A 57,671-nucleotide genomic window follows, 5' to 3' on the forward strand; every position below is an offset into this window, starting at 1 on the left:
TGCATACAATTAAAGCTGTAATGGTAGCAACATTAGGTGACTAATATAATGAGAAAAGGATCTCTGATCCTTTTCTTTTTTTTTATCTACAATAAATGATATAATATTATAAAAAGTGGAGTATTATTATCATGAAAAGACCATTCATTAATATCTTAATTCCCCTTATATTAGGAATAATATTTTTTTATTATACTCAGATTAAATCTTTGTTTATTTTATTGAGTTTATTTCTGATGTTCATTTTAATTTTATCTGTAAAAAATATAAGAAAAAGAGATATAATTTTATATATGATAGTTTTTAATTGTGCTGGTTTATTACTTTATCAAAGTTTCAGTTCTAGTGAAATCACTGATTATTTAGATGAAGAGCTTGAAGTAGAAGTAATAATAAAAGAAAAAATCAGAACTAATGAATATTACTCTGTTTATAACGGCAAAATTATTAAAGTATATAATGATAATAAACTTATTCCTTTAGCTGAAAAAACTATTGTAAATTTAAAAATAGATCAAGACCTAGTATATGGAACTGTGATAAAGGGACAAGCTCAGATGACAAGTCCCAAATCTAACACTAATCCTGGTATATTTAATTATGCTAGATATCTTAATACAAAAAATATATACTCTATTGTTGAATTTAAAGAGGGTGAAGGTCAATCTATAGGGAGAGTACACTTAAGTAGGTTAGAAAAAATTAAAATAGATACTAAGAAATATCTAAACACTTTCTTAAATAACACTTTAAAAGAAAGAAATGCTAGTATATTAAAAGGAATAATATTAGGAGAAGATTCATCAATAGAAAAGGATGATATTACCAAGTACAGAGAATTAGGTATAGCTCATATATTAGCTATTTCTGGTCTTCATATTGGTATAATTACAGGGTTTTTATTATTTCTGTTGAAGTTGATAAATGTAGATTATAAATATTCTGTTTTAATTACTTTAATCTTTGTTGGCATATATGGATACATAGTCGATTATCCTCCTTCAATTCTTAGAGCTAGTATTATAATAGGATTTTTAATGATTTCTAGAGTTATATACCGGCGGCCTGATTATATAAATATCCTATCCTTTGTAGCATTACTACTACTTATATATCAACCCTTATGGATTTTTGATGTAGGATTTCAATTATCTTTTATATGTACCTTCTCAATAATAGTATTGACTCCAAGAATTAATGATACTATATTTGCCGATATAAGATTTGGAAAGTTTATAGCTCCTATACTTGCTGCACAAATTGGTATTGGACCTGTTTTGATATATTACTTTAATTACATAACTCTAACTTCCTTAATAGCTAATCTAATATTAATTCCAATTTTATCATCTTTACTTATATTTGTTATTTTTGTCATAGGGTTATCTGTTATATCTATAAATATAGCTCAAATACTAATGATAATAGTAGATAATATATTGACATCTTTTGCTCATATTGTAGACCTTATACATAATTATTTAAATATAGTGATCTATCTACCATCTCTATCTATATTAGACATCCTTATATATTATTTTTTAGTATATATATTTGTAAATATGAAGGAACTAAAAAAAATTAGATATAGATATAAATTAGTGTTTTTTATTTCCTTTATTTTTTTAGTATTATGTCAGATTAAATACAACTCAACGAAATGGGCTGTTAACTTTATCGATGTAGGTCAAGGAGATAGTTCTCTAATACAAATAAAAGATAAAACCTTTCTTATAGATACTGGAGGTACAACATTTGGAGATTATGATATTGGGGAAAATATACTTATACCTTATCTATTTAAAAAAGGAATTAATAAGATAGACGGGGTTTTTATAAGTCATTTTCATGAAGATCATACTGAGGGGCTAATTAGTCTATTAAAATCACCTAATATTAAAATAGACAATATATATTTTAACTCTAGAAATGAGAAGAATCACTTATATAAAGAAGTAAAATATTTAGCAAAGAAGAAAAGCGTTAAGATTCATCCTATTAACTTAATGTCTAAATTGAAAATATATGAAGATTATGAATTTAAACTATATACTTCTCGACAAAAAGATAATGATGAAGAAAATAATAATACAATGATAATTTCTTTTAAATCAGATGAAAATAATATTCTTTTCATGGGAGATTCAGAGAAAGAACTAGAAAAAGAATATATAAAATTAAATAATGAGAAGTTTGATATAGTTAAATTAGGACATCATGGTAGTAATACATCTACAGCCGAAGAATTCATCACTCACATAAGTCCTAAAGTGGCTATAATAAGTGTAGGAAACAATAGATATGGTCATCCTCATCAAGAGGTTTTAAATAGACTTAGAAGTAAAAATATAAGGATATATAGAACAGATATGGAGGGACATATTTCTATTAAAGATGAATTTGATAGTTTTAAGGTGTATGCCTATAGGGAGAGACATATTGGGTATTCACTATATGATATTGTTTTTATTATAATCTTTGGTATTCTTATATATATGAATAATTTATATCTAAGGTTAATGAAACATACAAAGGAGAGAATTTATGACATATAAACAAGTATTAAAGGATATAAAAAATAATGAATTAAAAAATGTATATTTGTTTTTTGGAGAAGAAACATATTTGATTGATTTTTGTGTAGAGAAAATAAAAGAAAAATATATTTCTGTTTCATTTGAAACATTAAATTATATTAGTATTGATGGTAAAGAATCAACAGTGTCTGATATAGTTAATGCTTCAGAAACCTTACCTTTTATGGCGGATAAAAAAATAGTTGTTGTAAATGAAGTGCCTTGGATTAAAGCTCAAGGTAAAAATGAAGACCTAGAAGAGTTAATAAATTATATTGATAACCCCAGTAATACCACTTGTTTAATTTTTATTAGTAAGACAGAGAGTATTGATAAGCGAAAGAAACTAATAAAGAAGATTAAACAGAATGAAGGATTAATAGAATTCTCTAGTATCAAGGGCCAGGATTTAAATAAATGGATAGATAAAACCTTCAAGAAAGAACAAAAGTTTATTAAAGAAAAGGAAATAAATAATTTTATAGAAGTAACTGGATACCTTGAACAAAATAGTAATAAAACTTTATATGATATGGAAAATGAAATTGAAAAAGTTTGTAACTACCTAGGTGATAGAGAAAGAGTAGAGTTGAAGGATATTGAAAATGTGTTAATTAAATCCCTCCATAGTAATATATTTGCCCTAGTAGATAGTATTGGAGAGATGAATTATAGTAAAGGTATATCAATATTTAATGAAATGACTCTTAATAATGAGCCTCATCAATTAATTATTCATATGATAACTAGACAATTTAGATTATTACTTATGTCTAAGTTGCTTCATCAAAAAGGATATAGTATAGGTAATCTAGCAAAAAAGATGGGAGTCCCTAGTTTTGTAGGTAGAAAATTAATTAATCAAAGTAATAATTTCTCTATAAAAGAATTAAGAGAAGGCTTAAATCAATGTTTAATTACTGATAAGAATATAAAGACAGGAAAGATGGAGAGCGGTGTAGCTATAGAAGTACTTATAATGAATTTTAAAAATAATGATAAATAAAAAGATAAACAAAAAACTTCGGGAAACCCGAAGTTTTATATTTAAGTAATTAAATAGCGTTATTAAGTCTTTTAGCTAGTTTGCTTACTTTTCTACTTGCAGTATTTTTATGCATAGTGTTCTTGTTAGCTGCTCTATCAAGGTTTTTCTCGATTTTTTTGAATAATTCTTTTGCTTCATCTATATTATTATTATCTAAAGCATTTTCAAATTTTTTAATGTATGTTTTAATCGCAGACTTTCTCTTTCTATTCACCAAAGTTTTAGTTTCTATAACTTTAATTCTCTTTTTAGCTGATTTTATATTAGCCATCAGGTTTCACCCCCTTCGAAATACGTTAACAAAAGCTATTTTACCATAAAGGATATATAATTACAAGAAAAATATATGCTATTAATCATTACTAATTTATTTATATAATATCCTAAAAATCAATCTATTAATCTTTTATATAGAATATTTATACCTAAATATAGCAATCATAATTATTAATAAGTTAGGTAGAATATCAAATTGGAGGGATATAGATGTTTCAAATAAGAACAGATTTAGCAGTAGAAGCTAGAGAGATATATAATGAAGGGAAAGAACAAGAAGTTCCTGGTGTGGAAGTGGAGAGAGAAGAGCAAGAAGACTATACAATTACTAGAATAAAAATATTAAATGAATTAGGACAACAAAAATTAAATAAAAAGGTAGGAAGCTATGTAACTATAGAGTCCCCATCTCTTAAAAGAGCAGATCAAGATTTAAAAGACAATATAAGTAAAGTTTTAGCTAAAGAGTTAAAAGCAATAATAGCACCAAACAAACATAAGAAAGCCTTAATAGTTGGATTAGGAAATAGAAATGTAACTCCTGATGCACTGGGTCCAAAAGTAGTAGAAAAAGTTTTAGTAACTAGACACTTCTTTCAAGCCTATAATAAAACAGAAGATGAATCTATGGCGAATGTATCAGCTATTTCTCCAGGTGTTATGGGACTTACAGGAATAGAAACTGGAGAGATAATTAAAGGTATAGTGGAAAAAACTAATCCAGATATAGTTATTGCTGTAGATGCACTAGCTTCAAGAAACATGAGACACATAAGCTCTACAATTCAAATTTCTGATACCGGTATAAGCCCTGGTTCAGGGGTAGGGAATAAAAGAAAGCCAATAAGTGCTGAATATTTAGGCGTTCCTGTAATTGCTGTAGGTATACCTACTGTAGTGGATGCAGCAACTTTAATAAATGATACAATAGGTTTAATAATTGGTGAAATGAAAAACCAAACTGAAGAAGGGCAAGAGTTCTACTCGTTATTAGAAGGACTTAGCTCAAAAGATAAATATAGTCTCATTAAAGAAGTGCTCACTCCTTATATGGATAATGTTATGGTAACACCAAAAGAAGTAGATGATTTAATTAATGATTTAAGTCAAGTTGTATCAAATGGTATTAATATTTCTGTACATCCAGGAATAGATTTAAAAGATGTAAATAGATACTTAAACTAAACCCCAGCATATGGGGTTTTTTTATTTGTAATAATTTAAAAATCATATTATATAAAAAATATGAATATATTTTATATAGTAAAAAGTGTAAAAAGTTATTTAATAGACTTCAGAGGAGTGGGAAAATGAGAGTATACTATATTAAAGACAGGAGCATAATTTACATCCTAACTGCTATAATATGCCTAGTCATCATATTTATAGGAGTAAAGATAATAAGTAATTTACAGTCTGAAGAGACTACCCAAAAAACAGTTGATGTTGTAGAAGTTTTTACTGGAAATAAAGAAAATTCAATAGTGATAGATGAAAGTGAAGATAATATAGAATACCAGAGTATAGAAGAACCTAATTTTTTTATGATGGTACTGGGTAAATCGAATGCTTTTATCAGAAGTATATATAATGAAAAATATAAAAATAGCGATTTATTATCTCGACTAAAACAGACCTATATGATAGATTTAGAAATTGATCAGAAAATATTAAAGACACAATTACCAGCAATAGTTAGCATGACAAACTTTGATAATGTGAAATTAGGTAATAGATTAAGTATTGCAAACAGAAGTAGTAATAAAGCAAATTCATATGAAGAATTAGAGACCTTTAATGAATTAGAAGTAGAAAGTGGTTATTCTCCCTTAGGGAATATAGCCTTTGTGGATGATAAATACGAAGAAGCTATACCAACTTCCGCAGCCGGGATATCAAGAGATGAGGCTATGAAAGCTATTGAAAGTATGGCAAAACCCAAAGCTATAAGTGTAGAGTCAAATAAACCATACGTTATGATATATCACACCCATGCCACTGAAGCATATGCACCAGTAAGTGGCGCTAGAAGCGAAGATAAAAAATATAATGTAGTAGGAATAGGAGATATGATTTCAGAGGAATTAAATAAAAGAGGTCATGAAGTTAACCATGTAGAAAATTACCATGATCAACCTAGCTATACAGGGTCCTATGGTAGATCTCTATCTACAATAAAATCACAACTTAAAAAGGAAAAAAACCTAAAAGTATTGATAGATGTCCATAGAGATGGAGTGGCATCAGATGCCTCCTATTATGATAAAGCAAAAAAAGAAAGTGTAATTGAAATTGATGGTAAAAGAGTTGCTACCTTTTTTATGGTAGTGGGTAATGATACACCTAATAGAGATAAGATTGTACAATTTTCTAATTATATAAAAACTGTATCTGATATGCTATATCCAGGGTTATGTCGTAAACCTGTCATGAAACCTTATGGTAAGTTTAATCAATACATGAGTGACTATACATTGTTAATAGAAGTAGGGAGCAATTTAAACACTATAGAAGAAACTAGAGAAACAGCAAAATTAATTGGTGAGGTTCTAGATATAGCATTGAGGGGTATAACACAATAATACTCCTTCTTTTTTTTTATAATAAACAGTGCTATAATAGTACTATTGATGAATGGTTAAATAGTTTTTTATATTTAAGGTAAACCTATAAACTATTTGACTAGTATCTATCGGAGGTGCTATTTTGGGAGAAAATAACAAAGTTAAAAATGAGATGTTTGAATGGATTAAAAGTATTGCACTAGCTATAGTTATAGCTATAATAATAAAGACGTTTATATTTGATACAACTTATGTTTTAGGTTACTCAATGTATCCTACGCTTCATGAAAAGGATAGATTGTTTACAAATAAAATAATCTATTTAATAGGAGAGCCAAAAAAGGGAGATATAGTTGTTTTAGAAGCTCCAGATGATCCAGATAAGGATTATATTAAGAGAGTAATAGGTACTGAAGGGGATTTAGTAGAAATTAAAGAAGGTATAGTATATGTTAACGGTAATCCAGTTAAAGAAAACTATATTGAAGGTGATATCTATACTCATAATGATTTGAAAATAAAAGTACCTGAAGAAGAAGTATTTTTATTAGGAGATAATAGAGTAGAAGGAGCTAGTAAAGATAGTAGGTACTTTGGAACAGTAGGTATTGATAGTGTAAATGGTAAAGCATTCTTTAGGTATTTTCCATTCAACGATAGATTTGGGATGTTGAAGTAAATGTATACTTATTAAAATCTGTGTCCATAATATCAGAGGGTGATGATTATGGAGAGCAGATTAGAGAGATATTTAAAAGAAAAAGAACAAAAAAAGAAAAGCAGGAAAAAGTTCATAATAATACTAGTTTTGGTTTGTATTCTTTTCTTTGCCATTGCTGTAGTGAATAATAGTTTAGGGAATTATATAGAACTATCAGATGTTCATGTTTTTAATTATGAGTTTGAAGAATCTATTCATGAAATAGAAGTCTTCGGAAATAAATATGAAGTGGAACAAGATACAATTCATAATATATATAGTACATTTAAAAGTCCCTTTATTAACATTAAAAATTATATAAATGATATTATGGAATAAAGGCGGACATTTGTCCGTCTTATTTTTTGTGATAAAATTAATAGGATAATCACCTTTATATTTACTTTAAAATACATATATGATATCCTACATTGTAGATAATAATGATAATAAACATTTTCCGGACTTAAGGAGGAACAGGATGGATATACGAGAAAGAAGATCGAGAGTAAGAAATTTTTCAATAATTGCTCATATAGATCATGGGAAATCAACATTAGCAGATAGATTAATTCAGAGCACAGGATTAATAACTGAAAGAGAAATGCAAGAGCAAGTTTTAGACAATATGGATTTAGAAAGAGAGAGAGGCATTACAATAAAGCTTCAAACAACTCGTTTAATATATAAAGCTAAAGATGGTAAGGAATATATCTTAAATCTTATAGATACTCCAGGCCATGTAGACTTTAACTATGAAGTATCTAGAAGTTTGGCAGCTTGTGAAGGCGCTATTTTAGTTGTAGATGCTGCTCAAGGTGTTGAAGCACAAACACTGGCTAATGTGTACTTAGCATTAGAGCAAAACTTAGAAATTTTACCTGTAATAAACAAAATAGATTTACCAAGCGCTAGACCAGAAGAGGTAAAAAAAGAAGTTGAAGATGTTATTGGACTAGATTGTTCTGATGCCCCAATGATATCAGCAAAAGAAGGCTTAAATATAGAAGATGTTTTAGAAGATATAGTAAAAAATGTTCCTGCACCTAAAGGAGATAATAGTGATCCTTTAAGAGCTCTTGTTTTTGACTCATACTATGATACTTATAAAGGCGTAATTGCAGATGTAAGAGTAATGGATGGTCATATTAGGAAAGGCACAGAAATCGAAATGATGGCTACTGGTAAGAAGTTTGAAGTGACAGAGGTAGGAATATTCTCTCCTGGTATGGTACCTATAGACCAACTTAATGCAGGAGATGTTGGATATGTGTCTGCAAGTATTAAAAATGTAAAAGATGCAAGGGTTGGAGATACAATAACTGAAGCTAAAAATAAAGCAGATGAAGCATTACCTGGATATAAAAAGGTTACTCCAATGGTATACTGTGGAATCTATCCTGCAGAGGGAGAAGACTACAATAATGTTAGAGATGCTTTAGAGAAATTACAGGTTAATGATGCAGCCTTAGCTTTTGAAGCAGAGACTTCCGTAGCATTAGGCTTTGGTTTTAGATGTGGATTTTTAGGATTACTACACTTAGAGATAATTCAAGAGAGATTAGAAAGAGAATTTGACTTAAATATTGTTACTACAGCTCCTAGTGTAATATATAAAGTAGCAAAAACTAATGGAGAGTTTTTTGAGATTCAAAATCCTACTAATATGCCAGATCCTCAAGAAATTGAATATATGGAAGAGCCTATAGTAGAGGCTTCTATAATGACTCCTACTGATTACGTAGGTCCTGTAATGGAATTATGTCAAGGTAGAAGAGCTGAATTTAAGAATATGGAGTATCTAGAGGAAACAAGAGTAGTTATGCATTATGATATACCTTTAAACGAAGTTATATATGACTTCTTTGACGCATTAAAGTCAAAAACCAAAGGGTATGCTTCCTTTGACTATGAATTAAAAGGGTATAAACGTTCAGAGTTAGTTAAATTAGATATATTAATAAACAAAGAACTGGTTGATGCCTTTTCAATAATAGCCCACGAAGATAAAGCCTATGAAAGAGGAAGAATGATTACTGAAAAGCTTAAAGACGTAATACCTCGACATATGTTTGCAGTACCGATTCAAGCAAGTATAGGTAATAAGGTAATAGCTAGAGAAACCATCAGAGCCTTAAGAAAAGACGTATTATCAAAATGTTATGGTGGAGATATAAGTAGAAAGAAAAAGTTATTAGAAAAACAAAAAGAGGGTAAGAAGAGAATGAGACAAGTAGGAAGTGTAGAAGTACCTCAAGATGCTTTTCTTGCAGTTCTTAAATTTGAAGATAAATAAAATGCACACATTTGTGTGCATTTTCTAATTGTAAATAGGAGGGTTGAAATGACCAATGGAGCCTTATATATTCATATACCCTTTTGTATTAGAAAATGTAATTACTGCGACTTTACATCCTTTAATTATAACGAAGAAAAAGTAGAAGAATATATAACATTACTTTTAAAAGAAATTGATATGTATGCAGAAAAGGTAAAAGAATATAAGTTTAAAACTCTCTTTTTTGGAGGAGGAACACCTTCTTTAATAGATGAAAAATACATTTATAAAATAATGAATAGATTAGAACAAAAATTCAATCTATCTTTAGATGAAACAACTATTGAGTCCAATCCTAAGACATTAACGAGAGGTAAACTATTAGCCTATAAGGATATGGGGATTAATAGAATAAGCATGGGAGTACAATCTTTAGATGATAGTATTTTAAAAGATATTGGAAGATCTCATGGAATAAAGGATTTTTTGGATACCTATGAGCTAATAAAAAACGTAGGATTTTCTAATATTAATACAGATATAATGTTTAATTTGCCTAACCAAAGTATAGATAACATGATTACAACATTAAAAGGCATAATAAGTTTAGATGTTCCTCATATATCCTTTTATAGTTTAAAGATTGAAGAGAATACTAATTTTTTTGAAAAATATAAATCTGGAAATCTTAATGTTTCCGATGAGGATACAGAAAGAGAAATGTATCACAAAGGGATAGAACTTTTAGAGGAAAATGATATTTATCAATATGAAATATCTAACTTTTCTAAAAAAGGATTTGAATGTGAGCATAACATGTATTATTGGAAACTAAAGCCATATCTTGGCTTAGGGTTATCCTCCCACTCAAATATGTTTAATAAAAGATGGGGAAATACTTCTAATTATAATAACTATAAAGACAATATCTTAAATAATAAATTTCCTATATTGGATACAGAGATAATAGATAAAAAAACCAAAATGTCTGAATATATTATCTTGGGTCTTAGATTAAATGAAGGGATTTCTATTGAAGGATTTAAGAAAAGATTTAATGTTGATATATATGAGGCTTTTAATGGAAGTATAGACTATAGTCTAAAGTATGGACTAATAGATATAAATAGAGAGAAAATCTATCTAACTAAAAAGGGACTAGATCTTTCTAATGTAGTATTTAAAGAATTTATAGAATAGGGTATTGACAAAATGCCAATTCAATGATAATTTTTAAATAGATATTAGCACTCTATTAAGGGGAGTGCTAATAACTAAATAAAAAGGGTGATACTATGAAAATAGACGGAAGAAAGTTAAAAATATTACAGGCTATCATCCACAATTATATAACAAACGCTGAACCAATTGGATCTAGAACTATTTCTAAAAGATACGATTTGGGTGTTAGTCCAGCTACTATTAGAAATGAGATGTCTGATTTAGAAGAGTTAGGCTACTTATTACAACCCCATACATCAGCTGGAAGAGTTCCTTCTAATAAAGCATATAGACTTTATGTAGATGGAATAATTCAAAACAACAATAAAGACAAAGAAATAATGAATAAAATTGACAAGAAGATGCTTGATGGAATAGGGCAGATGGAAGAATTAATAGAGAATAGTGCATCAATATTATCACAGTTAACAAATTATACTTCATTGGCCATAGCTCCTCAGCTGAAACTTAGTAAACTTAAGCATGTGCAAGTGGTACCAGTAGATGACTTTAGAGTTCTATTAGTTATTGTTACAGATTCAGGTATAGTAAAGAATACGATCTTAAGGTTAGATAGAAGTATACCTAATGATCAATTAAATATGATATCAAATTTACTTACATCTAAACTTAAAGGTCAGGCAATAGGTCATATAGGTAGAATTCTACAGACAGATATAATTAAAGACATGCATAGTTTTAGAGATACTATAAATGTTCTAATAAGAACAATTAATGAATCTAGCAACAATAGTGAATCAGTAGAGTTATATTCTGATGGTATAACAAAAATATTTAATTTTCCTGAGTATAATGATATAAGCAAGGCTAAGTCATTTTTATCCTTTATAGAAAATAAAGATAATGTGATTAAAATGTTAATGAGCAGTGGCTTGGATAATATTAATAACTTAGGTATTACTATAGGAGAAGAAAACTCCTATGATGAGATTAAAAACTGTAGTTTAATAACTGCTACTTATAAGATTAATGGTAAAACTATAGGTAAGATTGGAGTTATAGGTCCAACTAGGATGGAATATTCTAAAGTTATTCCAGTAGTTCAGAGTATATCTTTGGACTTATCTGATATACTAAATAAATATTTTGAATAGAGGATCTAGTATAAATTTAACTCCTGTAAATATAACTTTATAGTTAAAGAGGTGAAATGAGTGGATAAAACAGAAAAAAATTTAGAAGAAGATAAGAAAGTTGAAGATATCATTGATGAAGAAATAGAAGAGAATAATAATGAAGAAAGTTCAAAAGAAGATCTTCAACAAAATGAAGAAAAAGATTCTAGTGAATTAAATGAAAGATATCTAAGACTTCAGGCTGACTTTTCTAACTATAAGAAAAGAGTTGAAAAAGAAAAAGAATCTATCTATAACTTCGCTAATGAGAAATTAGTTACAGAATTATTAGATGTAATGGATAATTTTGAGAGAGCATTTGCATCTGCTGATGAAGGAGTAGAAAATGATAGTTTCTATCAAGGTGTTGTAATGGTATATAAGCAATTACTTAATATACTAGAAAAGAATGGATTAGAAGAAATAGAAGCAATAAAAGAAAAATTTGATCCTAATTTACACCATGCAGTTATGCAAGAAGAAAATGATGAATATGAAGAAAATACAGTAATAGATGTATTTCAAAAAGGTTATAAATTAAAAAATAAAGTAATAAGACCAAGTATGGTAAAAGTATCTAACTAAATAATTAAATGATTTAGGAGGTTTGAAAATGAGTAAAATAATTGGAATTGATTTAGGAACAACAAACTCATGTGTTGCAGTAATGGAGGGTGGAGAAGCTACAGTTATACCTAATGCAGAAGGAAATAGAACTACCCCTTCAGTAGTTGCATTCACAAAGGATGGAGAAAGATTAGTAGGTGAGACTGCTAAAAGACAGGCAGTAACAAACCCTGAAAGAACAATAATGTCTATTAAAAGACATATGGGAACAAATCATACAGAGAAGATTGATGGAAAGGATCTAACACCTCAAGATATATCTGCAATGATTCTTCAAAAATTAAAATCTGATGCAGAGAATTACTTAGGAGAAAATGTTACAGAGGCAGTAATCACAGTACCAGCATACTTTACTGATAGTCAAAGACAAGCGACTAAAGATGCAGGGAAAATAGCTGGATTAACAGTTAAGAGAATTATAAATGAGCCAACAGCAGCTTCTTTAGCTTATGGTTTAGATAAAGATGATGAGCACCATAAAATAATGGTATTTGACTTAGGTGGAGGTACTTTTGACGTTTCTATCCTTGAATTAGGAGATGGAGTATTTGAAGTAATTGCAACTAAAGGAGATAACCATTTAGGTGGAGATGACTTTGATCAAGCATTAATTGATTATTTAGCACAAGAGTTTAAAAAGGAAAATGGCATAGACTTAAGAAATGATAAAATGGCATTACAAAGATTAAAAGAAGCAGCTGAGAAAGCTAAGAAAGAGTTATCATCTACAATGACAACAAATGTAAACTTACCTTTCATCACAGCTACCCAAGAAGGACCAAAACACTTAAATGTAGATATTAAGAGATCTAAATTTGAAGAATTAACAGCTGACTTAGTAGAAAGAACATTAGGACCTACAAGAGATGCCCTTAAGGATGCAGGACTTGGTTCTGGAGATCTTGATAAAGTAATCTTAGTTGGTGGTTCAACTAGAATACCAGCAGTACAAGAATCAGTTAAAAAATTAACTGGTAAAGATCCTCATAAAGGTGTAAATCCTGATGAAGTTGTAGCTTTAGGAGCAGCAATCCAAGCTGGTGTTTTAAGTGGAGAAGTTAAGGATGTATTATTATTAGATGTTACTCCTTTATCTTTAGGAATTGAAACATTAGGAGGAGTATCTACTAAGCTTATAGAAAGAAACACTACAATTCCTACTAAGAAGAGCCAGGTATTCTCTACTGCAGCAGATAATCAAACAGCAGTTGATATCCATGTGCTACAGGGTGAAAGAGAAATGGCTGCAGGCAATGTTACTCTAGGTAGATTCCAACTTACAGGAATACCACCAGCACCAAGAGGAGTACCTCAAATAGAAGTAACTTTTGATATTGATGCTAATGGTATTGTAAATGTATCAGCAAAAGATTTAGGAACAGGAAAAGAGCAAAAAATTACTATCACTGCTTCAACTAACTTAAGTGATGAAGAGATAGAACAAAAGATCAAAGATGCAGAAATGCATGCTGAAGAAGATAAGAATAAGAAGGAAGCTATAGAAACTAGAAACACAGCTGAATCTACTATTTATCAAACTGAAAAAGTTATGAGTGATATGGAAGGAAAAATTAGTGAAGATGAAAAATCTAAGATAGAATCTAAGATTGAAGAGCTTAAGAAAGCATTAGAAGATGACAATACTGAAGAGATGAAAGCTAAAACTGAAGAATTAAATAAAGAATTCCATGCTATATCAGAAAAAATGTATCAGCAAGCACAACAACAGCAACAACAAGCTGGTCAAGGGGAAGCTAACAATCAATCCCAAGAAGACGATAATGTAGTAGATGCTGATTATGAAGTAGTAGATGATGAAGAAAAATAATTGATACTATAAGCTGAAGCTAAATCAAATGATTTAGCTTCAGTATTTTAAAGATACGCCCAAAATAGAAGGTGGTGAAAAGGTGAGCAAAAGAGATTATTATGAGATTTTAGGTGTAGATAAAAATGCAAGTGAACAAGATTTAAAGAGAGCTTATAGACAGCTTGCCAAGAAGTATCACCCTGATCTTAATCCTGATAATAAAGAAGCTGAGATAAAATTTAAAGAAGCTAGTGAAGCATATGAAGTATTAAGTAATTCTGAAAAGCGACAGAGATATGATCAATTCGGTCATGCAGGAGTTAATGGTCAAGGTGCTGGCGGTTATGGAGGCTTTAATGCCCAAGGTTTTGATGGCTTTGGAGATATATTTGGTGACATATTTGGAGATATTTTTGGTGGAGGCTCTTCTCAAGGACGAAGAAGAAATGGTCCAAGAAGAGGTGCTGATATAAAAGTAGCCTTAGATATCACCTTTGAAGAAGCTGCTTTTGGAACAGAAAAGAAAGTAGACATTAGAAGAACAGAGGATTGTTCTAAATGTAATGGACTTGGAGCAAAATCATCCAGTGGTAAAAAGACTTGTGATCAATGTAATGGAACTGGTGAAGTAAAACAAGCCCAAAACACTCCTTTTGGACAATTTGTTAATGTAAGACCATGTAATGTATGTAATGGTACTGGAGAAATAATAACAGATCCATGTACTAAATGTGGTGGAACCGGTAAAGAAAAGAAAACAAAAAGAATTAATATAAATATCCCTGCTGGAGTAGATACTGGATCAGTGATACCTTTAAGAGGAGAAGGGGAACCTGGTGAGAAAGGTGGACCTCGAGGAGATTTATATATCTATATCAATGTCTTACCTCATGAAATATTCAAAAGAGATGGAAATGATGTTATTTTAGAATTCCCAATAACCTTTGTTCAAGCAACCTTAGGAGATGAGTTAGAAGTTCCTACTCTTGATGGTAAAGTAAAATATAAAATAAGTGAAGGAACTCAATCTGGAACAGTCTTTAGGTTAAAAGGTAAAGGAATTCCAAGTGTTAGAGGATATGGTAGAGGTGATCAATACGTTAAAGTAGTAGTAGAAGTACCTAAAAACCTTAATGATAATCAAAAGGATATCTTAAGGAGTTTTGCTGAAGAAACAGGAGAAACAATTCATGAACAAAAGAAAAGTTTCTTTGATAAAGTAAAAGACGTATTTGGATAATAAAAAATTAGTAATAACAAATAATCATCCCTTTAAAGGGGTGATTATTTGTTATATGACTAAATGTTAGAGGTATATTGTTTTTTTGTTATAATCTAGGGTATAATAAAACGATAGATTTTGAAAATATCAATATTTATATTATAATAATGTTAAATAAAGGTTAGGGATGTGAGAATATGAAATGGATCGAAGTTCAAATAAAGACAACTACTGAGGCTGTTGAAACTGTAACTAATATTTTATATGAATCTGGAGCAGAAGGTTTAGTTATTGAGGATCCCAACGATATAACCCTTTTTAAAAGTGACGAGGGTCAGTGGGATTATATAGATCCAAGCTTAATGGAAAGTGACTTCGAAGGAGCTATAGTTAAAGGGTACTTTGAAGAAAGTGAGGATTTAATCGATAAGATAGAATTAATAAAACAGAACATAGAAAAAATACCTAGTTATAATCTTGATAAAGGTCTTGGTGAAGTCACCACATCCGAAATAGAAGAACAAGATTGGTCAGAAACCTGGAGAAAATATTATAAACCTAAAAAAATAGGTGAAAAAGTTGTAATAAAACCTACATGGGAGCCTTATGAGAAAGCTGATGATGAAGTAATAATAGAATTAGATCCAGGTATGGCCTTTGGTACAGGAACCCATGAAACTACAATGATGTGTGTAAGAGAATTAGAAAAATACATTCATCAATTTGATACTGTATTTGATGTAGGATGTGGTACGGGAATACTAGCTATAGCTGCAGCAAAATTAGGTGCAGTTAATACTATTGCTATAGATTTGGATGAAGACTCAGTAAAAGTTGCTTCTCAAAATATAAAAAAGAATGGTGTTGCAAATACTGTTCAAGTAAAACATGGGAATCTATTAGATGTGGTTGATGGAAGAGCGAATGTTGTAGTAGCAAATATAATAGCAGATGTTATTAAAATATTAGCTAAAGACATCAAAAGATTTATGGAAGATGATGGAGTATTTATTGCTTCTGGTATAATCTTAGATAAAATACGTGAAGTTAGAGAGTCCTTAGAGGATAATGGTCTAAAAGTTATAGAGGAAATTAAATTAGGTGAGTGGGCTTGTTTAGTTTCAAAGATAGGTGTCTCTACAGATGAATAGATTTTTTGTATCTCAAGAAGATATTAATGATAGTATTGTCACTATAAAAGGTGATGATATCAAACATATAAAGAATGTATTGAGACTTAAAGAAAATGATAAGATATCCGTATGTGATAATCAAGATAATGAATATATAGTTAAATTAGATAACATTTTAAATGAAGAAGTTACTGGAACAATTATCGAAGAAGTTGATATTAGAAGGGAATCTAATATTAATATTACTCTTTATCAAGGATTTGCTAAAGGGTCAAAAATGGATATGATAATTCAAAAAGCTACTGAATTAGGAGTTAAAAGAATAGTTCCTATAATAACAGATAGAGCTATTGTAAAGATAAATGATAAAAAGAAAGAAGATAAAAAAATAGATAGATTCAATAAAATTGCTATGGAAGCATCTAAACAGTCTAAAAGAGGAACTGTACCTGAGGTTTCTAATATATTATCATTGGATAAAGCAATAAAAGAAATACAGGAAAATGGATCCTTCACTATAGTACCCTATGAAGATGAAAATCAAGTAGGAGTAAAGGATTTTATAAAAGATGTAAAAAATAGAGATATAAATATAATTATAGGTCCCGAAGGAGGATTTGAAGAGACAGAAATCTCTCAATTAAAGAGTATTAATTCAAAGATTGTTTCCTTGGGTCCTAGAATACTAAGAACTGAAACTGCAGGATTTACTGCAATTGCTATTGTTATGTATGAACTAGGAGATATAGGAGTGGTATAAAATGAAAACTGTAGCCTTTTATACATTAGGCTGTAAAGTCAATCAATATGAAACAGATGCTATGGCTGAGATTTTTAGAAATAAAGGTTATGAAGTAATAGACTCTGAAGAAAAATCAGATATATATGTAATAAATACATGCTCTGTTACAAATTTAGGAGAAAGAAAATCTAGACAATTTATTAGAAGGTCAAAAAAAACAAATCCCCAAGCTGTTATATGTGTAGTTGGATGTTATGCTCAGATATCTCCTGAAGAAGTAATAAACATAGAAGGTGTAGACCTAATATTAGGGACAAAGGATAAGAATAGAATAGTAGATTTATGTGAGGAAGCCGGTAGAGAAAATAAAAAAATAAATGCGGTAGAGAACATTATGAAAACTACTAAATTTGAAGAAATGAGTTCTAACTCTATACAAGAAAATACAAGAGCGTATATAAAGATACAAGAAGGGTGTAATCAATTCTGTTCCTATTGTATAATCCCCTATGCTAGAGGGCCGATTAGAAGTAGAGAGCTTAAGAATATTATTAATGAAGCAAAAGCATTAGTTGAGAAAGGGTTCAAAGAAATAGTTTTAACCGGGATCCATGTAGCTTCCTATGGAAAGGATTTAGGAGATAATAGACTTATTGATGTTATAGAAGAAGTCCATAAAATTGAAGGACTTAAAAGAATCAGGCTAAGCTCTATAGAACCTACTTTGATCACAGATGAATTCATGAATAGATTAACTAAATTAAACAAAATCTGTCCTCATTTTCATTTATCATTACAAAGTGGAAGTGACACAGTACTAGAACGAATGAATAGAAAGTATAATACTGATGATTATAGAGAAAGAGTACAACTAATAAGAAAATATATGAAGGATGCTGCTATTACAACAGATATAATAGTTGGATTTCCTTCAGAATCAGAAATTGAATTTCAACAAACCTATAACTTTGTAAAGGAAATAAAATTTGCTCAAGTTCATGTATTCAAGTATTCTCCAAGAGAGGGAACACCAGCAGCCAAGCATAATAATCAAGTCCATGGTTCAGTAAAAAATGATAGAAGCAAGAAGTTAACTGATTTAGTAGAGAAACAAGCAAAGATGTTTATGGAGGATTTTTTAAATACATCAAGAGGGATATTAGTTGAAACTGAAAGTAGAAAACCTGGATACGTTGAAGGTTATACAGATAATTATATTAGAGTACTAGTTAAAGGAAGTAAAGATTTACAAAATGAGATTATCAATGTAAAATTAAGAAGAATAGAAGATAATAATATTCTAGGAGAAATTGTGAATAAATAGAGGAAATATTATATATTTATAGAATAATATTATATAACACAACTTTAATAGAACAAGAGCATGGTTATGCTAATAACCTGACCTTAGATAACATCAATTTAAGGGGGTGATAGGATGAATGAATGTATATTCTGTAAAATAATAAATAAAGAAATACCTTCTGAAATTGTATATGAAGATGAGTTAATATTAGCTTTTAATGACATAGAAGCTAAAGCTCCCACTCATATATTAGTTATACCTAAAAAACATATTCCATCTTTAAATGACTTAAAAGAAGAGGATAGTAAGATAATATCTCATATTTTCAGTATTATACCTAAAGTAGCAGAAAAAAATGGTATAAATAAGTCAGGATATAGAGTAGTAAATAATTGTGGCAAAGATGGTGGACAGACAGTTGATCATATACACTTCCACGTACTAGGAGGTAGAAATCTAACTTGGCCACCAGGTTAATTATATAGGATTAGAATTTTATAATATGAAAACTATTTTTCATATTATAAAAATAGTTGCAGAATATTTCTATATAAGATATAATTATTTAGTGCCGAAATCCACTTACTGCAAAGGATTTATATACTATTGCAGAAACGAGGGGAGGGAGAAAAATGGCAGAAATCAAAGTTGGGGATAGTGAATCATTAGAAAATGCCTTAAGAAGGTTTAAGAGACAATGTTCTAGAAGTGGAGTTTTATCAGAAGCTAGAAAAAGAGAGCATTATGAAAAACCAAGTGTAGCCCGTAAGAAGAAGGCTGAAGCAGCTAGAAGAAAAAATAGTAAAAAAAGATAATGTTTTAAGAAGGTGAATAAATGTCACTCAAAGTAAAATTAATGGATGATTTGAAGCAATCTATGAAAAATAGAGAAAAGCTTAGAAAAGATTCTATTACAATGATAAGATCCGCTATTAAACAAAAAGAAGTAGATGAAAGAATAGAATTAGATGATGCTGCTATATTAGATATTATAGCTAAGCAAGTTAAGCAGAAAAGAGATTCTATTAATGAATTTAAAAAAGGCAATCGAGATGATTTAGTGGAACAAACCCAACAAGAGATTGATATACTTATAGAATATTTACCACCGCAATTATCAGAGGAAGAACTTGAGGTAATTGTAAAAGCTGCTATTGACGAAGTAGGGGCTTCTTCTATGAAAGATATGGGCAAAATAATGGGTAAGGTAATGCCACAAATCAAAGGCAAAGCTGATGGTAGCCTTGTAAATAAAATAGCAATTAAATATTTCAAATAAAAAAATCAGGTGAAAACCTGATTTTTTTATTGTTTAGAAACAAGTAATTGACTAGTGTACTTAGTTATATTAATGAAATAACAATTAGAATATTATTTTAGAATATTCATTATACACTAAACTTGTATATACAAATATACAAGTTTAGTGTATAATGAAGTTAATAACTTAATAAATAGTTTAAAATTAGTAAAGGAGGTGGCAAGTTGTTATCAGAATTAGACAGACTAGGAACTGAAGGAGTTAATGAAAGAACAAAGTTAATAGATAGAATGTCTACAATAGAATTTTTAGAAATAATGAATGAAGAAGATAAACAAGTTATAGAAGCAGTAAATAAAGTAATACCATCTATAGCTAAACTCGTTGACTATATTATAGATTCTTTTAAAAAGAATGGAAGATTAATCTATATAGGAGCTGGAACTAGTGGAAGGCTTGGAATTCTTGATGCGGTAGAATGTCCTCCTACCTTTGGAACAGATCCATCTAAAGTAGTAGGATTGATTGCTGGAGGAGAAAACGCTTTTGTTCAAGCAGTAGAAGGGGCGGAGGATAACTATAGTTTAGGTAAAGAGGATTTAAAAAGTATAAGATTAACTGAAAATGATATTGTTATTGGTCTATCAGCCAGTGGAAGAACACCCTATGTAATGGGAGCTTTAGAATATGCCACTGAAATAGGAACAGTTACAGGATCTATCTGTTGTAATGAAGATTCTAAAATAAGTAAACTAGCTACAGTACCAATTGAATTATTGACTGGTCCAGAAGTTTTAACAGGCTCTACTAGATTAAAAGCTGGTTCAGCTCAAAAAATGACATTAAACATGTTATCTACTGGAGCAATGAAAGGGATAGGAAAAATATACAAGAATTTAATGGTAGATCTGAAACCTACTAATTTAAAATTAATTGAAAGAGCAAAGGGAATAATAATGAAAGCAACTGATGTTGCGTATGAGGAAGCTGAAGAATTTCTAGAAGCTTCTAACAATAATCCTAAGATTGCTATAGTAATGATAAAGAATAAATGTAGCTATGAAGAAGCCCAAAGAGACTTAGAAAATAATTCAGGTATTCTTTATAAAGCTATAGAAAATTGATTTAAAAAGGAGGGTTGAAAAATGAAAGTTATGTTTGTATGTGCTGGGGGAATGTCTACTGCAATGACTGCAAAAAAACTTCAAGAGGTAGCAAAGAAGAATGATGTAGAAATGCAAGTAAACGCTTTTGGAACTTCTGATTATTTAGAAGAATTAGAAAATGATAATTATGATGTTTTATTAGTAGCCCCACAAATTAGACACAGATTTAATGTAATTGAAGAATCTACAGAGAAGTTTGATGATCTTATTGTAGAAAAAATACCACCCAATATGTATGCTCCAATGGAACCGATAGTGAAGAAGTTATTTAATTTTATAATGGAAAAAGTAAAAAAGTAATTATTTTAATAATACGATACTTAAATTAGGAGGAAATCAATTATGATGGAAAAATTCATGACATGGCTTGATGAAAAGTTCTCCACACCTATGGCTAGGTTAGCAGAACAACGTCACTTAAGAGCAGTCAGAGATGGTATTGTGGCAACACTACCAATAATAATAGTAGGTTCATTCTTTTTAATATTAGCATTCCCACCGGTACCGGCCGATACAGCAATAGCTAAATGGGCAGCGGAAAATATAATTAAGATTTTATTACCCTATAGATTAACTATGTATATCATGTCCTTGTATGCAGCTTGGGGAATTGGTTATAGTTTATCTAAATCCTACAAGATGGATGGAGTTTCTGGTGGTAACTTAGCAGTTGTAGCTTTTCTTATGACAATTATACCTCAGGTAGCAGACGGTATAGGTTGGGTATTACCAATGGCTAACCTTGGTGGAGCAGGTATGTTTGTTGCAATTATAACCTCTATATTTGCAGTTGAGATAATGAGACTTATTAGTAAAACAAGGTTTAGAATTACGATGCCAGATCAAGTACCAGCTTCAGTAGCTAGATCTTTTGAAGCACTTACACCTACTGCGGTAGTTGTTATATTAATGACTATCATATCAATAGTATTAGGATTTGATTGGCATGGATTTATAGCTAAAGTTATGGCACCTTTAGTATCTACTTCTGATACACTATTTGGAGTATTATTCCCAGTAGTATTAATAACATTATTCTGGTCAGCAGGTATCCATGGAGTTTCTGTTGTAGGATCAGTAGCAAGACCAGTTTGGACTATATTACTTGATGCAAATGGAGCTGCTGCTGCTGAAGGAGCAAAGGTATTACCCCATATTGCTCCAGAACCTTTCTATCAATGGTTTATTTGGATTGGTGGAGCAGGAGCAACAATAGGATTAGTGTTACTATTAGCTTTTGCATCTAAATCTAAATATTCAAAAACATTAGGTAGAACAGCTTTAGCACCAGGATTATTTAATATAAATGAACCCCTTATATTTGGTGCACCAATTGTACTAAATCCAATATTAATAATTCCATTTATACTAGCACCTGTAGTAAATGCTATAGTAAGTTATGTTGCTATGTCCCTTGAATTAGTATCAAGACCATTTATCCTGGCACCGTGGACTTTACCAGGACCAATTGGAGCATATTTAGCTACAGGAGGAGACTGGAGAGCGATAGTTCTTAATGTGGTTTGTATAGTATTAAGTGTTATGATTTACTATCCATTCTTCAAAATGTATGATAATAATCAACTAGAAATTGAAAGATCTGAACAATCAGCATAAATTTTAAAGTTATAAGATTAGCCACTATGGCTAATCTTATAACCAAATTTAGGAGGTATTTATAAATGAATGAAGAACAAATTTTTGGAATAATATCTTATGCAGGAGATGCTAAAGGTCTTGCTTATGAAGCATTAGATAAAGCAGAAGAAGGAGACTTTGATAAAGCAAATGAACTAATAGAAGAATCAAATAAAATGATGAAAGAAGCACATAAACTACAGACAAAGATGATTCATCAAGAAGCAGCAGGTGATCCAGTGAGTGTAAATATAATTCTAATTCATGCTCAAGACCATCTTATGACTGCAATGTCTGAGAAGAATTTAATTGAAAGATTTATAAAGATGTATAAAAAAATGGATGAGAGGTAGGTTTTTATGGGGAAATTAGGAATCTCTATATATCCAGAAAAAAGTGGTTTAGAAGAAATGAGAGAATATATAGATTTAGCTACTAATAATGGATTTGATAGAATATTTACTTGTCTTTTAAGTGTAAATAAAGAAGATAAGGATGAATTAGTGGAAAAATTTAAAAATATTAATGATTATGCAAGTTCTAAAGGAATGATGGTTGTAGCAGATGTTAGTCCTAAGGTGTTTAGTGATCTTAATATTAGTTATAAAGATCTTTCCTTTTTTAAAGAGATAGGTGCTCATGGCATAAGATTAGATATGGGCTTCACTGGAAATGAAGAATCTTTAATGACCTTTAATGAACAAGGTTTAATGATAGAAATTAACATGAGCAACAACACTAAATATGTTGATTTGATAATGGATTATATGCCTAATAAAGAAAAATTAATAGGGTGTCATAATTTTTATCCTCATAATTACAGTGGACTTAATTATGACCACTTTTTAGAGTGCACAAATAATTTTAAGAAGTACGGATTACGCACTGCTGCTTTTATAACAACACAAAATGAAAATACTTTTGGACCATGGCCAGTGACAGATGGTCTTCCTACATTAGAAATGCACAGAGAATTACCTATGGATGTTCAAGCAAAGCACTACATTGCACTTAATGGTTTAATTGATGATATAATAATTTCTAACTGTTATCCCACAGAAGATGAAATAAAAAAGCTAGGAAGTTTAAGACGAGACTTAGTAACCTTTGATGTTAATCTAGTTTCAGATATACCTGAAATAGAAGAAAAAATAGTGTTAAATGAGTTTCATTTTAATAGAGGAGATATATCTGATAACTTTATTAGATCTACTCAATCAAGAGTTAAGTATAAAGGTCATAAGTTTGATATATTTAATCCTAAAGATATAAAAAAAGGTGATATTATCATAGAATCTAGCGAATATGGACATTATGCAGGAGAATTACAGATAGCTTTAAATGATATGAAAAACTCAGGAAAAAGCAATGTTGTAGGGAGAATTAAAGAAGAGGAGATATTCTTACTTGATTATATTAAACCATGGCAGAAATTTGTATTTAGAAGAGGTTAAAAAATGTATGAAATAATATCAATAGACGGTGGTGGAACTAAAACTAAAGGGGCTCTATATTCAGATAGTGGAGAAATCCTAGAAGTGGTAGAGGCGGGTTTCTCTAATCCTTTAGTTAATTATGAGGAAAGTCTTAATAATATATGTAAAGTTCTTAATTTACTTTTGGATAAATCTACAAAAGATAGTATTTGCATTTTAGGAATATCTGGTACTAAAGAGTTATGGATAAAGAACAAACTAGAAACTGATTTACAACAAAAATATAATCAAAAAATAATTTTAATGACAGACTTAGAGGTAGCATATTATTCTCACTTTAAAGATAAACCAGGTATTTTAGGAATAATCGGCACAGGATCTTCTTTAATAACTGTAAAAGGAAATACATTGAAAATGGCAGGTGGTTGGGGACATATACTACAAGATTATGCCTCAGGATATAAGTTATCTATAGAAACTATTAGAGCTGCTATAGATGAATATGAAAAAGAAAATAATGAATTAAGTGATAAAATAAAAGTATTTTATAAATTAGAGGAATTTTCTAATATTAAGAGAATTGTTTATTTAGAAGATAAAAGAGAAGTAGCTAAACTATCTCCTCGGGTATTTGAGTGGTTGACTTCTAATAAAACAAGTAACTATGGAAAGAAAATACTCAGTGATATAATTAATAATGAGATTAAAAATCTATCTAATCAAGTTTATAATTTTTATAATGCCAACTTCAATAAAGATAATCCTATAGAAATTGTTTTAACTGGGGGATTAGTAATGAAAAATGATTTTTATTATAATAATATTAAAGAGTCGTTAAATAATATACTTTCAAAAAATGTCTCCATCAACAGATTAGATATAGATCCAGTATTTGGAGGATTTAATATTGGTAAAAGAGTTTTAGAAGGGATGTAATAATATGAAGTATGCTATTGGACTTATGAGTGGTACAAGTCTAGATGGAATAGATAGTTCCTTGGTAGAAATTGAAGGTAATGGAATAAATACAAAATTTAAAGAAAAGTTTTTTAATTGTTATTCTATACCTAAAGATATAAAGAGAGAAATACATGATAGCATGGACTTAGAGAAATCTAATGTAGCTTTAATATGTAGTCTAAATTATAAATTAGGGAAATTATTTGCAGATGCCTGTATTGAATTATGCTATAGAGCAGATATTCCTATTGAGAATATAGACTTTATAGCATCTCACGGACAAACAATATATCATAATCCTTATAATGTGAAAAATTATGTTCCATCTACATTACAGATTGGTGAACCATCTATAATTGCATACAATACAAAAACTACAGTTATATCTAATTTTAGAGGACGAGATATTGCTGCAGGCGGACAAGGCGCGCCCCTAGTTCCTTATTTAGATTATATATTATTTAGTAAATATAAAAAAAACATAGCAATACACAATATTGGTGGGATTGCTAACACCACTATAGTACCGTCTACAGGAAAAAAAGACGATATACTAGCCTTTGATACTGGACCAGGAAATATGATAATAGACGGTCTTTGTATGGAGTTAAAAGGATTAGAATATGATAAAGACGGACAGGTAGCAAAAAGTGGAAAGATAAATTATAAAATTTTAGAGAAGATGATGAATCATTCATTTTTAAAAAAGTTACCTCCTAAATCAACAGGTAGAGAAGATTTTGGCATGAACTATGTAAGGAAATTAATTGGTGAAAACCCTGATGTAACTTCTGAGGATTTAATTGCCACTGCAACTGAATTCACTGCATTGACTATGGCAGAAGCCTACAAATCATTTGTATTAGATAAATTAAAATTAGATGAATTGATTCTCTGTGGAGGAGGAGCATATAACTCTACTTTATTAAAATCTTTACAAGGTCACTTAAAAGAGGTAAAAGTTTCTACTATGGAAGACCATGGTATGAATTCTTTTTCTAAAGAGGCTCTTGCTTTTGCTATTCTAGGTAATGAATGTCTGAATAATATTGAGAGTAATGTTAAGTCTGCAACAGGGGCTAAAGATTATGTGGTTTTAGGTGATATAACTTATAGTTAAAGGTGGTAGAAAAATGGATAATAAACTTGTGAAAATAAGCATAAAAGGCGCTATCCTTATAATGCTGGGTATAGGTTTTATTAACTTATTACTAGTAAACTTCATTGCTCGATTAGGATTTAATGAGGATATACTAATGATAATTTTTAATACTTTTTTATCAAGTGGAATAGTTGCTTATGTATTGACTTTTGTTGATGGTAACAGTAAAGATAAGAACCTATTTAGAACTAGATATATAAAATTTGCTATACTATTTGGAGTAACAGCTTATTTATGGACTAGAGGTATTTTTATATAGTAAAGGAGTTATACCATGTCTAATATGCATAAATATCAAATAATTGAAGAATATATTAAAACTAATATTGAAAATGGAAATTTTAAAAATGGAGAAACTATTTATTCAGAACCTAAACTAGCTAAAATGTTTAAAGTTACTAGAGTAACAGTTAGGCAAGCTATAAGTAATCTTGTTGGAGAAGGTTACTTATATAAAATAAAAGGAAGCGGTACGTATGTTTCCGATAAGAAGATAATTAAAGATAGCTTAGGATTAACGAGTTTTACTGAGGATATGGAACTATTAGGTAAAAGTCCTCACTCTAAAGTATTGAGCATGGAAGTAATAGAATCTACTGAAAGTCATGCTAAAAAATTACAGATAAATCCAAAAGACTTGGTTTTTAGAATAGAGAGAATAAGATTTGCTGATGATGAACCTTGGGGATATGAAATAGTAATTAGACCATTTCATTTCACACCAAATTTAAAAATAAAAGATATTGAAAAATCTATGTTTGCGGATTTGAAATCTAGAGGATTTGATATATTATATTCAGATCAAACGATTGAAGCACTTCTAGCCTTTGAATCAACAGCAAAACATTTAGAGATAAAAGCGGGTTCACCGTTACTTTTAATTAAATCTATAACATATTTAAAGGAAAATGTACCTCTTCAATATACGAAATCCTTTTATAGAGGAGACAGATACAAATTTAGTAATAGAGCTTTCAGAGACAAGTAATAGAGGAGGGATACAGTGAATGCTATTATAAATGGTAAGATAATTCTTCCTAGTAGAGTTATTGAGGATTATGTTCTTATTTATGAAGAAAAAATTGTAGATATTATTCCTAAGAATGGATTTAAGGATGAAAATATAAATGTAATAGATGCTAAACAAAACTATGTATCTCCAGGTTTCATTGATATACATATCCATGGATCTAGGGGATATGATACAATGGATGGAGAGCTTGAAGCTATTGATAATATTAGTGATTTTATATTGAAAAATGGTGTTACATCATTTCTACCTACTACTATGACAATGGATATAGAATCTATTTATAAATCATTAGATGTAATAAGGGAAGCACAGAGTAAAAATCTAAAAGGAGCTAGAGTTTTGGGAGCTCACCTAGAAGGACCATTTATTAGTCCTAAGTATAAAGGTGCTCAAAATTCAGAGTTCATAAAAAAACCTGAATATAACTTGATTAAAGATTATATAGATATAATTAAAATTATCACCTATGCACCAGAAGAAGATGAAAACTTTGATTTCTTACAAGCAGTTATTAAAAACAAAACTATAACTCTTTCATTAGGTCATACTAATGCTTCCTATGAAGAAGCAACTGAGGCTATAAAAAGAGGTGTAAAACATAGTACTCATATGTTTAATGCAATGACTCCATTACATCATAGAGAACCGGGAGCGGTTGGTGCTATAATGAATACAGACATCAGTACAGAGATTATTGCAGATAATATACATCTTCATAAATCAATATATGATATCGTAAATAAAATTAAAGGGTCTGAGAAGATAGTCCTTGTTACTGATGCAATGAGAGCCTCTTGTCTTAAGTCTGGAAAATATGATTTAGGAGGTCAAGAAGTCACTGTTAAAGATAATAGTGCTAGATTATGTGATGGAACATTAGCTGGTAGTGTCCTAAATATGAATGAAGCTATTAAGAATGTCTATAATAATAGTGAACTATCATTGTATGAAAGTGTGCACTTAGCAAGCTTAAATCCTGCCAAAGTAATTGTAGAAGATGAGAATAGAGGCAGTCTTGAAAAAGGAAAATACGCAGATATTGTAATATTCGATGAAAACATAAACATTAAAAAAACCGTAGTTGAAGGGATTGTTAAATATGAAGATAATTAAGGTAAGAGACTATGAAGCTATGAGTAAAAAAGCTGCAGTAATCGTATCTAGTCAGATAAATATGAAAAATGACTGTGTATTAGGTCTTGCTACAGGAGACACTCCTTTGGGAATGTATAAAGAATTAATAAAAATGTATAAAGAAGAAATAATAGACTTTAAAGAAGTCACTACTTTTAATCTTGATGAATACTACGGAATATCAGGAGAGAATGAGCAAAGTTATAAATACTATATGGATAAAAACTTCTTTAATCATATAAATATAAAACCGGAGAACACTCATATACCAAATGGAATGGCAGAAGATATTGAAGAAGAGGCTAGAAGATATGATAGCCTTATTCAAGGAATGGGAGATATAGATTTACAGATTTTAGGGATTGGTAGAAATGGTCATATAGGATTCAATGAACCGGATGTAAAATTTGAAGCCTGTACTCACTTAGTGGATCTTGATGATGAAACTATAGAAGCTAACTCTAGATTTTTTGATGACATCGAAGATGTTCCTAAAAAAGCAATAAGCATGGGGATAAAGAATATTATGCATGCAGATAAAATCATATTGATAGCTAGTGGAATAGAAAAAGCAGATGTAATTAAAGAGACAATAGAAGGAAGCATATCTCCTAATGTACCAGCATCAGTTTTACAGCTTCACCCTAACACTATCTTTATATTAGATGAAGCTGCTGCATCTAAACTGAATATATAGATAATTCCTTTTTGAAAAAAGTCCTAATCTTATGATTAGGATTATTTTTTTATAGGGATAATAATATTACAATTATATTATTTCATACAAAATAATATAACTATGGTATATAATAGAATTAATAAGCTAGGGGGAGGTTAAATATGAAATTAAAAAGATTATTTATAATTATAAGCATTATTTTTCTCTTAATCTTTAACTCAATGATTATCTTTGCTCAAACTAATGAGGATGTATTTGTAATTCCTATAAAGGGTGAAATAGATAAAGCTACATACCAATTTGTAAAAAGAGAGTTAAAAAACATAGAGGATTTAAATCCAAAGGCAATTATATTTGAAATTGATACCTACGGAGGATATATAACTGAAGCAGAAAAAATTAAAAGATTAATAGTTGAATTAGATGTTCCAACTATCTCTTTTGTAAATACCAAGGCAGAATCAGCAGGAGTATTATTAACTATAGCAAGTGATAAGGTAGTTATGGCTAAAGGATCTACAATAGGATCTGCTGAGCCTATCCCAAACACGGAAAAGACTCTATCCTATTGGGTAGAAGAGCTAAGGTCAACTGCCATTACAAAAGGTAGAGATCCGGAATTAATAGCATCCATGGCGGATAAGAGCATAGAAATAGAAGGAATAGTTAAAGAAGGTAGACTGCTAAACTTAAACTATGAAAAAGCCAAAGAGCTAAATTTAGCAGATATCATAGCAAATGACTATGAAGAATTATTAGCAGATCTAAATATTGATTATGATGAAATAAGAACATCAGAAATGGATTTTATTACTAGAATAGCTAAATTTATTGTTAATCCATATGTATTGAGTCTATTACTGATAATAGGATTCTTAGCTATTGTGGTGGAAATATTCACATTAGGATTTGGAGCTGGAGGAAGTGTAGCTATAATAGCCTTTGCGCTCTATTTTGGAAGCAACTTACTGGTGGGAAATACTGGATGGGCTGCATTACTTATATTTATAGTAGGTATAATATTACTATTAATAGAAGCAATAGCTCCTGGATTTGGAGTACCAGGGATAGGAGGAATAGCCTGTATAGGTGTAGGAATTGTATTAGCATCCCCTGATATAGAAATTGCTATAATATCAGTTGTTATAGCAATAGTCGTAAGTATCCTAGTGGCATATTTGTTTATAAAGTATGGACAAAAAAGCCCATATTTTGATAAGATTATATTAAATACTAAGCAAGAAGGTAATTCAGGATATTCTAGTGCAATTGACAATAGGAAATATTTATACAAAGAAGGTATTGCACTGACAACTTTAAGACCTTCAGGAACTATAGTTGTTGAAGATGATAGATTAGATGCAGTAACAGAAGGACAATTTATAGTGAAAGGGGAGAGAATTAAAGTTATTAAAATTGAAGGATCAAAAGTTGTTGTTAGAAAAATTGAATTATAATAAGGGAGGATTTGTATGGAAAGTTTAATAATTTTAGGAGTAATTATAGTTGGAGTTTTAATATTCTTAACGCTATTATTTAGTTTTATCCCTGTAGGATTATGGATAACAGCATATTTTTCAGGAGTAAAAATTGGATTATTTACATTAGTTGGTATGAGATTAAGAAAGGTAATACCATCAAGAATTGTAAATCCAATGATAAAATCTACAAAAGCTGGTATAGATATAAATGTAGATAAATTAGAGGCACACTATTTAGCAGGAGGTAATGTTAATACAGTTGTAGATGCTCTTATAGCAGCACAGAGAGCAAACATTGCATTACCCTTTGAAAGAGCTACAGCTATCGACCTAGCAGGTCGTAATGTATTAGAAGCTGTTCAAGTAAGTGTTAACCCTAAAGTAATTGAAACACCTAAAGTTGCTGCAGTAGCTAAAGATGGTATTGAGGTTATGGCAAAGGCTAGAGTAACAGTTAGAGCCAATATTGAAAGACTTGTTGGTGGAGCCGGGGAAGAAACTATCATTGCAAGAGTTGGTGAAGGAATTGTAACTACGGTAGGTAGTGCGGAAACTCATAAAGCAGTACTTGAAAATCCAGACGGTATATCTAGAAATGTATTAGACAAAGGTTTAGATTCAGGAACGGCTTTTGAAATATTATCAATAGATATAGCTGATGTAGATGTAGGAAGAAATATTGGCGCTACTTTACAAACTGATCAAGCAGAGGCTGATAAGAGAATAGCACAAGCTAAAGCTGAGGAAAGAAGAGCGATGGCTGTGGCAAAAGAGCAAGAAATGAAAGCGGAAGTTCAATTCCAAAGAGCTAAAGTTGTTGAGGCAGAAGCTGAAGTACCAAGAGCATTAGCAAGAGCTTTAGAACAAGGAAATATAGGAGTTATGGACTATTATAATATGAAAAATATATTAGCAGATACAAATATGAGAGAGTCTATTTCAGGTATTAATAAAGAAAATGACAACAATAAAAGAGATTAGGTGATTTCATGGATATATTAGATTTAATATTTCCATTATTGATTCTTCTAGGACCTGCACTGCTTAAAAGTTTTTCTGATAAGAATAAAGTAGAAAAACAAAGAAATACCCAAAGCATAGATAATAAAAACAGAGACAAAGAAGAAGTTAAAAAAATAGAAAAGTCTCCAGTGCAAGCTAGAATAAATGAAGTAAAAAGGACTTTAGATAGAAAATTGAATACACAAAACCCTTCTGATAGTGAAAGAAAATTATCTGCAGAGAGAAATATAACTAAAAGAGTAGATGAAGAAGAATTAATCTCTAGAGTGACTAAAGAGAGACGAAGTGTAGACAGGAATAAAGTAAATGAACAAAAACAGAGAGTAGTTAGAAATAAAGATGTCATCAAAGACAATGAGATAGGAAATAATGATATTGATCTAAAGTTCGATAAAAGAGAATTAGTAAAGGGAATAATAATGTCAGAAATCTTATCACCACCTAAAGCATTAAAGAATAAAACTAATTAAATCTGAATAATTTATAAAGTGTTTTAAAAGAGGAGTAACCTTAAAAGGTTGCTCCTCTTTTTGTAATAGTACAAAAAAAATAAGCATAAATTTAATTATGGAGGAGGGTAGCAGAATGAGTAAAAAGATAGATAATCTTAAAAACAATTTAGCAGATGCATTGGAATTACCAAAAGAGATAGTTTTAGATCTACCTAAAATTACAATGATAGGAAATATTCAATTATATATAGAGAACCATAAAGGTATAGTAGAGTATAGTAAAGAGAGGATCAGAATCAATAGCAAGATAGGAATCATAAGGATAATAGGAAAGAAAATGATAATTAAAAATATAGTGTCAGAAGAAGTTGTAATAACTGGAGAAATTATTAATATAGAGTTTATGTAATAGGGGTGAAGGCATGTTAATCATTAGATTATGGAATTATTTTCGTGGATATGTTATTATTAGAATTGAAGGACTAACCCTTGAGAGATTCATCAATTTAGCCACTTTAAACGATATTTATCTTTGGGATATTGATAGATTTGATTATACTACTTTAGAAGCTAAAGTTAGTATAAAAGGATTTAAGGAGTTAAAAAAGATAATTATAAAAGCTGGCTGTAGGTTTGATGTAATATCTAAGGAAGGATTACCCTTTGTATTAAATAAACTAAAAAGAAGAAAGATGTTAGTTGTGGGATTTATCCTAATGATAGGAGTAATCTTTTTTTTAACCTCATTTATCTGGAATATAGAAATAGTTGGGAGTAAAGATTTTGATGAAGGAAAATTAATAGAATATTTAGATAAAGAAGGAATAAAAACCGGGATAAAAAAATCTATAGTTAATGAAGATGAACTACAAATTGATATATTGAAAAAATTTGATGATATTGCCTATGTAGATATAGATATTCAAGGAACAAATTTGGTAGTAGAAGTTAAAAAGAGAAGTTTTTATACTGAAGATGATAAAATAGATAAAAATAAACCTTGTAATATTGTAGCTAATAAAAAAGCAGTCATAGAAAAAGTTATAGCAAAAAATGGGAATGCTGTAGTGGAAAAGGGTGAAATTGTTGAAGAAGGTCAAGTACTTATAACTGGAATAGTGCAGAATGATTCAGAAGAAAATATACTATTAGTTCATTCAGAAGGGGAAGTGTTGGCTCGAACCTATTATTATAATACAATAAAAGAACCTATTATTAAACAAATCCAAGAAGAAACTGGAGAAAAGTACTTCTCAAGAGAATTAAAAATAGGTAATAAAAGTATTCACTTGAAAAATGGAGATATACCCTTTAAAGACTATTTAGAGTTTATAGATGATAAAGAAAATGGATTTTATTCGGTTATACCATTTAATATTGTGACTCATGAATATAGAGAAGTTGAAATAAAGACAGTTAAACAAAATGTAGATTCACTAAAGGAATCCCTTAATGTAATTATCACTAAAGAAGCAATGGAGAAAATTCCTGAAGATAGCAAGGTTTTATCTAAAGAGATAGATTTTGAAACAAAAGATAATTTCTTAATAGCAAAAATTAAAATTGAATTAATTGAGGATATAGGGAAAAAGGAATACATACAAAACCAAATAGAGAAATATGAGGAGGAGTAATATTGTCAAAGGAAGTTACTGAGAAGAAAATTAAAATAACAAATGAGGATTTTACAAGAGAACTTTATGGAAATTTTGATGAAAATATAAAACTTATAGAAAAAGAATTTAATGTTGATATAGTATCTCGAGAAGAAGAGATTAGAATAATAGGAATAAAAGATGATGTAAATTTAGCTGAGGCTTTAATACAAAAACTTATAGAAATTGTGAAGGTTGAAGGGGAATTAACTACCCAACAAATAAGATATGCTACTAAACTTGTATATCAAGGAAATGAAGATAAAATGAATGATTTATTAGATGATGCTGTATGTATAACATTCTCAGGAAAAACTATTAAACCAAAAACATTAGGACAAAAAAAATACATTGATTCAATGAAGAATAACGACATAGTCTTTGGAATAGGTCCTGCTGGAACTGGTAAAACTTATCTAGCTGTAGCTAAAGCAGTTCAAGCCTTTAAAAATAAAGAAGTTGATAGAATAATCTTAACAAGACCTGCTGTAGAAGCTGGTGAAAAACTTGGATTCTTACCAGGAGATTTACAGGATAAAGTGGATCCATATCTCAGGCCAGTATATGATGCTCTTTTCGATATATTTGGTGGTGAAGCATTTTTAAAAAATAGAGAACGAGGATTAATAGAGATAGCTCCTTTAGCATATATGAGGGGAAGAACATTAGACTCAGCCTTTGTAATATTAGATGAAGCACAAAATACCACAGCAGAACAGATGAAAATGTTTTTAACTCGTTTAGGATTTGGATCAAAGGCAATTATAACAGGAGATATAACTCAGGTAGATTTACCTAATGGTAAAGCTTCTGGATTAAAACAAGTAACTAACATTCTTCAAGATGTTAAAGGAATAGAGTTTATCTATTTAAATAAAAATGATGTGGTAAGACATAGATTAGTTCAAAAGATTATAGAAGCTTACGAAATCCATGAAAATAAAGTTGAATCTAATAAAAAATAGCAAGGTATATTTAAAAGTTCATATGAAGAACCTAATATTAATATTAGAATAAGGAAGGAAGAGGTATATGGAAGTATATATAGATAATAGACAAACAGAAATATTATTAGAAGTGGATATAGAACAAACAATAAATAGTGTAGTAGAAGAATGTTTGAAGTACGAAGACTATGGTACTGATTATGAAATAAGTGTATCATTTGTTAATAATAAGGAAATAAAAGATTTAAATACTAAATTTAGAGGTAAAAATAAAGAAACTGATGTATTATCTTTTCCAATGGAAGATGAGAATGATATTAATATTGAAGGACAGGTACCTATATTAGGAGATATCGTTATATCTGCTCAAAAGGCTCAAGAACAAGCCGAGGATTACAATCATAGTTTAAGAAGGGAAATAGCATATCTAACAGCTCATAGTATGTTTCATTTAATGGGATATGATCATATGAATGAAGAAGATAAGAAAATCATGAGAAATAAAGAAAAACAAATAATGAAGAATTTAGGAATTTTTAAAAACTAATAGGAAAGCAGGTAATTTAAGTGAAGAGATTAATAGATAGTTTCAATTATGCAGTAGAAGGAATTATCTATACGTTAAAAACACAAAGAAACATGCGAATTCATTTCTTTATGATGATAATAATATTATTTTTAAGTTTGTTTTTTAACTTTTCTAAAGTTGAATTATTATTGTTATTCTTTGCTATTTCATTAGTAATAATCGCAGAAATGCTCAATACAGCAATAGAAAAAACCATAGATATGTTTACTGAGGATTTCCATCCATTAGCTAAAATTGCTAAAAATGTAGCAGCCGGGGCTGTTTTAGTTGCAGCAATGAACTCAATAATGGTAGGATATCTGTTGTTTTTTTATCGTATAAATCCTTTTACAAAATCTATATTATTTAAAATAAGGAGTTCTCCTGTTCATATTACCTTTATATGCATCTTACTTATCATAATAGTAACCATCGTTATAAAAACTCTTACTCACTCAGGAACCCCTTTTAAAGGGGGTATCGTTAGTGGACATACTGCATTATCATTTACAGTATCTACAGTAATAACTTTTTTAAGTGAAAATATATTAATTGCAACATTAAGCTTTTTATTGTCAATTTTGGTGGGTCAAAGTAGAATAGAGGGAGAGATTCATACTTTTTTCCAAGTCATTAATGGTGCATTATTGGGTATATTAGTAACAGTACTAATATTTCAATTATTATAATCTACATATAGGAGGTCCATTATGACTGGCACTTTAATATCAATAAGAATACTGATTTTAGCAATACTTCTAGTGTTATCAGCTTTTTTTTCTAGTTCTGAAACTGCATTAACATCTTTAAAGATTGCTAAAATAAGACAACTTCGAGAAACAAATGAAAAAAAGGCAAGACTTTTAGAGAGAATAAAGAAAAAAATAAATACAATATTATCTACAATCTTAATTGGAAATAATGTGGTGAATATATTAGCAACTGCAATATTAACAGAGCTAACTGTAGAATTTTTTGAGGGAAGTAGTTCCACTCTTATAGCTACAGGTGTAATGACTATTTTAATATTGATTTTTGGTGAGATAACACCAAAAACCTTTGCTGCTCAAAATCCTGAGAAAGTATCTATGATAGTTGCTAGACCATTAGAAGCACTATCAGTAATTTTTAAACCTATATTAATTGTACTTAACTCAATAACTGGTTTTATAATTAAAATTTTAGGTGGTAATGTAAACTATACTGGACCCTTTGTAACTGAAGAAGAGATTAGATCATTAGTAGATGTTGGAGAAGAAGAAGGTGTAGTTAAACTTCATGAAAAAGAAATGATTGAAAACATTTTTGAAATAGATGATATAGATGTCAGTGATGTAATGGTTCCAAGAATAGATATTATTGCCATATCTGAAGATGCATCTATGGAAATGGCATTAGAAAAAATAACTAGAAATGGACATTCTAGAATACCGGTATATAAAGAAAATATTGATAATATAGTAGGATTATTATATGCAAAAGATGTATTGCCTTTTATAGGATATAAACAAAAGGATATAAATGAGACAAAAATCATAGATATTATGCGTCAACCATACTATGTTCCCGAAACAAAAAAAGTGAATAAACTTCTAAGAGAACTTCAACAACATAAAGTACATATGGCGATAGTTTTAGATGAATATGGTGGAACAGAAGGATTAGTAACCATTGAGGATATATTAGAAGAAATAGTAGGGGATATATTAGATGAGTATGATAATGATATAGATATGATTGAAAAAATTGATGAAACTACTTATCACATAAAAGCTGAAGTATCCCTGGAGGATATTAATGAGTTATTTAACACAGACTTCCCAGAGGATGACTTTGACTCCCTGGGAGGATACATATTTAGTACTCTAGGTAGAGTTCCAAAACAAGGAGATACTTTAGAAGAACGAGGTATAAAGATGGTGGTTAAAAAAGTAGTTAATAGAAGAGTGAAGTTAGTAGAAATAACAATTTAATTAATACTTGGGGGTATGTAAAATGAAAAAAATATTGATCATATTATTTTTAGTAATAGTATTAGTTGGAAGTGTTGGTTGTAATAATGATGAAGATACTAATCAACAAGAACCAAATAATAATCAATCAGAAGAAGAGCAAAAGGATAATGAAGAAAATAACAACAATGATAAAGACAAGTCAAGTGCTATAACATCGCCACTAAGCGGAATAAACACTGAAGAAAGCAAAATAAATAGAAGACCAGTAGCTATAATGTTTGATAACCATAAAAATGCCAGATGGCAATCTGGGTTAAGTGAAGCTGAAATAGCATATGAATATTTAGTTGAGGGTAAAATAACTAGGTATATGGGAATTTACTTGATAAATGATCCAGAAGTAATAGGACCACTTAGAAGTGCTAGACCATATTACTTATCTTCCCTTTTAGAATATGATGCTATTTATGCCCATGCTGGAGGAAGTCCTCAAGCTAAAGAAGAAATAAGAGAATTGGGGATTGCTGATGTAGATGCAATTGGTGCTGCAGGATCTGTTTTTTATAGAAACAATGATGTAGGTAAAAAAGCTCCTCATAACTTATATACTTCTATGGAATCAATAAGAGAATATGCAGAAAACAAAGATTTTAATAAGGAAGCTGAATTTAACTCCTTTTCTTTTAATAAGGAAGGTAAAGATATCGATGGAGATGTAGCAAAAGATATATCCATACATTATGATTCTGATAATATTACTAGTTATAAGTATGATGAGGAATTAAGCCTATATATGCGATACAAAGATGGCGAAAAACATCTAGATGAATATGATAATACTATATTAACATCTACTAATATAATCATCCAAGAAGCTAAAACACAAGTTTTAGATGATCAAGGAAGATTACAAATAGACATAGTAGGTAAAGGTAAAGGAACTTATATAACAAGAGGTAAATATATAAATATAACTTGGGAAAAGACCTCAAGGGAATCTAAAACTAAGTATTATGATGAAGACGTAAAGGAAATAATACTTAACCCAGGGATTACATGGATACAAGTAACTCCAATCAACCCAAAAGTAGAAATTTCATAAAATAGGTGGTGTCATAATGAAAAAAGATGAATTAATAAAAGCAGCATTAGAATCAAAAAAGATGGCTTATGTACCTTATTCTGGGTTTAGAGTAGGAGCAGCTCTACTAACTGAGGATGACAAAATATATACTGGTTGCAATATAGAATCCGCTAGTTATACACCAACTAACTGTGCTGAAAGAACAGCAATTTTTAAAGCAGTTTCAGAAGGAGATATGGATTTTAAAGCAATAGCAATAACAGGAGATTCAGAATACACTTTTCCCTGTGGAGTATGTAGGCAAGTAATGAGAGAATTTTCCCATGATTTGAAAATATATATAGTTAAGAATGAAAAAGAATACAAAGAATTCACCCTAAAAGAATTATTACCATATAGTTTTGGGCCAGAAGATCTAATAGAAGATAAAACAAAGGATGATAAAAATGAAAAAATTTAAGTCAGGATTTATAACAATAATAGGAAGACCAAATGTAGGAAAGTCTACATTATTAAACCATATAATAGGGGAAAAGATATCTATCATATCAGATAAGCCTCAAACAACAAGAAATAAGATACAAACAATTCATACTACAGATAATAGTCAAATGATATTTGTTGATACTCCAGGAATACATAAACCTAAAAATAAATTAGATGAATTTATGAGTAAAGAAATATCATTGGCATTACAAGATATGGATGTATTGATTTGGGTTGTAGATGAAAGTTTAGAAATGGGGCCAGGAGATTCAAGAATACTAGAATCTCTTAACAATATAAAAATACCTAAAATACTAGTAATAAATAAGATGGATAAATTATCAAAGGATGAAGTAAATAAAATAATAGAAAAATATAAAAAAAGACATGATTTTGCAGATATAGTACCTATTTCAGCGATAAATGGGAAGAATATAGATAAATTAATGAAAAAAATAGAAAGTCTGCTACCAGAAGGTCCTAAATATTTCCCAGAGGATATGATAACAGACCAACCAGAAAGAATTATAGTAGCTGAAATTGTTAGAGAAAAAACTCTTAGATACTTAGAACAAGAAGTTCCCCATGGAATAGCAGTTGATACCACAATGATGAAAGAAAGACCAGACAAAGATTTGATTGATCTTCATGCTACAATTTATTGTGAGAAAGACTCTCATAAGGGTATAATCATTGGTAAAGGTGGGAGAAAGCTAAAAGGAATAGGGAAAAGTGCTAGGGAAGACATTGAAAGATTCCTAGGAGTTAAAGTTAACTTACAACTCTGGGTAAAAGTCAATAAAAACTGGAGAGAAAAAGAAAATTTAGTAAAACGTATGGGTTATAAACAATAGATAGAAGGCATTATTTTTAATTTACACTATTTGTAAAGTATAATTCATTTCTTTCACCGTAAACTAAATATATATTATATATATGGGAGGATGGCTATGTTAAGAAATGACATGTGGAAAATATTTGAAGCAACAGGGAAAATAGATGACTATTTATATTGTATAGATGCAATTAATGATAATGAAATGAAAGATACAGAAAGTGATAATGAGGAACCTTCTGATATCCAAAGTTAGTTAGAGGTGAATTAATGTTATATAAACTTCAGGGGATAGTATTAAAAGGGACTAAGCTTAATGATTCTGATAAGATAATAACAATATTTACAAAGGAACAAGGTAAAGTTCAAGCTGTAGCAAAGGGTGTTAGAAATCCTAAAAGTAAACTAGTTGGTTCAACAGAAACCTTTAGTTTAAGCGATTTTGTATTATATAAAGGGAAAAATCTCTACAATGTAAATCAAGGGGATGTAATAGATTCGTATTATCCTTTAAGAGAAGACCTTAAAAAACTAGCATATGCTTCGTATATTGTAGAGTTAGTAAATAGTGGAGTTGTAGAAGAAGAATCTAACACCAAAATATTTGGCTTATTAGTTAAAACATTAAATTTAATAATGAAGGAAACTAAATACAGACAAATAGTTCGAGCTTTTGAACTAAAGTTTATTAGTTACTTAGGCTATAGACCACATTTAATAAATTGTGTTAATTGTCATGAAGATTTAAATGATAATATCAAGTTCAGCATAAATCACAGTGGAGTATTATGCGAAAAATGTAGAGGTATTGATAGATATGGTAATAATATCAATATAGAGATTGCCAATATAATGAAATTTCTTTTGTTTAGCTCTTTCGAGAATATACTTGAAATCGAAATAGAAGATAATATTCTAAAAAAGATAGAAAATATACTCAGTTTGTATATATCTAAAAATATTGATAAAACCTACTTCAATTCACTAAAATTTATAAATGCTGTAGAAGATTAATATGGAGGTGTAAATATGGATATAAGTTTAGAAAAAATCGACACTATTAGAGAACGGACTGGAGCAAGCTATAAAGAGGCTAAAGAAATCCTAGAAAAACACAATGGAGATATTGTAGAGGCACTAATTGATATTGAGAATAATGATAAAGGAAGTAACTTTAATATCAATCAAACAAGTGAAGAGGTAATCTCTAAATTAAAAGAGATAGTTAAAAAGGGAAATATCACAAAAATAATACTTAAAAAAGACGGGGAAGTTATTATGAATATTCCTGTTACTGCAGGAGCCATAGGAGCAGTATTAGCTCCTCAACTATCAGCTATAGGTATTGCTGCTGCAATGATTTCAAGAACTACAATTGAAATTGTCAAAGAAGATGGCGAAGTGGTGAACTTAAATGAGATGGCAGGGAAAACAGTAGATAAAATTATGAGAAGAAATAAGGACACATCTACTAGTGAATATACAGAAGATTATATGAATGCAGAAGATTATACTAAAGATAATGATGATAATAAGATTTAATGTTGACAATTCAATGATTATTTGCTAAATTAGTTATATATAACACTTATTGCTGTGATAAAGAGTAGTAGACTAATACTATCATTTTAGCGAGTCAGGGAAGGTGTGAGCCTGATATGATAAGTTTTTCGAAGGCACTTTGGAGCAATCTTATTAAGTGGGTACTTAGGTACCAAATAGGGTGGAACCGCGGAAGTAACCTTTCGTCCCTATATAGGGATGAAGGGTTTTTTTATGTCTAATAAATGTAGACAAAGGAGGAGAAAAAATGTATTTACAAGATCTTATTATGAAATTACAACAGTATTGGGGTGAAAAAGGCTGCGTAATAATGCAATCCTATGATGTGGAAAAGGGTGCAGGAACTATGAACCCAAATACTTTTTTAAGAGCATTAGGTCCAGAGCCTTGGAAAGTAGTATATGTAGAACCCTCTAGAAGGCCAACCGATGCAAGATATGGAGAAAATCCAAATAGAGTATATCAGCATCATCAAATGCAGGTAATAATTAAACCATCTCCAGATAATATTCAAGAATTATACCTAGAGAGTTTAGAAGCTATTGGTATAGATCCATTAAAACATGATATTAGATTTGTAGAGGATAACTGGGAAGCTCCTACTTTAGGTGCATGGGGTCTAGGTTGGGAAGTTTGGTTAGATGGAATGGAGATAACTCAATTTACTTATTTTCAACAGGTAGGTGGACTTAATTGTCAATTAGAATCAGCAGAGCTAACCTATGGATTAGAAAGAATAGCTATGTACTTACAAGATGTAGATAATATATTTGATATTCAATGGACAAAAGATATAAAATATGGTGAGATATTTAAACAAGCTGAATATGAGCATTCAGTATATAGTTTTGATAAAGCAGAAAAAGATATGCTATTTGATTTATTTGAAACATATGAAAAGGAAGCAGCAAGGTTAATAGCAGAAGATTTAGTATATCCAGCATATGATTATGTATTAAAGTGTTCCCATACTTTTAACATTTTAGATGCTAGAGGTGCCATCAGTGTTACAGAAAGAACAAGTTTTATCGGCAAAGTTAGAAACCTAGCTAAATTAATAGCTTCTAAATATGTAGAAAAGAGAGAAAAACTAGAATTCCCATTATTAAAGGAGGGAAGATAATGAGTAAATATCTTTTAGAAATAGGAACGGAAGAAATACCCTATAGATTTATGGAAGATGCTTTAAATCAGATGAAAAACAACATGGAAAAAATCCTTGATGAAAATAGAATAAGCTATGAAAATGTATATACTTATGGAACCCCAAGAAGACTTGTAGTTTTAGTTGAAGGGATTAATAGATTACAAGAAGATTTAGCAGAGATGGTAAAAGGACCTTCAAAAAGAATAGCATACAATGATTCTATGGAACCTTCAAAGGCCTTATTAGGATTTGCAAGAGGACAGGGAGTAGACATAGAAAATATCATTATAAAAGAATTTAATGGTGAAGAATATGTATATGCCAATAAAGAAGTCAAAGGTATAGAGACTACTAAAATATTAACAAAACATATCCCAGATTACATTAAGAATATTCATTTCCCTAAACCTATGAGATGGGGAGGAAAGAATATTAAATTTGCACGACCTATAAGGTGGCTAATATCTTTATTAGATAATGAGATAGTAGAATTTGAATTAGAAGGTTTGGTTCCATCAAACAAAACAAGAGGTCATAGATTCTTAGGATCAGATAACATAACTATAGAAAATGTGGAGGAATACTTCACAAAACTTAAAGAAAACTTTGTGATAGTAGATGGAGAGAAAAGAAAAGAATTAATAAAAACTGGTTGTGAAAAGTTAGCTAAAGAAAAAGGTGGAAACTTACTAAAGGACGATGAGTTATTAAATCAATTAACATATATAGTAGAATATCCAACTCCTTTAATTGGAAGAATTAAAGAAGAATATCTTCAATTGCCTAAGGAAGCTATAATAACACCAATGAAAGAACATCAAAGATATTTTCCAGTAGTAGATGATAACAATAAATTAATGCCATACTTTATTGCTGTTAGAAATGGAAACAAAGAGCATTTAGATACTGTTACTAAAGGTAATGAAAAAGTATTAGATGCTAGACTGGAAGATGCTAAATTCTTCTATAACGAAGATTTAAAAGGTAATTTAGAAAGTTATGTAGATAACCTAAAGACTATAGTATATCAAGAAAAACTTGGAACACTATATGATAAGACTAAAAGAGTAAATGAACTATCTATAGAGATTGCTAAAGGCCTTGAATTAGGAGATGAAACAGAAGAAAATATAGATAGAGCTAGTAATTTAGCTAAGGCTGATTTAGTTACTAAAATGGTAAACGAGTTCACAGAGTTACAAGGTATAATGGGTAGAGAATATGCAATGAAATCTGGTGAAAACGAAATTGTAAGTTTAGCCATATATGAACATTATCTTCCTAGATTTGCTGAAGATGAATTACCAACCACTACAGCTGGAGCAGTTATAAGTATAGCTGATAAACTAGACACTATCTGTGGATGCTTTGCTATAGGAATACAACCTACTGGTAGTCAAGATCCTTATGGATTACGAAGACAGGCATTAGGTATCATTAATATAATTCTAAACAAAAACTTAGATTTATCATTAAATGAATATATAGAGACTTCATTAAGAATATATATTGAGAATGAGTTATACTTTGATTTTGATAAAATCAAAACTCAAATAGTAGAATTCTTTAATGGAAGAATGAAAAATATGTTTATAGACAAGGGTATAAGATACGATGTGGTAGATGCAGTACAAAGTACCGGCAATGATAATATCACTGACCTTGTTATTAGGCTAGAAGAATTAAACAAATGGGTTGAAAAAGAAGAATTGAATGAGATATTAGCAGCCTTTAATAGGGTTATAAAGATAGCAGAAAAAGCTGAAAGTGATGAAATCATAAGAGATCTATTACAAGAGGAAGAAGAAATTCAATTGTATAAGGTATATAGAGAGATTAAAGATGAAGTTCATGACTTTATACAAGTTAAAGAATATGATAAAGCACTAGATAAAGTAGTATATTTACGAAAACCTATAGATGAGTTCTTTGACAATGTGATGGTAATGGTAGATGATGAAGAACTTAAAAGAAATAGACTTGCCCTGATAAAAAACATCTCAAATATAATGCTTCAAATATGTGATTTATCAAAGATCTCAAACAAGGGTTAATTAAAAAAAGTAAAGAGATATAAAGGGGTGAGAAATATCCAGCTGACAAAAAGACAGGAAAAAATAATAGAAATAGTAAAAGAAAATGAACCTATTACTAGTGAAGCTATAGCAAAACAATTAAAATTAACTAGAGCAACACTAAGACCCGATCTATCTATCCTTACTATGAGTGGCATACTTGATGCTAGACCTAAAGTGGGTTACTTTTATTCTGGTAAATCAGATATAAATGTTTTTAGAGATAAAATACAATCTATAAAAGTAGAAGATATCAAATCTTTACCTACAATTATTGATGAAGAGACTTCAGTGTATGATGCTATAGTAACTTTATTTCTAGATGATGTAGGGAGTATATTTGTTACATCTAATGATTGTCTTACTGGAATAATCTCTAGAAAAGATATGTTAAAAAGTGCCATTGGTAATATAGATATAAATAAAGTACCTGTAGCTGTGATAATGACAAGAATGCCCAATGTAATATACTTAGAAGAAAAGGAATCAATACTAGAAGCAGCTATTAAAATAATTGAACATGAAGTAGATAGCCTCCCAATAGTAGAGAAACATAAGGATGACTTAGGGGAGGAACAATTAAAAGTTATAGGTAAGATTTCTAAAACCAATATTACTAAATTGTTTGTAGACTTAGGTATAGAAGATTAGGGGGTATTTTATGGATAAATTAATGGTAGCTTACGTGTTATCTGATTCTATTGGAGAAACAGGAGAAGAAGTAGCTCAAGCAGCTGTTAGCCAATTCAACTCTGGAGAATATGAGATAAGAAGATTCCCATATATCACTGAAGAGAGTCAGATAATCGAAATATTAGAAGAGGCAAAACAAGAAAACTGTATAATATTATTTACAATAGTAATTGAGAGCCTTCGTAAGTTTCTAATAAATAAATCAAAAGAATATGGTATTCAATCTATAGATATATTAGAACCAATACTGAATGCTATACAAAAGGTAGTAGGATTTGAACCCAAAAGAGAGCCAGGTTTGATAAGGAAATTAGATGAAAACTATTTTAGAAAAGTTGCAGCTGTAGAGTTTGCAGTGAAATATGATGATGGCAAGGATACTAGAGGTATTAAGAAAGCAGATATAGTGCTTATTGGAGTTTCTAGAACATCAAAAACACCCCTAAGTATGTATTTAGCCCATAAAAATGTAAAGGTAGCTAATATTCCTTTATTACCTGAAGTTAAACCACCAAAGGAATTATATGAAATTGATCCTAGAAAAATCATGGGATTAACTGCAAATCCAATTAAGCTTAACGAAATTAGACAGGAAAGATTAAAAGCATTAGGGTTAGGTAATACCGCTAATTATGCAAGCATGGAGAGAATATTAAGAGAGATTGAATATGCAGAAGAACTTATGAAAGATTTAGGTTGTGAAGTTATAGATGTATCTAATAAAGCAGTAGAAGAGACAGCTGGAGTTATACAGGAGCTTATGAGAATAAACCACATGAAAGATTAAAGAGGGGGATCCCCTCTTTAATCTTTTGTAAAGGCTATATTTGATTAAGAGGGATATAAATTGGTTATAGTTATATATATAAATAATTTTAAAAAACTACAATTCTAAGAAGGAATTAAACATACATTTATTGTATATAGAATATAATAGTTTTAAACCAACTATAACCAAAGTATGAAAGAAGGGATATCCTTGAATATACGAGAACAAAGTGAAAAGTTAGAAAGAGAGACATTATCTTCAAAAGCTATGTTAAGTTCAGAGTCAAAAGGTAGAGAACGAGAAGATAAAAAATGTGATATAAGAACAGAGTTTCAACGGGATAGGGATAGAATTACCCACTCAAAAGCTTTTAGACGATTGAAACATAAGACTCAAGTTTTCCTGTCTCCAGAGGGAGACCATTATAGGACAAGACTAACTCATACACTAGAAGTATCTCAAATATCAAGGACTATTGCCAGGGCCCTACTCCTAAATGAAGACTTGACAGAAGCTATAGCATTAGGCCATGATTTGGGACATACCCCATTTGGACATACTGGAGAGAGAGTTTTAAAGAAATTAAATAAAAAAGGGTTCCATCATAATGAACAAAGTCTTAGAATAGTAACTTTCTTAGAAAATAGAAAAGGAAATGAAAAAGGTCTAAACCTTACCTATGAAGTTCGAGATGGAATACTTAATCATACAGGAGAGAATACTCCAATTACAATAGAAGGTCAAATAGTAAAGATCTGTGATAGGATTGCATATATAAACCACGATATTGATGATGCTATCAGAGGTAAGATACTAAAGGAAGAGGACTTACCTAAAGACTGCATAAAGGTATTAGGAAGTACCCATGGACAGCGAATAAATAACATGATTATAGATATAATAGAAAATAGTAAAAATAATCAAAATATAATAATGAGTGAAGAAATGGACCATTATACAAAGAAACTCAGGAAATTTATGTTTGAAAAAGTGTATTTTAATAAAAAAGCAAAAAAAGAAGAAGGAAAAGCAGAGTATATAATAGAACAACTATATAATTACTATATTGAAAATTATAATAAAATATCTATAGAGTTTAGAAAAAATCCAGGAGATAAATATGATATTATTTCAGACTATATTGCTGGTATGACTGATAGATATGCCATAAAGAAGTTCAATAATATATTCGTTCCATCTCCTTGGCAAAAATAAATTTACAGACTAATTAAGAAATCTTAATAGAGAATTTGAAAAAAATGAAGGATATTGGACTTTTATGTCGAAATTTATCCATTCAGCACTTTTATTTAATCTATATTATAAAAGTAAAATTAAGCAAGGATGATTCAATGAAAATCTTAGTAGATTCTGACGCTTGTCCAGTCAAAGATATAATCAATAATATATCACAAAAATATAATATTGAAGTATTATTCATCTCGAGTATTTCCCACTACACCACTAATTCTAATATTGACCGTTCAAAATTTCTGTATGTAGATAATTCTTCTCAATCTGCAGACTTAGGAATAATGAATAGAGCAGAGAAAAAGGACATAATAATTACTGATGACTATGGATTAGCATCATTGGTTTTATCTAAAGGTTGTTTTTGTATATCTTCAAAGGGATATATATATAATAAGGATAATATTAATAGTCTTCTTACTCAAAGGTATTTAAGTATGCAACAAAGAAAACTTAATAATAGAGTTAAAGGTGGAAGTAAGAAAAGGGAAGTATCAGATGATGAAAAATTTAAGAACAATTTAATGAAGTTATTAAAAGATAATGAATTTATTAAAAATTAATAAATCTATATGAAGGAATTAGTCAATTTCTGACGAATAGATTAATATGAAGGTGGTATAAATGCCTTATACCTATAATGATGAGGTTATTAATGATATAAGAGAAGCTAATAATATAGTTGATATCATATCAAACTATATTGAATTAAAACAAATAGGATCAAACTATAAAGGTCTATGTCCTTTTCATAACGAAAAGACTCCTTCTTTTATAGTATCACCCAACAAACAAATCTTTCATTGTTTTGGATGTGGTGAAGGAGGAGATTCAATAACTTTTTTAATGAAGCATAGAAATTTGACTTTTATCGAAGCATTAAAGGAGTTAGCAGATAGAGCTAACATTATATTGCCTGAGACAGATAATGATGTAGATAAAAAGAAATATGATGAAAGAGAAAAGTTATTTAATTTAAATAGAGAGGCAGCTCTTTATTTTTATAATAATTTAAAGTCCAGTCAAAAAGCTTTAAAATATCTTAAGTCTAGAAATATTGATTATAAAATAATTAATAAATTTGGTCTAGGATATGCAAAGGATAGCTGGGATGATTTATTAAAATATCTCAAGGGTAAAGGATATTCTGAAGAATTATTATATAAGGTAGGATTAATAGTTCAAAGAAAAGATAAATCAGGATATTATAATCGATTTAGAGATAGAATAATATTCCCAATAATTAATACCAGGGGAAAAGTAATAGGCTTTGGAGGAAGAGTTTTAGATAATACTCAACCTAAATATTTAAATTCGCCTGATACTCCTGTTTTTAATAAAGGCTACAATCTATATGGAATCAATGTTTTAAAAAATAATAAGTCTTATGATAGAGCTATACTAGTAGAGGGCTATATGGATGTTATATCTCTTAATAAATATGGGATAGATTATGCAACAGCCTCTTTAGGAACAGCCTTTACTGAGAGTCAAGCAAAATTACTAAAAAAATTTGCTAAAGAATTTTATATTTGTTATGACTCAGATGAGGCAGGTATGAGAGCTACTGAAAAGGCATTAGAAATACTATATCAGCAGGATATAAAAGCTAGGGTTATCATATTACCTAAGGGTAAGGATCCTGATGATTATATTAAAGAAAGAGGCAAAAAAGCCTTTGAAGAAGCTATAGATAAATCTCTGAATTTAGTAGATTATAAAATCTATATATATAAGAAAAAAATTGACACAAGTACAACTGAGGGTAAAATAAAATTTACAAAAGCTATTGCTCAGTTTCTAAAAAAGATAAAAAATTCTATTGAACTTGATGTATATCTTAATGAAATCTCAAACAGTACTGGGATATCAGTAGATGCTATAAAAAGTGAAGTGTTTGGAAGAAAGTCTAATAATGTAAATAAGAGTTATAAGGACAAGTATACTAAGTATGATTATAGGAATAATATTAAAGACCGTATTATACCTGTTAAATATTCATTGGAATCTGGACATTTAATATCAGAAAAAAGTCTTATAAATTTATTATTAAAAGATAAAAATGTATATAATAAGCTGAAAGAGCAATTCAGCTATCTGGATTTTTATAATGAAGATAATAGAAAGATTGCAGAAGTGATATATAGAAAGTATGAAGAATCTGAAGTGTTAGATATGGAAGAAATTTTTAGTGAATTAGATGAAAACATCTCTGGTAAACTAAAAAATATTATAAACCTTAACTTAATTGTCGACAATAAAGAAAAGGCAGTTGAAGACTATATTGAGAAGATAAACTATTATAAGTTAAGGATAAAAAGAGATAAATTAAAACAAGATATAAGGCAACTTAGCGATAAAAAGGATAAGTCCAAAGGAGAGGTTGAAAAATTAAAAGCTTTATTTATAGAATTTACTCATTTAGACAAAGAATTAAAAATAAATCACTAATTGTTGCTGAGAGGAGGGAAAGCAATGAGTGAGAAAAAGAAGACAAAAAATAAGCAAAAGCAGATTGATATAGTAAATGATATTCTTACCAAAGGAAAGAAAAAGGGTATATTGACATATAAGGAAATAATGGACTCATTAGAAGATGTAGATATCTCATCGGATCAAATTGATGATATATATCAAGTTCTTGAAGATCAAGGGGTAGAGATAGTCGGTGATAAAGAAGAAGACTTACTTATTGAAAAAGACGACGATGATGATGATGTAGAAGAAGAAACTATCGCTCCTGTGATATCTGTCCCTAAAGGTATTAATGTTGATGATCCTGTAAGAATGTATTTAAAAGAAATAGGTAAAGTACCACTACTAACAGGTGAAGAAGAGATAAGCCTAGCTAAGAGAATGGAAGATGGCGACGAAGAAGCAAAGAGAAGGTTAGCCGAAGCAAATCTTAGATTAGTAGTTAGTATTGCAAAAAGATATGTAGGTAGAGGTATGTTATTCTTAGACCTTATTCAAGAAGGTAATATGGGACTAATAAAAGCCGTAGAGAAATTTGACTATACAAAAGGGTATAAGTTCAGTACTTATGCTACATGGTGGATAAGACAGGCAATTACAAGAGCTATTGCTGACCAAGCAAGAACTATAAGGATACCTGTTCATATGGTAGAGACTATCAATAAGCTTATAAGAGTATCTAGACAATTATTACAAGACTTAGGTAGAGAACCAAGTCCAGAAGAGATTGCTAAAGAAATGAGCTTAGATGAAGAAAAAGTTAGAGAAATAATTAAAATAGCACAAGAACCAGTATCGCTAGAAACACCAATAGGTGAAGAAGAGGATAGCCATCTTGGAGACTTTATTCCTGATGATGATGCTCAAGCTCCTTCAGAAGCAGCAACCTTTACAATGCTTAAAGAACAATTAGTTGAGGTACTAGATACCTTAACAGAAAGAGAACAAAAAGTATTACGTTTGAGATTTGGTTTAGATGATGGTAGAGCCAGAACTCTAGAAGAAGTAGGAAAAGAATTTGATGTAACTAGAGAAAGAATAAGACAAATAGAAGCAAAGGCTTTAAGGAAATTAAGACATCCTAGTCGTAGCAAAAAATTAAAAGACTTTTTAGAATAAAAATGCTTCCTATGAAGCATTTTTACATTATATAAAGATTCGCCAATTGGCGAATCTTTAAAAATGATATGGAGGTTAATATGAAGAAATATAAAGCTATATTATTTGATCTAGATGGTACATTATTGCCAATGGATATGGATGAATTTATGAATGGGTATTTTAAAGAATTAACAGGAGAAATAAACTATGATGTAAGTCCAGAAATATTTAAAAGATATATTTGGCAGTCAACAATGGATATGATAACTAGTATAGAAAAAGAAAAGACTAATCAAGATGTATTTTTTGAATCCTTTAGTAAACTAATAAATGATGATATTGTGAATTATAAGAATCAATTTAATAGTTTTTATAAAGAACACTTTCCAAACTTAAAACAATATACAAAACCAGATCCTATAGTGAAGGATATTATAGAATTTTTAAAGGAAAAGAACGTTAAGATGGTAGTAGCAACAAACCCTGTATTCCCAAGAGAAGCAATAGAACATAGAATAGATTGGGCGGGACTAAATACTGAGAATTTTGATTTAATAACAAGTTATGAAAATATGCATTTTACTAAACCTAATAGTGAGTATTATAAAGAGATATTAGACAAAATAGGAATAGACAAAGAAAATGCTATAATGGTAGGCAATGATATGGATGAAGACATAGTAGCAAGTAAGATAGGTCTTCAAACCTTTTATATCGATACATACGGAATCGATAAAGGGGTAGCAGACTTTAAACCAGACCATGTAGGATCATTGAGAGATTTTTTTGATTATATTAAAGAAATATACAAATAGGAGGAAATCATGAAACTAACTCCAAGACTATTAGAAATAGCAAATAAAGTAGAAAAAGATTCAGTAGTTGCAGATATAGGTACAGATCATGGATATATTCCCGTATATCTAATAGAAGAAGGAATATCTAGAAAAGTAATAGCCTGTGATATTAATGAAGGCCCCTTAGAAAGTGCAATAAACTATGTGACAAAGAAAAAATATCAAGACTATATAGATACAAGATTAGGAGATGGATTAAAGCCAGTTAAACCTAATGAAGTAGATACAGTAATCATAGCAGGTATGGGCGGTATCCTTATAGCGGATATACTAGATGCAGATAAAAAAATAGCAGATACTATAGAAAATTTTATACTACAACCTATGGTAGCAAGTAGTGAATTACGAAAATATTTATATAATAATGGATATAAAATAGTAAGTGAAAAATTATCTAGAGAAGATAATAGATTCTATGAAATAATAGTAGCAACCCATGGCAGAGAAAATATAGAAGATGAAATATATTATGAAGTGGGAGCTAAACTAATAGAGAATAAAGATCCTTTATTAAAAGACTATTTACTTAAAAAGATAGATAAAACACAAAAGATAATGAAAAACATTGAAGAACACGGAGAGACAGAAGATAATGATAAATACAATAAACTTAAAGAAAGACTTTCAAAACTAGAGGAGGTATATCATGATAACTTCTAAAGATGTGATTAGGAAGTTAGAAGAAATAGCCCCAAAAAAATTAGCCGAGAAATGGGATAATGTAGGATTACAGATTGGAAGTAGAGAAAAAAGAGTAAACAAAATACTATTAGCATTAGACGTAACATTAGATGTGGTACAAGAAGCCATAGATAATGAAGTAGATATGATAGTATCTCATCATCCAATATTTTTCTCCCCTATAAAATCAGTAGATTATGATAGTTATAGAGGACAGTTGATAAAAAATATAATAAAAAATGATATAATAGTATATACAGCTCATACCAATCTCGATTCTTCAAACCGAGGAGTAAGTGATGCATTAATAGAAGAATTAGATATAAAACCTACTGGCATATTATCAAAGGTGTATAAGGAGAAATTATACAAGCTAGTAGTATTTGTACCAGAAACCCATGAAGAAGCTCTGAGGGGAGTTTTAGGAGGTGTAGGAGCAGGATCTATAGGTAACTATAGTAATTGTTCATTTACATCAAAAGGAACTGGAAGATTTAAACCAGAAGATGGAGCAGATCCGTATATAGGAAGTATAGATGAAATAGAAAAGGTACAAGAAGTAAAGATAGAAGTGATAGTATCAGAGGATAAACTAAATAAGGTAGTAGAAGAAATGATATCAGCTCATCCTTATGAAGAAGTAGCCTATGATATAATCAGACTAGAAAATACATTTAGTGAATATGGTACTGGAAGAGTAGGATATGTTGAAAAGACTACCCTAGGAGAACTAGCTAAATATATAAAAAGGAAACTGAATACACCTGATATTAGAGTGTATGGAGAGTTAGATGAATCAGTAGAAAGAGTAGCAGTATCAGGAGGAGAAGGTAGCGACTTTATCAAAGATGCTAAAAGAGCAAATGTTGATGTATATATCACTGGAGATATAAAACATCATATGGCTCAAATAGCAACAGAACTAGGAGTGAATATCATAGATGCAGGACACTTCTATACAGAAAAGATTGTTATGAAAAAATTAGCAAAATATTTTGAAGGAGAATTCTCTAAGGATATTGAAGTATTAATATCAGAGAAAGATAATATAGCAAAATATTATTCTTTATAAATATAAGGGGAGTAAGGAGGCTATTGAAAATATATATTTCAATAGCCTGCTACTAAGGAGGGATTATATGAATCAGCTTGAATCTATTTGGAAAATCGAACAGACTCATAAATCTATAAAAGAATTAGAGTCAGAAAAAGAAAGTATAGAAAAAAGTGAAAATCTTGATGATGTTTTATTAAGAATCAGAGAAAGAGAATATGATATTACCCATATAAAAACCCAATTAGAAGTTGATGATATAAAGATACAAAGATTGAATCAGAAATTAAAGCAGATAAGTTTTAAACTTAAAGAAATTAATAAAAAATTATATAGCGGTAAAATAACAAATGTCCAAAAACTAACATCTCTTCAAGACGAAGAAAAAGAGTTAAAAGAGGACATTGAAAAAACAGAAGATCAAATACTAGAATTACTAGATATTATAGAACACAATACAGAAAAGCTTTATGCTTTAGAAAAGGAACAGGAAAAGTTAAATAAAAACTTTCAAGAGTCACAAGAACAAAATAAAGAAAAACTAATTAAAATTGAGAATAAGTTAATTGATTTAAATCAAGAGATTAAAAAGCTAAAAACTGATTTAGATGATGAGATCTTAAATAAATATGAACATTTAAGTAAAAAGAAAACAAAAGCAATAGCTAGAATAGATGGAGACAAATGTACAGGATGCCATATGTCAATCCCCTTATCAGTGATTTCTAAAATCAAAAAGGGAAACAAGTTAGTAAACTGCGATAATTGTGGAAGAATCCTTTATTATGAAGCTGATGAAGAAGAAAGGCAATAACATATAAGGCATTGTGTCTAATGGTAAAAATAACCACTTGTATACTGATATTAGCTGTGTTATAGTATTACTTGTCGTTGAAAACGAAACTTAAAAATTAAATATGAGTAAGTCAGATGATCGCATGCTTTTGCATGAGGAAAGTCCGAGCTCCGTAGGGCAAGGGTGCTGGGTAATGCCCAGTGGGGGTGACCCCAAGGATAGTGCAACAGAAATAGACCGCCTGCTTATAGCAGGTAAGGATGGAAAGGTGAGGTAAGAGCTCACCAGCAGCTAGGCGACTAGTTGGCTCTGTAAACCCCACCCGGAGCAAGACCAAGTAGGGACCATATGACAAGCGGCTGCCCGTCGCTGTCCCGTAGGTAGGTTGCTGGAGTCTACTGGTAACAGTAGACCTAGAAAGATGATCGTCCAATACAGAACTCGGCTTATAGACTTACTTGTATACACTATGAAGACCACTACCGCATGAGGTAGTGGTCTTGTTGTGTATTCTATTGACAAACTGAATCTGGTATATATCCTTTGCTTTCTGCATCTTCTGCAACTGGTGGTACAAGAGTAAGTGATCCTAAGGATAGCATAAGTGTCACAATAAGTAAAAATCAATTGAATGAGAAAAAATATATATAATAAAAAATCCTAAGTTATACAATACATTAAATTGCATAACTTAGGATTTAATTTTGATTACTTTCCACCTAATTTATTTTGATACTCAGCTTGTAATTCTTTCATTCTCTTAGTTCCAGAAAGTCTCTTTTGTTTAGCATCTTCTTGAACTCTCTTAGTTTCATCAATTCCCTGCATGATAGTTTGCCATGTCTTTTCAAGAGTTTCAATTTTAATAGAGCTTCCAGAGGCTAATTCTGCAGTAAGCTTAGATTGAGTAGCAATATTTTGAGCATTTTTTAATAATAACTCATTAGTCTTATCATCTAAAGCTTTCATAGCATTAGCTTGAATAGCCTGTCTTTTCAATGTAATTGCTTGAATCATTGCATTTTTAAATATTGGTATAGTAATTATAAATGCAGAGTTTATCTTTCTTACTAAGTTATAGTTACCTTGTTGAATTAATTTGATTTGAGGCATTGTTTGTAATGCTACAGTTTTAGCTAATTCTAAATCATATAATCTTTGTTCCATCATTTCTAATGATCTAAGGCCATTATTTAATTGCATTTGATTATATTGATTAGGTTCTTCAGTAGCTTTTACTTCTAATTGAGGTATTATTTCAGTCTTAATTCTATCAACGATTAGATGACCAGCTTGTATATACTTTTCAATTGCTTCATAATATTCCATGTTTTTATCAAACATCTGTTGCAACATATTATTCGAATTATTAATTTCAACCTCATAATTATTTAATTCTACATATACTTTATCGATTTCACCACCCATGGTATGATATTTTTTAAACAAATCTTCCATGGATTTTTTAGCTTTATTAAATAATCTACCTAATAACCCTTGCTTTTCTTCTTTAAAATCCTTAATTTCAAACTTATCCATGATTTTATTTAATTGTAATAGAAGAGAACCGGAGTTTTCTACCTTTGTTGTTTCTAAAGTATGAAGTATTCTATCTGCAAACTTTGATATCTCTTGAGATGTATCTTGGCCAAATTTGAGAATAGCTTGACTATCTTTAACATCTAGTTGTTTAGATAAGGCTATTACTTCTGGGGAACTTTGTATCTTTTGAGCTATAGCATTAGTTTCTTTGTCTAAATTTACTGCATTAGGTTCACTCATTTGACTTGTTAATTGATTTTCCATGGTGATTCCTCCTCATTTTTCATATTATTTAATAACCTCTACCAAATAAATTCCCTAAAATAGATTTTGCTTTATTTATATTTAAAGAATTGAAATCGGGCAGATTTAAATCAAAATTAATAGTTTCCAGTTTATGAGTATCATAATACTTTTCTTGAATCTGTTGCTCAATATTGTTATATCCAGTAGGAGTTATTACCAGTATATCAAATCCTAGTAAATTTAAAAATCCTAAAACAATAGAATCTTCATCATTGAATAAATCTTCAGTATTATCAAATATAATTAGCTTTGGTACTTTAAAAGGATAGTCAAAGCGTTGAATAGCTTTAAGTATTCTATCATCTAAGGATAAAAGGGTTATAAGAATTTTAAGTTTATATTCTTTGCTATTATTCTTTTTAAGCATATCAGATTTCATTAATATATTTATTTTATCAAGAATAGTTTCTTGAAGGGCAGTGCTTAAATAAGCATATTTATAAACTTGGTGCCCAAATAATCGTCTTCTATCAATCCCTTTATCATTTATTAGAAAGCTAGCTGTATACATATCTGACTGCCTAAAAATAGGTTTTGTAAAAGGCACTTTATCGTGGAATATTACTTGATTTACTGATTGAAATTGTTTTACCTCATTCCAATACTTATTTAAATCTTGGTAGGTTCCACTAATCTTTGCAAATAAATTTGGAATATAAACTGTTCCATTTTCTACTTTAAATCCGGTTCGCATCCTAGATTCTTCATCCCATAGTATCATTAACTCTTCATAAGTTGTTTTAAGAGTTACATGGGAGGTTTGATAGGATTCAAACTGCCAAGGCTTATATAAACCATCTTGTTCATCATGGATTACCTTAGAAATTTCTTCAGATGCTTTATATGCATTTGTCTCTACCCTTATAACCACATCTTCCTTTGGGAATTCCTTCATTGGTATTTTATTTTTAAAATGAAGAGATCTAGAATAAGTCTCATCTTTATCAAAGGATTCAAAAGCTTCATCAGAAAAAGAATTTAAATATAATATATCAGATCCTAACTTAGATAAAAGTACTAAGAAGTAAATTTCATGTTCCTTTATGTCTCCGTAATATAGTATCTTAGGGTTTTTTATAGGCGACTTATTATCTCTAAAGTCCACCCCTGTAAAAAGATTCTTAGCATATTGATTTATCCAAATAAGTAATTTTAAGGCAAAGTTTTTAACTTTATTTATATTGGTACTTTTAGATTTACTTATATATAAATCTAAAATAAATCTGAAGCTTTTTATAAGGGTATTATTTAATAATTCATTTTTAAAGACGGGAAAAGATTTAGTTTGAACAAACCTTGCTACTATTAAATCTGGAGTAGAATTGTTTATACTTTTTACTTCATTCCAAATACTTCTTGTCTTTTCAATTAACTCTTGATTGTGGGTTAGAGGAATTTGGTTTAAAAATTTTATATAATAATTATCTAATGAAGAAAGCTTTTTATCTAAATTATACAATATATGATAATATTCATCTGTCTTTTTATCTGTACCTATATATCTGTAGAAATAAATAGGAACAAAAGGAGTAGTGCTTTCTATATATCCAGCCCTATGATTTACTGGAAGAAAGATATCTTCAAATAGGTCACTAGTTTTCTTAGGAGATGTATTTACAATATCCTTATCATCGATATTCAAATTAATATTATATTCTACAGGAGTACTTTCGTTAGTATCTTTCCTTATAGGCTTTGTATTATTAGAACTTGTACTATTAACTTTAGTAGGAGTAGGCTTTAAACTTGGCTTCTTACAGGTAGGAA

At 29.7% G+C, this 57,671-nt stretch carries 59 protein-coding genes, 1 other RNA gene and 1 other annotated feature (1 of these 61 running past the window's edge); of the genes, 57 read left to right on the plus strand and 3 right to left on the minus strand.

Going from position 1 to position 57,671, the window contains the following annotated elements; genetic code table 11:
• Positions 1-131: 131 nt before the first annotated feature.
• Positions 132-2,555, plus strand: coding sequence for a DNA internalization-related competence protein ComEC/Rec2 (locus GOQ27_RS00235; protein WP_286672999.1), 2,424 nt, complete (start codon positions 132-134; stop codon positions 2,553-2,555).
• Positions 2,545-3,582 carry a DNA polymerase III subunit delta gene (holA, locus tag GOQ27_RS00240; protein ID WP_203364799.1) on the plus strand — a complete coding sequence of 346 codons (1,038 nt, stop codon included), beginning with the start codon at positions 2,545-2,547 and terminating at the stop codon, positions 3,580-3,582. Before GOQ27_RS00235 ends, holA begins: the two co-directional genes overlap by 11 nt.
• 49 nt (positions 3,583-3,631) lie before the next feature.
• Here holA and rpsT read toward each other — a convergent pair whose 3' ends face one another.
• Positions 3,632-3,895: a 30S ribosomal protein S20 gene (gene rpsT, locus GOQ27_RS00245; RefSeq protein WP_203364800.1), complete on the minus strand. Its 264-nt coding sequence runs from the start codon at positions 3,893-3,895 to the stop codon at positions 3,632-3,634.
• Between the two features lie 215 nt (positions 3,896-4,110).
• Between rpsT and gpr the strand changes: the two genes are divergently transcribed.
• The 55 genes from gpr to rnpB all read left to right on the plus strand — a co-directional run bounded on the left by gpr (position 4,111) and on the right by rnpB (position 54,521).
• Complete coding sequence (gene gpr / locus GOQ27_RS00250; RefSeq protein WP_203364801.1) at positions 4,111-5,085, plus strand: GPR endopeptidase; 975 nt, start codon at positions 4,111-4,113, stop codon at positions 5,083-5,085.
• Between the two features lie 125 nt (positions 5,086-5,210).
• A complete protein-coding gene (gene spoIIP, locus GOQ27_RS00255; protein WP_203364802.1) occupies positions 5,211-6,482 on the plus strand; it encodes a stage II sporulation protein P in 1,272 nt (423 codons plus the stop codon).
• Between the two features lie 124 nt (positions 6,483-6,606).
• Positions 6,607-7,143, plus strand: coding sequence for a signal peptidase I (gene lepB / locus GOQ27_RS00260; RefSeq protein ID WP_252187695.1), 537 nt, complete (start codon positions 6,607-6,609; stop codon positions 7,141-7,143).
• 48 nt (positions 7,144-7,191) lie between these two features.
• Positions 7,192-7,503 (plus strand): hypothetical protein, encoded by a 312-nt coding sequence (locus GOQ27_RS00265; RefSeq protein WP_203364803.1) that lies wholly within the window; start codon positions 7,192-7,194, stop codon positions 7,501-7,503.
• Between the two features lie 142 nt (positions 7,504-7,645).
• The gene (gene lepA, locus GOQ27_RS00270) at positions 7,646-9,460 is read left to right on the plus strand and encodes a translation elongation factor 4 (protein ID WP_203364804.1); all 1,815 of its coding nucleotides are present in this window, start codon (positions 7,646-7,648) and stop codon (positions 9,458-9,460) included.
• A 48-nt stretch (positions 9,461-9,508) separates the two neighbouring features.
• Positions 9,509-10,642, plus strand: a complete 1,134-nt coding sequence (gene hemW, locus GOQ27_RS00275; protein WP_203364805.1) for a radical SAM family heme chaperone HemW — start codon at positions 9,509-9,511, stop codon at positions 10,640-10,642.
• A 95-nt stretch (positions 10,643-10,737) separates the two neighbouring features.
• Positions 10,738-11,778 carry a heat-inducible transcriptional repressor HrcA gene (gene hrcA / locus GOQ27_RS00280; protein ID WP_203364806.1) on the plus strand — a complete coding sequence of 347 codons (1,041 nt, stop codon included), beginning with the start codon at positions 10,738-10,740 and terminating at the stop codon, positions 11,776-11,778.
• Positions 11,779-11,838: 60 nt separating this feature from the next.
• Positions 11,839-12,384, plus strand: coding sequence for a nucleotide exchange factor GrpE (gene grpE / locus GOQ27_RS00285; RefSeq protein WP_203364807.1), 546 nt, complete (start codon positions 11,839-11,841; stop codon positions 12,382-12,384).
• A 28-nt stretch (positions 12,385-12,412) separates the two neighbouring features.
• Positions 12,413-14,254 (plus strand): molecular chaperone DnaK, encoded by a 1,842-nt coding sequence (gene dnaK / locus GOQ27_RS00290; RefSeq protein ID WP_203364808.1) that lies wholly within the window; start codon positions 12,413-12,415, stop codon positions 14,252-14,254.
• Positions 14,255-14,336: 82 nt separating this feature from the next.
• A complete protein-coding gene (gene dnaJ / locus GOQ27_RS00295; RefSeq protein WP_203364809.1) occupies positions 14,337-15,476 on the plus strand; it encodes a molecular chaperone DnaJ in 1,140 nt (379 codons plus the stop codon).
• 179 nt (positions 15,477-15,655) lie between these two features.
• Positions 15,656-16,609 (plus strand): 50S ribosomal protein L11 methyltransferase, encoded by a 954-nt coding sequence (gene prmA, locus GOQ27_RS00300; RefSeq protein WP_203364810.1) that lies wholly within the window; start codon positions 15,656-15,658, stop codon positions 16,607-16,609.
• The gene (locus GOQ27_RS00305) at positions 16,602-17,351 is read left to right on the plus strand and encodes a 16S rRNA (uracil(1498)-N(3))-methyltransferase (RefSeq protein WP_203364811.1); all 750 of its coding nucleotides are present in this window, start codon (positions 16,602-16,604) and stop codon (positions 17,349-17,351) included. The genes prmA and GOQ27_RS00305 overlap by 8 nt, the downstream gene beginning before the upstream one ends.
• A gap of 1 nt (position 17,352) precedes the next feature.
• Entirely contained in the window at positions 17,353-18,657 is a 1,305-nt protein-coding gene (gene mtaB, locus GOQ27_RS00310; protein ID WP_203364812.1) for a tRNA (N(6)-L-threonylcarbamoyladenosine(37)-C(2))-methylthiotransferase MtaB, read from the plus strand.
• Between the two features lie 114 nt (positions 18,658-18,771).
• Positions 18,772-19,116 carry a histidine triad nucleotide-binding protein gene (locus GOQ27_RS00315; RefSeq protein ID WP_203364813.1) on the plus strand — a complete coding sequence of 115 codons (345 nt, stop codon included), beginning with the start codon at positions 18,772-18,774 and terminating at the stop codon, positions 19,114-19,116.
• A gap of 155 nt (positions 19,117-19,271) precedes the next feature.
• Complete coding sequence (gene rpsU / locus GOQ27_RS00320) at positions 19,272-19,454, plus strand: 30S ribosomal protein S21 (protein ID WP_203364814.1); 183 nt, start codon at positions 19,272-19,274, stop codon at positions 19,452-19,454.
• Positions 19,455-19,474: 20 nt separating this feature from the next.
• Positions 19,475-19,918, plus strand: coding sequence for a GatB/YqeY domain-containing protein (locus GOQ27_RS00325; protein ID WP_203364815.1), 444 nt, complete (start codon positions 19,475-19,477; stop codon positions 19,916-19,918).
• 206 nt (positions 19,919-20,124) lie between these two features.
• Entirely contained in the window at positions 20,125-21,024 is a 900-nt protein-coding gene (murQ, locus tag GOQ27_RS00330) for an N-acetylmuramic acid 6-phosphate etherase (protein ID WP_203364816.1), read from the plus strand.
• Between the two features lie 21 nt (positions 21,025-21,045).
• Positions 21,046-21,366 carry a PTS sugar transporter subunit IIB gene (locus GOQ27_RS00335; RefSeq protein WP_203364817.1) on the plus strand — a complete coding sequence of 107 codons (321 nt, stop codon included), beginning with the start codon at positions 21,046-21,048 and terminating at the stop codon, positions 21,364-21,366.
• Between the two features lie 42 nt (positions 21,367-21,408).
• Positions 21,409-22,683: a PTS sugar transporter subunit IIC gene (locus GOQ27_RS00340; protein WP_203364818.1), complete on the plus strand. Its 1,275-nt coding sequence runs from the start codon at positions 21,409-21,411 to the stop codon at positions 22,681-22,683.
• A gap of 65 nt (positions 22,684-22,748) precedes the next feature.
• The gene (locus GOQ27_RS00345; protein WP_203364819.1) at positions 22,749-23,057 is read left to right on the plus strand and encodes a PTS lactose/cellobiose transporter subunit IIA; all 309 of its coding nucleotides are present in this window, start codon (positions 22,749-22,751) and stop codon (positions 23,055-23,057) included.
• Between the two features lie 6 nt (positions 23,058-23,063).
• The gene (locus tag GOQ27_RS00350; RefSeq protein ID WP_203364820.1) at positions 23,064-24,158 is read left to right on the plus strand and encodes a DUF871 domain-containing protein; all 1,095 of its coding nucleotides are present in this window, start codon (positions 23,064-23,066) and stop codon (positions 24,156-24,158) included.
• A gap of 3 nt (positions 24,159-24,161) precedes the next feature.
• The gene (locus GOQ27_RS00355; RefSeq protein WP_203364821.1) at positions 24,162-25,076 is read left to right on the plus strand and encodes a BadF/BadG/BcrA/BcrD ATPase family protein; all 915 of its coding nucleotides are present in this window, start codon (positions 24,162-24,164) and stop codon (positions 25,074-25,076) included.
• A gap of 4 nt (positions 25,077-25,080) precedes the next feature.
• Positions 25,081-26,220, plus strand: coding sequence for an anhydro-N-acetylmuramic acid kinase AnmK (gene anmK, locus GOQ27_RS00360; protein WP_203364822.1), 1,140 nt, complete (start codon positions 25,081-25,083; stop codon positions 26,218-26,220).
• Between the two features lie 13 nt (positions 26,221-26,233).
• Complete coding sequence (locus tag GOQ27_RS00365; RefSeq protein WP_203364823.1) at positions 26,234-26,521, plus strand: hypothetical protein; 288 nt, start codon at positions 26,234-26,236, stop codon at positions 26,519-26,521.
• A 15-nt stretch (positions 26,522-26,536) separates the two neighbouring features.
• Positions 26,537-27,250, plus strand: a complete 714-nt coding sequence (locus GOQ27_RS00370) for a GntR family transcriptional regulator (RefSeq protein WP_203364824.1) — start codon at positions 26,537-26,539, stop codon at positions 27,248-27,250.
• Positions 27,251-27,265: 15 nt separating this feature from the next.
• The gene (nagA, locus tag GOQ27_RS00375) at positions 27,266-28,408 is read left to right on the plus strand and encodes an N-acetylglucosamine-6-phosphate deacetylase (protein ID WP_203364825.1); all 1,143 of its coding nucleotides are present in this window, start codon (positions 27,266-27,268) and stop codon (positions 28,406-28,408) included.
• Positions 28,395-29,126, plus strand: coding sequence for a glucosamine-6-phosphate deaminase (gene nagB, locus GOQ27_RS00380; protein ID WP_203364826.1), 732 nt, complete (start codon positions 28,395-28,397; stop codon positions 29,124-29,126). The genes nagA and nagB overlap by 14 nt, the downstream gene beginning before the upstream one ends.
• Before the next feature lie 143 nt (positions 29,127-29,269).
• A complete protein-coding gene (locus GOQ27_RS00385; protein WP_203364827.1) occupies positions 29,270-30,565 on the plus strand; it encodes an NfeD family protein in 1,296 nt (431 codons plus the stop codon).
• Between the two features lie 15 nt (positions 30,566-30,580).
• Positions 30,581-31,570 (plus strand): flotillin-like protein FloA, encoded by a 990-nt coding sequence (gene floA / locus GOQ27_RS00390; RefSeq protein ID WP_203364828.1) that lies wholly within the window; start codon positions 30,581-30,583, stop codon positions 31,568-31,570.
• 8 nt (positions 31,571-31,578) lie between these two features.
• Complete coding sequence (locus tag GOQ27_RS00395; RefSeq protein ID WP_203364829.1) at positions 31,579-32,082, plus strand: hypothetical protein; 504 nt, start codon at positions 31,579-31,581, stop codon at positions 32,080-32,082.
• 115 nt (positions 32,083-32,197) lie between these two features.
• Positions 32,198-32,473 (plus strand): sporulation protein YqfC, encoded by a 276-nt coding sequence (yqfC, locus tag GOQ27_RS00400; protein WP_203364830.1) that lies wholly within the window; start codon positions 32,198-32,200, stop codon positions 32,471-32,473.
• 13 nt (positions 32,474-32,486) lie between these two features.
• Positions 32,487-33,698: a sporulation protein YqfD gene (gene yqfD, locus GOQ27_RS00405; RefSeq protein ID WP_203364831.1), complete on the plus strand. Its 1,212-nt coding sequence runs from the start codon at positions 32,487-32,489 to the stop codon at positions 33,696-33,698.
• A gap of 2 nt (positions 33,699-33,700) precedes the next feature.
• Positions 33,701-34,684: a PhoH family protein gene (locus tag GOQ27_RS00410; RefSeq protein WP_203364832.1), complete on the plus strand. Its 984-nt coding sequence runs from the start codon at positions 33,701-33,703 to the stop codon at positions 34,682-34,684.
• A gap of 67 nt (positions 34,685-34,751) precedes the next feature.
• Positions 34,752-35,213 (plus strand): rRNA maturation RNase YbeY, encoded by a 462-nt coding sequence (gene ybeY / locus GOQ27_RS00415; protein WP_203364833.1) that lies wholly within the window; start codon positions 34,752-34,754, stop codon positions 35,211-35,213.
• A 20-nt stretch (positions 35,214-35,233) separates the two neighbouring features.
• On the plus strand, positions 35,234-35,923 hold the full coding sequence (locus GOQ27_RS00420) for a diacylglycerol kinase (RefSeq protein ID WP_203364834.1): 690 nt from the start codon (positions 35,234-35,236) through the stop codon (positions 35,921-35,923).
• Positions 35,924-35,944: 21 nt separating this feature from the next.
• Complete coding sequence (locus GOQ27_RS00425) at positions 35,945-37,207, plus strand: hemolysin family protein (RefSeq protein ID WP_203364835.1); 1,263 nt, start codon at positions 35,945-35,947, stop codon at positions 37,205-37,207.
• Between the two features lie 22 nt (positions 37,208-37,229).
• Entirely contained in the window at positions 37,230-38,291 is a 1,062-nt protein-coding gene (locus GOQ27_RS00430) for a DUF3048 domain-containing protein (RefSeq protein WP_203364836.1), read from the plus strand.
• 16 nt (positions 38,292-38,307) lie between these two features.
• Positions 38,308-38,733, plus strand: a complete 426-nt coding sequence (locus GOQ27_RS00435) for a cytidine deaminase (RefSeq protein ID WP_203364837.1) — start codon at positions 38,308-38,310, stop codon at positions 38,731-38,733.
• Entirely contained in the window at positions 38,720-39,613 is an 894-nt protein-coding gene (gene era, locus GOQ27_RS00440) for a GTPase Era (RefSeq protein ID WP_203364838.1), read from the plus strand. Before GOQ27_RS00435 ends, era begins: the two co-directional genes overlap by 14 nt.
• Positions 39,614-39,709: 96 nt before the next feature.
• Positions 39,710-39,850, plus strand: a complete 141-nt coding sequence (locus GOQ27_RS00445) for a hypothetical protein (protein WP_203364839.1) — start codon at positions 39,710-39,712, stop codon at positions 39,848-39,850.
• 14 nt (positions 39,851-39,864) lie between these two features.
• A complete protein-coding gene (gene recO / locus GOQ27_RS00450) occupies positions 39,865-40,608 on the plus strand; it encodes a DNA repair protein RecO (protein ID WP_203364840.1) in 744 nt (247 codons plus the stop codon).
• Between the two features lie 15 nt (positions 40,609-40,623).
• Positions 40,624-41,136: a DUF4342 domain-containing protein gene (locus tag GOQ27_RS00455; protein WP_203364841.1), complete on the plus strand. Its 513-nt coding sequence runs from the start codon at positions 40,624-40,626 to the stop codon at positions 41,134-41,136.
• Between the two features lie 45 nt (positions 41,137-41,181).
• Positions 41,182-41,350, plus strand: a binding site (T-box leader).
• Positions 41,351-41,404: 54 nt separating this feature from the next.
• Complete coding sequence (glyQ, locus tag GOQ27_RS00460) at positions 41,405-42,280, plus strand: glycine--tRNA ligase subunit alpha (protein WP_203364842.1); 876 nt, start codon at positions 41,405-41,407, stop codon at positions 42,278-42,280.
• The gene (glyS, locus tag GOQ27_RS00465; protein WP_203364843.1) at positions 42,280-44,358 is read left to right on the plus strand and encodes a glycine--tRNA ligase subunit beta; all 2,079 of its coding nucleotides are present in this window, start codon (positions 42,280-42,282) and stop codon (positions 44,356-44,358) included. Before glyQ ends, glyS begins: the two co-directional genes overlap by 1 nt.
• 27 nt (positions 44,359-44,385) lie before the next feature.
• On the plus strand, positions 44,386-45,030 hold the full coding sequence (gene ccpN / locus GOQ27_RS00470) for a transcriptional regulator CcpN (protein WP_203364844.1): 645 nt from the start codon (positions 44,386-44,388) through the stop codon (positions 45,028-45,030).
• A gap of 10 nt (positions 45,031-45,040) precedes the next feature.
• A complete protein-coding gene (locus GOQ27_RS00475; protein WP_203364845.1) occupies positions 45,041-45,859 on the plus strand; it encodes a pyruvate, water dikinase regulatory protein in 819 nt (272 codons plus the stop codon).
• 192 nt (positions 45,860-46,051) lie between these two features.
• Positions 46,052-47,056 carry a deoxyguanosinetriphosphate triphosphohydrolase gene (locus GOQ27_RS00480; protein WP_203364869.1) on the plus strand — a complete coding sequence of 335 codons (1,005 nt, stop codon included), beginning with the start codon at positions 46,052-46,054 and terminating at the stop codon, positions 47,054-47,056.
• A gap of 137 nt (positions 47,057-47,193) precedes the next feature.
• A complete protein-coding gene (locus GOQ27_RS00485; RefSeq protein WP_203364846.1) occupies positions 47,194-47,655 on the plus strand; it encodes a YaiI/YqxD family protein in 462 nt (153 codons plus the stop codon).
• Positions 47,656-47,716: 61 nt separating this feature from the next.
• A complete protein-coding gene (gene dnaG, locus GOQ27_RS00490) occupies positions 47,717-49,543 on the plus strand; it encodes a DNA primase (RefSeq protein ID WP_203364847.1) in 1,827 nt (608 codons plus the stop codon).
• Positions 49,544-49,567: 24 nt separating this feature from the next.
• A complete protein-coding gene (rpoD, locus tag GOQ27_RS00495; RefSeq protein WP_203364848.1) occupies positions 49,568-50,686 on the plus strand; it encodes an RNA polymerase sigma factor RpoD in 1,119 nt (372 codons plus the stop codon).
• Positions 50,687-50,766: 80 nt separating this feature from the next.
• Entirely contained in the window at positions 50,767-51,483 is a 717-nt protein-coding gene (locus GOQ27_RS00500) for an HAD family hydrolase (protein WP_203364849.1), read from the plus strand.
• A gap of 9 nt (positions 51,484-51,492) precedes the next feature.
• Positions 51,493-52,185: a tRNA (adenine(22)-N(1))-methyltransferase gene (locus GOQ27_RS00505; protein WP_203364850.1), complete on the plus strand. Its 693-nt coding sequence runs from the start codon at positions 51,493-51,495 to the stop codon at positions 52,183-52,185.
• Positions 52,172-53,278: a Nif3-like dinuclear metal center hexameric protein gene (locus GOQ27_RS00510; RefSeq protein ID WP_203364851.1), complete on the plus strand. Its 1,107-nt coding sequence runs from the start codon at positions 52,172-52,174 to the stop codon at positions 53,276-53,278. The genes GOQ27_RS00505 and GOQ27_RS00510 overlap by 14 nt, the downstream gene beginning before the upstream one ends.
• Positions 53,279-53,345: 67 nt before the next feature.
• Entirely contained in the window at positions 53,346-54,074 is a 729-nt protein-coding gene (locus GOQ27_RS00515) for a zinc ribbon domain-containing protein (RefSeq protein ID WP_203364852.1), read from the plus strand.
• 104 nt (positions 54,075-54,178) lie between these two features.
• An RNA gene (gene rnpB, locus GOQ27_RS00520) (RNase P RNA component class A) lies at positions 54,179-54,521 on the plus strand.
• Positions 54,522-54,764: 243 nt separating this feature from the next.
• Here the strand turns inward: rnpB and GOQ27_RS00525 are convergent.
• Both GOQ27_RS00525 and GOQ27_RS00530 read right to left on the minus strand, forming a co-directional pair.
• Entirely contained in the window at positions 54,765-55,862 is a 1,098-nt protein-coding gene (locus tag GOQ27_RS00525) for a toxic anion resistance protein (protein ID WP_203364853.1), read from the minus strand.
• 28 nt (positions 55,863-55,890) lie between these two features.
• Positions 55,891-57,671, minus strand: partial view of a YceG family protein gene (locus GOQ27_RS00530; RefSeq protein WP_203364854.1) — the 3' portion only. The gene runs 751 nt beyond the window's last position; 1,781 of the gene's 2,532 nt are visible here — the last part of the coding sequence; the start codon falls outside the window, past its right edge; it ends in the stop codon at positions 55,891-55,893.

This window comes from Anaeromonas frigoriresistens (assembly GCF_016820655.1).
Classification (GTDB): Bacteria; Bacillota; Clostridia; order Tissierellales; family SIT17; genus Anaeromonas; species Anaeromonas frigoriresistens.

What these genes read in the sequence shown, in the direction of transcription:
- GOQ27_RS00370 (WP_203364824.1), top strand. Translation starts at nt 26,537, where the DNA reads ATGTCTAATATGCATAAATATCAAATAATTGAAGAATATATTAAAACT.
- glyS (WP_203364843.1), top strand. Translation starts at nt 42,280, where the DNA reads ATGAGTAAATATCTTTTAGAAATAGGAACGGAAGAAATACCCTATAGA.
- GOQ27_RS00455 (WP_203364841.1), top strand. Translation starts at nt 40,624, where the DNA reads ATGGATATAAGTTTAGAAAAAATCGACACTATTAGAGAACGGACTGGA.
- dnaK (WP_203364808.1), top strand. Translation starts at nt 12,413, where the DNA reads ATGAGTAAAATAATTGGAATTGATTTAGGAACAACAAACTCATGTGTT.
- GOQ27_RS00500 (WP_203364849.1), top strand. Translation starts at nt 50,767, where the DNA reads ATGAAGAAATATAAAGCTATATTATTTGATCTAGATGGTACATTATTG.
- GOQ27_RS00305 (WP_203364811.1), top strand. Translation starts at nt 16,602, where the DNA reads ATGAATAGATTTTTTGTATCTCAAGAAGATATTAATGATAGTATTGTC.
- GOQ27_RS00315 (WP_203364813.1), top strand. Translation starts at nt 18,772, where the DNA reads ATGAATGAATGTATATTCTGTAAAATAATAAATAAAGAAATACCTTCT.
- gpr (WP_203364801.1), top strand. Translation starts at nt 4,111, where the DNA reads ATGTTTCAAATAAGAACAGATTTAGCAGTAGAAGCTAGAGAGATATAT.
- GOQ27_RS00485 (WP_203364846.1), top strand. Translation starts at nt 47,194, where the DNA reads ATGAAAATCTTAGTAGATTCTGACGCTTGTCCAGTCAAAGATATAATC.
- GOQ27_RS00340 (WP_203364818.1), top strand. Translation starts at nt 21,409, where the DNA reads ATGATGGAAAAATTCATGACATGGCTTGATGAAAAGTTCTCCACACCT.
- GOQ27_RS00430 (WP_203364836.1), top strand. Translation starts at nt 37,230, where the DNA reads ATGAAAAAAATATTGATCATATTATTTTTAGTAATAGTATTAGTTGGA.
- mtaB (WP_203364812.1), top strand. Translation starts at nt 17,353, where the DNA reads ATGAAAACTGTAGCCTTTTATACATTAGGCTGTAAAGTCAATCAATAT.
- nagB (WP_203364826.1), top strand. Translation starts at nt 28,395, where the DNA reads ATGAAGATAATTAAGGTAAGAGACTATGAAGCTATGAGTAAAAAAGCT.
- GOQ27_RS00355 (WP_203364821.1), top strand. Translation starts at nt 24,162, where the DNA reads ATGTATGAAATAATATCAATAGACGGTGGTGGAACTAAAACTAAAGGG.
- GOQ27_RS00510 (WP_203364851.1), top strand. Translation starts at nt 52,172, where the DNA reads ATGATAACTTCTAAAGATGTGATTAGGAAGTTAGAAGAAATAGCCCCA.
- spoIIP (WP_203364802.1), top strand. Translation starts at nt 5,211, where the DNA reads ATGAGAGTATACTATATTAAAGACAGGAGCATAATTTACATCCTAACT.
- GOQ27_RS00425 (WP_203364835.1), top strand. Translation starts at nt 35,945, where the DNA reads ATGACTGGCACTTTAATATCAATAAGAATACTGATTTTAGCAATACTT.
- rpsT (WP_203364800.1), bottom strand. Translation starts at nt 3,895, where the DNA reads ATGGCTAATATAAAATCAGCTAAAAAGAGAATTAAAGTTATAGAAACT.
- lepA (WP_203364804.1), top strand. Translation starts at nt 7,646, where the DNA reads ATGGATATACGAGAAAGAAGATCGAGAGTAAGAAATTTTTCAATAATT.
- GOQ27_RS00350 (WP_203364820.1), top strand. Translation starts at nt 23,064, where the DNA reads ATGGGGAAATTAGGAATCTCTATATATCCAGAAAAAAGTGGTTTAGAA.
- GOQ27_RS00335 (WP_203364817.1), top strand. Translation starts at nt 21,046, where the DNA reads ATGAAAGTTATGTTTGTATGTGCTGGGGGAATGTCTACTGCAATGACT.
- GOQ27_RS00395 (WP_203364829.1), top strand. Translation starts at nt 31,579, where the DNA reads ATGGATATATTAGATTTAATATTTCCATTATTGATTCTTCTAGGACCT.
- hrcA (WP_203364806.1), top strand. Translation starts at nt 10,738, where the DNA reads ATGAAAATAGACGGAAGAAAGTTAAAAATATTACAGGCTATCATCCAC.
- GOQ27_RS00385 (WP_203364827.1), top strand. Translation starts at nt 29,270, where the DNA reads ATGAAATTAAAAAGATTATTTATAATTATAAGCATTATTTTTCTCTTA.
- anmK (WP_203364822.1), top strand. Translation starts at nt 25,081, where the DNA reads ATGAAGTATGCTATTGGACTTATGAGTGGTACAAGTCTAGATGGAATA.
- GOQ27_RS00265 (WP_203364803.1), top strand. Translation starts at nt 7,192, where the DNA reads ATGGAGAGCAGATTAGAGAGATATTTAAAAGAAAAAGAACAAAAAAAG.
- GOQ27_RS00445 (WP_203364839.1), top strand. Translation starts at nt 39,710, where the DNA reads ATGTTAAGAAATGACATGTGGAAAATATTTGAAGCAACAGGGAAAATA.
- holA (WP_203364799.1), top strand. Translation starts at nt 2,545, where the DNA reads ATGACATATAAACAAGTATTAAAGGATATAAAAAATAATGAATTAAAA.
- recO (WP_203364840.1), top strand. Translation starts at nt 39,865, where the DNA reads ATGTTATATAAACTTCAGGGGATAGTATTAAAAGGGACTAAGCTTAAT.
- hemW (WP_203364805.1), top strand. Translation starts at nt 9,509, where the DNA reads ATGACCAATGGAGCCTTATATATTCATATACCCTTTTGTATTAGAAAA.
- yqfC (WP_203364830.1), top strand. Translation starts at nt 32,198, where the DNA reads ATGAGTAAAAAGATAGATAATCTTAAAAACAATTTAGCAGATGCATTG.
- rpsU (WP_203364814.1), top strand. Translation starts at nt 19,272, where the DNA reads ATGGCAGAAATCAAAGTTGGGGATAGTGAATCATTAGAAAATGCCTTA.
- GOQ27_RS00365 (WP_203364823.1), top strand. Translation starts at nt 26,234, where the DNA reads ATGGATAATAAACTTGTGAAAATAAGCATAAAAGGCGCTATCCTTATA.
- rpoD (WP_203364848.1), top strand. Translation starts at nt 49,568, where the DNA reads ATGAGTGAGAAAAAGAAGACAAAAAATAAGCAAAAGCAGATTGATATA.
- GOQ27_RS00475 (WP_203364845.1), top strand. Translation starts at nt 45,041, where the DNA reads ATGGATAAATTAATGGTAGCTTACGTGTTATCTGATTCTATTGGAGAA.
- GOQ27_RS00325 (WP_203364815.1), top strand. Translation starts at nt 19,475, where the DNA reads ATGTCACTCAAAGTAAAATTAATGGATGATTTGAAGCAATCTATGAAA.
- GOQ27_RS00345 (WP_203364819.1), top strand. Translation starts at nt 22,749, where the DNA reads ATGAATGAAGAACAAATTTTTGGAATAATATCTTATGCAGGAGATGCT.
- prmA (WP_203364810.1), top strand. Translation starts at nt 15,656, where the DNA reads ATGAAATGGATCGAAGTTCAAATAAAGACAACTACTGAGGCTGTTGAA.
- GOQ27_RS00515 (WP_203364852.1), top strand. Translation starts at nt 53,346, where the DNA reads ATGAATCAGCTTGAATCTATTTGGAAAATCGAACAGACTCATAAATCT.
- glyQ (WP_203364842.1), top strand. Translation starts at nt 41,405, where the DNA reads ATGTATTTACAAGATCTTATTATGAAATTACAACAGTATTGGGGTGAA.
- GOQ27_RS00235 (WP_286672999.1), top strand. Translation starts at nt 132, where the DNA reads ATGAAAAGACCATTCATTAATATCTTAATTCCCCTTATATTAGGAATA.
- dnaG (WP_203364847.1), top strand. Translation starts at nt 47,717, where the DNA reads ATGCCTTATACCTATAATGATGAGGTTATTAATGATATAAGAGAAGCT.
- yqfD (WP_203364831.1), top strand. Translation starts at nt 32,487, where the DNA reads ATGTTAATCATTAGATTATGGAATTATTTTCGTGGATATGTTATTATT.
- GOQ27_RS00435 (WP_203364837.1), top strand. Translation starts at nt 38,308, where the DNA reads ATGAAAAAAGATGAATTAATAAAAGCAGCATTAGAATCAAAAAAGATG.
- ybeY (WP_203364833.1), top strand. Translation starts at nt 34,752, where the DNA reads ATGGAAGTATATATAGATAATAGACAAACAGAAATATTATTAGAAGTG.
- GOQ27_RS00505 (WP_203364850.1), top strand. Translation starts at nt 51,493, where the DNA reads ATGAAACTAACTCCAAGACTATTAGAAATAGCAAATAAAGTAGAAAAA.
- floA (WP_203364828.1), top strand. Translation starts at nt 30,581, where the DNA reads ATGGAAAGTTTAATAATTTTAGGAGTAATTATAGTTGGAGTTTTAATA.
- GOQ27_RS00525 (WP_203364853.1), bottom strand. Translation starts at nt 55,862, where the DNA reads ATGGAAAATCAATTAACAAGTCAAATGAGTGAACCTAATGCAGTAAAT.
- era (WP_203364838.1), top strand. Translation starts at nt 38,720, where the DNA reads ATGAAAAAATTTAAGTCAGGATTTATAACAATAATAGGAAGACCAAAT.